This is a genomic window from Pueribacillus theae (genome assembly GCF_003097615.1).
In the GTDB taxonomy this organism is placed as follows: Bacteria; Bacillota; Bacilli; order Bacillales; family UBA6769; genus Pueribacillus; species Pueribacillus theae.
In genome coordinates this window covers 1-45899 of the sequence record NZ_QCZG01000030.1, presented here as the reverse complement: position 1 = coordinate 45899, position 45899 = coordinate 1, and the positions used below count along the sequence as shown (strand labels likewise).

Sequence of the window (45899 nt, the reverse complement as noted above, 5' to 3'; positions counted from 1 at the left end):
TTTGATAATCAATGACTTTCTCTGATAGTTCCTACTATAATCATGGTAAGGAAGGGGTCGCAGGTTCGAATCCTGTTGGAAGCTTTATATTTAAAGTCATGAAAACCCTTGATATATGAAGGGTTTTTCTTTTTTTACAAAAAATTAAATTTGACCATCTTTCTTTTAATATTTTCCTTTGACCACTTTTTGACCATTAATTATAGTGTTTACTTTGCTTATCACTTTTTTGATGAAACCTTTTTCCGAAATTCATAGCGGTTTGTTTTTGCATGTTGAGCAATACATGTGCGTATGTTTCCATTTAAGTGCGGACATCATGGCCTAATCTTTCTTCGACGGCTTTAGGAGTTCAGCACGGTGGGCTTCAGCTTCTTTTTTTTTCAAATCCACGCCTTGTCACTTGGACTCTTTTTCCTGTTTTCGGATCTTTTCCGAGTTGTACGGTATATGACCAGCTGTAACCTTTAGCATTACTTTTTACGTTGTACTTTCGATAATAAGCCACTTTTTATTTCACCTCCTTTCAAGTCAGTTACAGAAATAATTCAAATGTTATTAAACCAATCAATATCTATTGTCACTTTTTCTACCATTTCGACTTTGATTCCGATTCCCAACTCTTTTAATTTCTCAGCCAATTCATTTCCATCAATTAAATCAATTGGAGTAGCCCCGTCTCTATTTGCTTCCTTTACTGCTTCCCGTGTAAAAGAACCTGTCGTTATAACTAATCCTCTATCTGCTTTACCGACTGTTGCACCCCTGAAATCTCTAATGACCGATGAGCCTACTGATCCATTGTACCGTTTGGCTTGAAAAGCGGTATGGAATGAAATGACCCCGCCAATTTTTAAGATGCCTTTACCATCGATGCCGCCATCATGTGATTTTCCTGTTACTTCCACATTGATAAAGCCAAGTTCACGAAGTAAACGTTGACACAACTTTTCGAATTGATCGGGTGATATGTTTTTTAATGTTTCAAGTAATTCATTATGCCAACTAAATTCATCCAATTCTTCATTTTCATATTTTGTAATGGGTTTGTCCGCTTCATCATTTTGAGATTCTTTGTTTGCTGCGAATTTTTCAAGAGCGGTTTGTTTTACTTCCTCATTATTAACTTCATCAATCTTTTTACCTTTATCGGTAAGTACCCACACGCCACGTTTACTATTGTCGATATAACCAGCACCCTTTAGGTAAGTTCTAGCCCACGCGCTACGATAGGCGAGTTTAGTAGTGCTACCCTTATGAATGTCATTTGCTTCATCTTCAGTCAATTGTAGAAGTTCAATTAATTGCTCTGTAATTTCATTATTTGTTGCAGAACCACCCAATTTTTTTAATGCCTGTAACGTTGGATTGATCAACTCGTGATATTTAAAATTGAACACTTTTAACCCCCCTAAATTTATTAAACTAATGTATCTTATATTACTTTGGCTCAAAAATCACCTGAACTACTTTTCCACAAATCCGTGCGTTTCCGTTTGTAATTAAAATCGGATGGTATTTAGGGTTATCCGGATAGAGAAAAACACCTTGTTCAGTTTTTTTCACCCGCTTCAATGTCGCGTCCTAGCCATTCACATTCACAACCGTTATTTCACCTGACTCGACATCCGATTGTTTTTTTAATAATACCCGAAATAATGCTTATTGAGAAAGAAAGCTTTTCTAGCGGCAGAGAGGTTATAGAAAAAGAATTTCGATTCTAATTTGAACGATAGCTTTAGAAAATGGAACGAGCCTATTTTTAAGCTCGTTCTCTACCATGATATTTATTGTTTTGGCTGATTTGACAATAAGGTGAAATTCTCTACTCCAAATTCCGGAGTTTTTCTGCACTTCAACAAATGTGCCATTATTGAAGATGGTTATCAAACTAAAGACAGCATATTTTAAATTTTTGGGTATCGAGACAATCCCATTTAGCACACGTCACTGCTTTTATGGATAAAAGCAATCAAAGGCCTTGGAAAGTGATTGACCGGCTTCTTGTCAGATTTTAACGTTACATTCAAAAGTTCATTTTATATAGTCTTTTTTCCTTTTGGTTTAGGTGTGAATGTCTCATACATGAAGGAAAACTTTATTACATTTGAAGAAGGTAACAAGTCATATGTTGTGTTGACTATCTATAAAGACCAATTTTTGTATACGCCAATAGATAGAGAAGCTAAGAAAATAGAAAAAACATTTAATCTTATTGACATTAAAAGTGTTGAAAGTTTTAGTAATGAATCAATTGGGAGTATTGGATTTAGAAAAACATCACATAATTAAGCGATTAGTCTAGTCACCGCATGTCTACAAGAAGGTTTCTGATAGAGGAATCTCAAGCTCATTTTCCTTTGAGATGTCGTAACTTCGCAGCAACCAATGCATCATTTTCTTCAGCAGCCATGGTAAAGATTTACTTGTGTTAATGTTATTCGATGATGGTTAGTTTTTCATGAAATCATGAGCCTAACAAACGGATATTTTTAATAAGTGAAATAGTAAGAGTTTCTTGCCTTTATCACCTTCATAGTATAATAGAACTAAATTTTACCTGTTTTTCAAAGGAAATATATACGAAGGTCTTTTAGAAAAAAACGCAGAAGATACCAAAAGTGGGGCTGGACAGTACTTTACCCCAAGAGCTCTTATTATGGCAATGGTTGCATGTGTGCAACCCAAACCCATGAAAACAATTATTGATCCGACCTGTGGCACAGGTGGTTTCTTCTTTGCAGCATATGATTACATTGCAAAAAATCATGAATTAAATCGGGAACAAAAGGAATTTTAAAAAAATAAAACGTTTTATGATAATGAAATAGTAGCTAATACACGAAAACTTTGTTTAATGAATATGTTCCTTCACAATATTGGTGAAATTGACGGTGATACCTTTATTTCTCCCGCAGATGCTTTAGTGGCTGATGAAGGCAATCGATATGATTATGTGCTTGCAAATCCTTCTTTTGGTAAAAAGTCTAGTATGCCCATTACCAACGAAGAAGGAGAACAGGAAAAAGAGGGTTTGATTTATAACCGACAAGACTTTTGGGTAACAACTTCAACAAACAACTAAATTTTTTGCAACATATCCGAACACTTTTAAAAGAAACAGGTCAAGCAGCTGTTGTTCTTCCAGATAATGTCCTCTTTTTTGATAACAGGCCTGGAGCAAAAGATCCTTGGAAAAAAGAAGTTTGGATATACGATTACAGAACCAATGTTCACCATAACTTGAAGAAAAAGCCTATGACATATAACAATCTTGAGGATTTCATTCGATGCTATAATACATCTACATCTAATCGTGATGAACGCACAGAAACTTGGTCAGAAGATAACCTAGATGGCAGATGGCGCAAGTTTACTTATGAGGAGCTTATCGCAAGAGATAAGACAAATCTTGATATCTTTTGGCTCAAGGATAAGAGCTTGGCAGATTTGGATAACCTTCCTGATTGGCTAATGAAATTATTGAAAACATTGAAGCGGGACTAGAAAGCTTCAGAGAAATAATGGTCACAATAAATGGTAGTTCGGAAGAAAGAGATGTTAAAGAATAGGATGCGTGGCTGATCTAGAGCAGAACTTTATTATGAACAAAACGTGCAGGTAAAAGCAAACATTTTCTAATTAGCATGACATCATTTATAATGAAGATAAATCTCTTCTTTGAGGTGATAAAATTGAAACCGATCATCGTTGATAATAAAGACATCAAAATGGCGATTCAATCAGGTCATTCATACATTCAAGTTGGTAACCGAAAGTTTTTATTAATGGAAGTTGAAGAAGTGAATGAAGGCGATTGTTACAATGTAACTGACCCCGAAGAAGAAAAACAACTCCGGCTTGCCTTGGAAGGCGACAATCCTGTCCTGTCTGAAGAAGAAATCAATAAAATGTTAGGCAATTAAGGATGGAAGTCAAATGGAGAAAATCGGCGATTCAATCATTACTGGATTTAGATCAATGGAGAGAAACCATTGAATTGCCGCCAATTGCCAGTTACCTGAGAAACACGGTTCAAACGTATTTTGAACAACAAGATTTTTCGATCTATATTCCCGGCCGACAAGTTTTCATTCAAAACATGCCTGTTGATCTTAGAATCGTGCTGATCTCTGTTGGGAAATCCGACCCATATAAAGTATTTTACCGAATCACAGGTTACCACATTGAAATATTTTTAATTCGACACCCACACCAAAAAACATTAAAATAAACAGAGGAATTTTAGTGAAATTGCCCACTTCATTAAAATTAAAAATTGCCCCCAACCGTATGGTTGAGGGAATTTTTTTGACCACCGCGTGACCACACTTTGACTACACACTTAAATAAATCATGTTATTTTGGGTAAATTAGAATTCACATTGGAACCGTAAAGCCGTACTAAAATGGGCTTTATGCAGTCTGTTCAATTCGCTTCATCATGCATCTCAACAATAGCAAGGAAGGGATTGCAGGTTCAAGTCCTGTTGGAAGCTTATATATAAACGTTGATATAAAGCGATTCTTGGAGATTCCAGGAATCGCTTTATTTTTTGTTTTATTCTACACTACCGACTAACAGCTAAAAGAGGTAAATCTAAACTATATTTCTTTTTCAAACCGTATCAAACATTTCTTCAAACGATTGGAGAAACTGGTTTGTGATTGGCGAACTTTCATCCTTGCGCCATGCCAATGTCAACTCCATCTTCGTATCGTCTCCTTCCAGCGCCCGAAAGACAACGCCTTCTTTCGGATGCTCAAGAGCCAACTCGGATACGAGGGAAACGCCAATGCCAGCAGCGACAAGGGTCAGAATCGTAAAGAGGCCCTCCGCTTCTTGTGCAATCCGTGGACTGAACCCGGCATTGCGGCAAATGGAAATGATCGTATCATAATAACCGGGGCCAATGTTTCTAGGAGACATGATGAACGGATCCTTCTTTAGTGCCTTCAATTGAATTGGTGCCGTTTCGCCTGCAAGTGGATGGGTCGAAGGAAGCGCCACGTAAAACCGCACACTGTGGATAACGCGAAGATGAAGGGCTTGGCTGTCAATCGGCGGGCAAAGAATTCCGAAGTGAATCCGCTTCTCTTCGAAAGCTCGCAGTTGTTCCATTGTTGACATCTGGTGAATAAGCACTTCAATTTCAGGAAATTTTGTTCGGTAATAGCGCAGGAAACGAAGCAGTGCGCTGCTCCATGATCCTGCAATACCGATAACTAGTTGGCCTGCTTCGCCTTCATGTATTTTGCGTGCGCGGTTGCAAGCTCTGTCTAGGGAATGCAGGATGCTATGGGCATCCTCAAGGAAAGATTTCCCCGCTTCCGTTAATTCGACAAACCGGTTTGTCCTCTTTAACAATTGAACGCCCATTTCTGTTTCCAGTTGGGCGATTTGGCGGCTGAGAGGCGGCTGGCTGATATTGAGCTTTCTGGCGGCCCTGCCAAAATGAAGCTCCTCCGCGACCATGATGAAATACTTTAATTGTCTAATCTCCATGGGAACGCTCCTCTTTTCGTTTTTTTTATTTTAATACTTTTAAGGTATTGTTTCTACATAATTATGTATTAGACTATGTTTTTCGACTTTTGCTAATATAATGAATGGAAACGTTATCAAAAAATAAGGGGTGAATCGATTGGTCGAATCTAAATATATCGAAGATTTGAAAAATAAATGGACAAAAAATTGGCCTGAACATTTGCCCATTGCGCCAAATTATCCTTTTGGGGAGATTCCGATTACAGAATATCTTGTAAAAAGGGCAAAGCAGACACCGGACAAGCCGTGCATCATTTTCTATGGCAAAGAAATTACCTACCGGGAGCTTGACGAGTGGAGCAACCGGTTGACTTCGTATCTCCTGTCAATCGGATTAAGAAAACAGGATCGAGTTGCCGTCTTTCTTCCGAATTGCCCTCAGTTTCTAATCGCCTTCTACGGCATACTGAAAGCTGGAGGGGTTCATGTTCCTGTAAATCCGATGTTTAAAACCCAGGAATTGCTTTACGAGCTTCAGGATACGGATGCCGAATTCATTATTACCTTGGATCAGCTATATCCAGTGATTCAATCTGTTAAGGGTGAGACAAACATCAGGGAAATCATCACAACAAACCTCAGCGAGTTTCTGCCAGAAGAGCCGGTCATTCCGCTCCATCCTTCGATGAAGGATGTCTTAACAGCACAAGCAGTTGATCCGGATGTAGAGTCCCTATCCCGGATTCTTGCCGAGCAGTCTCCGGAATTTCCCAAAGTGGACATTTCACTGGATGATTTGGCGGCGCTGAACTATACGGGTGGCACAACAGGCATGCCGAAAGGGTGTGAACATACCCAGCGGGATATGCTCTATACATCGGCGTGCAATACGACGTACACATATTTGCTTTCACCTGAAGAAGTCCGCTTGACTTACATGCCGGTTTTTTGGATTGCGGGGGAGAATTCCGGCGTGTTAGCTCCTGTGTTTAGCGGAGCGACACATCTCTTGTTATACAGATGGGATACAAAAGCGGTATTAGAAGCGATTGCTCAATATAATGTGTCATGCATGAGTGCAGTCATGGACAATATAGTCGCCCTCATGGAACACCCCGAGCTGGCAAGATACGACTTGTCATCCGTGAAGACAACGACTGTGAGCTCGTTTGTCAAAAAATTGACAGTCGAATACCGTCAGCGTTGGCACAAGCTGACAGGCAGCGTCCTTAGAGAAACGGCCTACGGGATGACAGAAACACACACATCGGACACGTTCACTACCGGCTTTCAAGCAGGAGATTTTGATTTAAAATCCCAACCGGTGTTTTGCGGGATCCCGATGCCCGGCACATATCTGAAAATCGTTGATTTTCAGACAGGCGAACTGATGCCGCCCGGGAAAGAAGGGGAAATCGCCATCAAAACGCCTTCATTAATGAAAGGCTACTGGAATAAACCAGAAGAGACGAGGCGGGTGTTTCGGAACGGATGGTTTCATACAGGAGACATCGGGGTGATAGATGACAACGGATTTTTGCATTTTCTTGGTCGAAAAAAAGAAATGCTCAAAGTCAATGGCATGAGTATTTTTCCATCGGAAATCGAGATGTTGATGGGCAAGATGCAGGAACTTGAAGGATGCGGAGTGATTGGCTTGGAAGACGAAGAGAAAGGCCAGCTTCCGCTTGCCGTTGTTCAATTAAGAGCGGAATACCGGAACAAAATGACAGAAGACGATATTCAAAATTGGTGTAAAGCTAACATGGCGCCCTATAAAGTGCCAATTGTGAAAATCGTTGAACAGCTCCCACTTACTACGACTGGAAAGGTAAAAAAAGGTGAGCTGCTCAAAAGCTTACAGGTTGCTAAAAACCAAACCAACGGAAAGGAGATTTTAAAATGAAAGAAACTGTTCAAAAGCACTCACAAATGGAAGAAATGATAAATGAGCTAGAACGAAAGAAAGAAAAGGCAAAGTTAATGGGCGGCAAAGAAAAAATTGAGCGCCAGCACAGTCTTGGCCGCTATACAGCAAGAGAGAGGGTAGAGCGATTCGTCGATTCTGGCAGCTTTTTGGAATTGGGGATGCTTAATCATTCGGATCAACCCGGTGCGGAAGAGAAAAGTCCAGCAGACGGATATATCTGCGGGTTGGCTAAGGTTGACGGCCGGCCGGTTGTTGTCCAAGCTTCTGACAAGACAGTGTTTGCCGCAGCGGAGGGGCAAGTGCATTTAAGAAAAGCGAAAGCGGTTAGAAAGTATGCAGTGGAACATGGTCTTCCGATTTTTGAACTGGCAGAAGGCGGCGGTCTTCGCATGCCTGATGGAATGGGATCGGACGGCATTAGCGCAAGCCTGCCTTTAAAAGAGGGGTTAAGACATGGGAGAAGGGTTCCGTATATCTCGGGAATTATGGGAGACAGCTTTGGTGGACCGACATGGCATGCGGTATCAGCAGATTTTGCTGTTCAAGTAAAAGGGACATGCATGGCGGTCGGCGGGCCAAGAATGCTTGAAATGGCGACAGGAGAGAAGATTTCTCCCGAGGAGCTTGGCGGCTGGAAGCTCCATGCGGAGAAGACCGGACAAATCGATGTGGCAGTAGACAATGATGATGAATGCATGGAGAAAATGAAAGAATTCTTTTCCTATATGCCGCTGAACGCAGAAGAGGAGCCGCCAAGGAGAGAAACGAAAGACGATCCGTTTCGCCGCTTGGATGAAGTCATCGACATCGTTCCTGTCCAGCGAAACCGCGCTTATGATATGAAAAAACTGATTAAAGTCATCGTAGATGACGGCGAATTTTTCGAATTAAAGCCGCTTTATGGACGTGCTTTAATTACAGGGCTTGCCCGCTTGGACGGCAGAGTTGTCGGGATCATGGCAAACCAGCCGATGCGAAACGCCGGAGCTGCCGGGCCAAATGAGTGTGATAAAGCAATCGAATTCATTTGCCTTTGCGACTCCTACCATATCCCGCTTATCTTTTTGAATGATGTTCCGGGATTCCTCATTGGAAGCAAAGGCGAGGAACAGAAAATACCAACGAAAATCATGGTGTGGAACCAAGCATTGGCCTATTCGACCGTTCCCAAGTTGACTGTTATCGTAAGAAAAAGCGTCGGTATGGCGTATGCAAATATGTGCAGACCTGGCATGGGGGCAGACTTTGTTGTCGCGTGGCCGACGGCTGAGATCAACTTCACCGGGCCTGAAGTCGGCGTTAATGTTGTCTATGGCCAGCAGCTGAAAAATTCGGAAAACGCTGCTGAAGAAAGAAAGGAACTATTGCATCAATGGTCATTTGACAGTTCGCCGTATAAAGCGGCTTCCAAGCATTATATCGACGATATTATCGATCCGAGGGAGACAAGGAAGTTTTTATGTCAGGCGCTGGAATACGCCTGCGCGAAAAATGGTTCAAAAAGTGAAAGGCTGTTGGCTAACTGGCCGACAGGCTACTAGGGGCAAATGTGATGAAAAAAGTAGGATTGTTTTTCTTGATGTTCGCATTGTTCCTACTCGCTAGCGCCTGCAGTTCGGACTCTAATTCTCAAACTAAAGGTTCAAGCAGTACAGAGGGTGCTGAAGGGAAAAGTGAGTCTTCAAAAGAAGGTGGTGACCTCGTAATCGGCTACTACTCGGATGCAAGCAGCTTCGATCCGCTGCGTGCTTCTTCCGGCGGAGATGAAGCACTGTTGTATTTTATTTATGACACTTTGATTAACTATGGTCCAGGCTTTGAGCCTGAACCCGGGCTTGCTGAATCTTGGGAAATGCAGGATGAGAAGACATGGGTTCTGAAACTCCGGGAAGGGGTAACCTTCCATGATGGGACAGAGTTTAACGCGGAAGCGGTGAAATTTAATATTGAACGTGCCAATTCAGACGCTTCAAACAAAGCTGATTTGAACATGATCGAATCAGTGGAAGCTGTAGATACACATACGGTCGCTCTGCATTTGAGCGAACCAAATGCCGGGCTTCCACAGGCATTAATGACAGCGGCGGGCATGATGGTTAGCCCTGCAGCAGTTCAGGAGCACGGGGATGACTATGCGCTCCATCCTGCAGGAACAGGTCCGTTTAAGCTGGCCGACCGAAATCCGAATAATGAACTGCGTTTTGAAAAGTTTAGCGAGTATTGGCAGAAAGGAAAGCCGTATTTGGATTCTGTCACTGTGAAAGTTATGAAAGAAGGCACGATGATCAATGCCTTGAAATCAGGAGAAATTCATGTTGCTGCCCCAATTTCCGCAACAAATATGGGAGACTTAGAAAATGCGGCTGGTGTGAAAGTGGATGCTAGTGCCTCTTTGAACTTCCAATATATTTTTATCAATACGTCCCTCGCTCCGATGGACGATGCAAAGGTTCGCCAAGCGATGCATTATGCGATCGATCGCGAGCAGCTTGTCCAGGCGATTCAATTTGGCCAAGGAGAGCCGGCCTACGGCCCGTTTCCGAAAGAACATCCTGCTTTTACGGAGGAAATTATCACGCCTTATGATAAGGAAAAAGCAAAACAGCTACTTGAAGAATCTGGAGTGGAATCGCCGGTGTTGGATCTGCTCGTCAAGCCGGACGCCTTTGATGTGAGAATTGGAGAAGCGGTGAAAGCACAGCTGGAAGAAGTTGGCTTTCAAGTGAACCTGCATCCGACCGAAGTGACGAAGCTTGTCGAGTTGGCCTTCAGCAATCCGCAATATCCGGCAACACTTGCACGTGCCTCAGGAAGGCCTGATCCAAATGCCTTGCTTTCTTTGTATTACAAGGAAGAAAGCTTTTATAATCCTGGAAAACATAAAAATGAAAAATTTGAAGCGTTGCTTCAACAGGCGGCAGCAGAGTCGGATGAAGCCGGACGCAACAAGCTGATTTCTGAAGCAAGCTTGATGATTATGAAAGAAGATGCGATGGGCGTTCCACTTTTCTTTGAACCGCTTATTGTTGCGGTGAATGAAAAAGTGCACGGCTATGAACCCCATCTATACGGAAAACCGAGATTCCAATTCCTTTCGTTGGAACAATAGAGAAACAGGCTTTTCTATCTGTCAAAGAACAAATAAATCCCAGGAACAAAAATAAGTTGTTCCTGGGTTATCGTGAAAGAAATATATCTTTCTAAAAAAGAAAGTGGCTTTCACTAATAGGAAATTTAGGTTGCTATACAAACAATATTGGGGAAATTTAACATTACCTAATAAAACGAGACTCTCTGTTAAAAACGCCTAAACCCTTAAAAATAGGTTTAGGCGTCTTTTGAACTTATCTGCCGATTGGGAAGTCAAACGGCACTGATCCGGGAGGGGAATGCTGAATAATATCGATCATCGGAATGGTGTAGGCGAACAAAATCAGCGCAATTGTAATACCAATCCATAACTTCCAGTTCTCAAGAACTTTAGGCGTCGGCATTGCATCTTCTTCCTCTTCCGCAATCGGATATTCTTCTTCTCCGCGCGGTGCAAAGAAGGCAAGCTTTATAAAAATGTAGACCATAAGAAGGATGCCGATGAATAGAATCGTGCCTCCAACGGCTTGGGCGATTTGATAGTTAATCCATACAGAAACCTGATCTGCACCGCCGTAATTTGAGAAGGCTGATCGCCTAGGTGCTCCAAGCAATCCTTCAATATGCATGGATGCGGACATTATCAACATACCAACCGCCCAAATAAAGGATTGAATAATACCCAGTCTGTTGATTTTTGGTGTCAGCTTCCTATTTGTTAAGACAGGCACAAGCCAGTAAGTGATCCCGAAGAAAGTAAGAATAACAGTCGTTGCAATCGTTAAATGGAAATGCCCCGTAACCCAAATCGTATTATGGACAAGCGCATTCAATTGGTGGGAGGCATTAATAATTCCTCCGATGCCGCCGGGGATGAATGCGACCATGCCAATAAACGGTGCAAGGAAACGAACATCTTTCCATGGCAGCTTTTTAAACCAACCGAATAAACTTTTATAGCCTTTACGTCTACCTGTAATTTCGAAAGTTGCGAAGATCGAGAATGCTGTCATAAGTGTAGGAACGACAACCATGAATGTCAGCACGACTTGAATGAACTTCCATGTCGGATTAATACCAGGTTCTGTTAATTGGTGGTGGAATCCAACAGGAATCGAAAACATTAAAAATAAAATGAATGATAATCTTGCAAGACCATCGCTAAAAATTTTGCCGCCGATAACTTTAGGTACGATGACATACCATGCCATGTAAGCGGGAAGCAGCCAAAAATAGACGAGCGGATGGCCGAAATACCAGAACAATGTTCGGCTAAGCAATACGTTAATCGTCGCTCCGTATCCAAGCGACCAAGGAATAAATTGAAAAACAACGGAAATGGCGACACCTAGTGATGCAATAACCCACATAATCATATTGATATTAACCATGAATGCGAGAAGTGGAGACTTTTGGCCTTTGTGCGCTTTCTTCCATACGTACAATTGGCGAAAGTTCACAAATGCGGCGATCCAGCTTCCGATAATGACAAGTGACAGACCGATATAAAATAAAGGATGGGCCCGAAGCGGCGCATAAAATGTATAAAGGACAGACGCTTCCCCAAGCAAAATCATCGTAGCAGTAATCAATGTCCCTATAAGCATGACCCAAAAGCTTACCCAGCCGACTTTAAGCTGTTTATCAGAAATTCCTGTCGTTTTTCCCATTAAAGAAAATTGAAACCCTACAATGAAAAAGGTCGTTAATACAAGAGCAAGAATGACCCCATGGACGGTTAATATTTGGTAATAGTTTATCCCGAAAGGCAAAGTAAACTTTCCCGCTCTGACCAATGTTTGCAATAGCCCCATCAACCCACCGATAAGAAGGGAAGCAAATGCTACATATAGAAAAGCCATATACAACTTTGATTCTTTTTTGGATAGTGGCAATAACTGTTGATTAGCCATTATTCATACACCTCCACTGTACCGAACATGAGATGGTGCCCGAGACCGCAATATTCATTGCAGACGATTGTAAATTCCCCTGTGTTTTTTAACGTTGTTTCGTAACGGCTAATGTGGCCAGGTTCGACCATCATATTCACGTTTGTGCCTGCTACGTTAAAACCGTGGACGACATCTTTTGTTGTAATTTGAAAAAGAACTTTTGATCCTTTTGGAATTCGGATTTTGTTCACACGTTTTCCTTTTTCATCGATTCCAAGATCATAATTAAAGGCGGATGCAACGATATTTACAACGTATTTACCTTCTTCCACTTTCGTAAGGCCAAGATTTTCAGGTTTAAAATTTTCATTGGCCTCAATGTTTTGAGGATCAATTGTTTCAATATGGCTTTGAGGATGTGTTCCTTTGTAGAAAGCGGCAAACCCGATGATTGCAAGGAATAAAATGAGGGAACCCAGTCCAAAAATAAGCCATATTTTTTCATATTTGTGTAAATGCATCTCACAGCACCTCCAAAAGGTTTCGACATTATCTTGTTAGGAATAAAATATAAGTTCCAAACCATGATACAACCATGACAATACCTAGCAACATGACAGAAATAAATGTTCCAGTTAATTTCACATCAGCGCTTTGTTTCTCTAGTGATTTTTTTTTGCTCATGGTTTTGCCCTCCCTTCACTTCCTTTTTACCCCTAAATCACTTGTAAAGATATAAAAAAATACACCTTAAAAAATTTGACATAATTTTTGGGCAAATTTTTGAATTTTATCAAAAAAACATACATCTCTCTGCTGATCTGATGAGGGGTTTCATACGATTTGTTGAAGGAATACTTGTTTGTTCCGTTATGGATGTTTACTTTGCATGAATAATTAAATAAAATGAGTAATGATGAGGCTGCTGAAATACGGGATGTAGTCGAAAGAAAAAAAGTGAGCTGACGAAATGGAATTACAAACGATAATTTTTACTTTTATTGGCGGATTGGGGATCTTTCTTTACGGAATTAAGTTAATGGGGGACGGTCTTCAAAAAGTCGCTGGGGACGGCTTGAGGGATCTTCTTGATCGATTTACGTCAAATCCGTTTATGGCTGTTTTGACGGGAATCGTGGTGACAGCCCTAATCCAAACAAGTTCTGGAACGACAGTACTTACGATCGGACTCGTTTCAGCTGGTTTTATGACGTTAAGGCAGGCAATCGGTGTCATTATGGGGGCCAATATTGGAACGACGACAACCGCTTTTATTATCGGAATTAATATTTCCGAATTAGCGCTGCCGATTCTTGCGCTTGGGGCATTTCTCATTTTCTTTTTTAAAAACCATAAAGTCAATCATTTTGGACAAGTGTTTTTTGGGTTTGGTTCTTTATTTTTTGGACTTAACTTGATGGGGGATGGAATGAAGCCCCTTCGGGATGTACCGGCTTTTACAGACTTAACTCTAAGCATGAGCGATAGCCCATTATTAGGTGTATTAATTGGTGTTATTTTTACTGTCATCATTCAAAGTTCATCAGCTGCCATTGGCCTTTTGCAAACCTTATTTGACCAAGGGGCAATTAGTTTGCATGCCGCTTTGCCTGTTTTATTTGGAGATAATATTGGTACAACAATCACTGCGGTGTTGGCATCGATTGGAGCTTCTATTGCCGCTAAGAGGGCGGCTTTAGTGCATGTTATGTTTAACGTCATTGGGACGATTCTTGTTCTGTTTCTTTTTGTGCCGTTTACACATTTTATTGAGTTCATGCAAGCGAGCCTTGATTTAAACCCTAGAATGACGCTTGCTTTTGCACACGGCACGTTTAATATAGCGAACACCATTATTCAATTTCCATTTATTGGGGCGTTGGCTTGGATTGTAACAAAGCTCGTTCCTGGCGAAGATACAACGATTGAATTTAAAACCGTTCACTTAGGTGAGCAGTTTATTCGGCAATCTCCTTCAGTCGCGCTTGGCCAAGGGAAAAAGGAAGTGTTAAGAATGGCCGAGTTAGCGGAAAAAGGGGTTAGAGAAGCTTGTCTATATTACAAAACACATGGGAAAAAGCATCGAGAACTGATCCCGCAAATTGAAGATGCGTTAAACAATCTTGATAAAAAAATTACCGAATATTTGGTGCAGATTTCTTACCATACATTGACTGACCATGATTTAAAAACGCATCACGCGTTAATGAATACGGTCATTAATCTTGAGCGAATTGGTGACCATATGGAAAATATTATGGAGCTTGTCGATAGCCAAATTAACAGTAAAGTGAAATTCTCCGATTCTGCTATGGCTGATTTGGATGAAATGTTCGATTTCACGATTTCCACTTTAAACCAAGCAATTAAAGCGTTGGAAACAAATGACATTGAACATGCAAAGGCTGTTCAAATCAAAGAAAGGCATATTGATGAAATGGAAAGGGAACTTCGCAAGAAGCATATTTTACGGTTAAATCAAAATGAATGTACGGGTACGGCGGGTATCGTGTATGTGGATATCGTCAGCAACCTTGAACGGATTGGTGACCACGCGGTTAATATTGCGGATGGCGTTATCGGAGAAGATTGATATAAAGCGAGACTTATCGGGGTGTTAACGTCCGTTATTTCCCGCTTAGACTTTTTCGAAATCTCTAAATCTTGAAGAGGGGGTCTTACGGACGGTGGCACCGGGATAAAGAAGGAGCGAACCGAGAGTGAATCGATTCGCTCCTTCTTATTTAAAATACAAATCGTAAAACCATTAAGGAAAGAACGCCTGTAATCACAGTACCAATCAGGCTTTTTGTTAAAATGGCTACGAGAAAAGTCGGCAAGGCGGCGATAAGTTCGAGCTTGTTGGAAGTTAACGAAATTTGATTATCAGACATCAATAATGATTGGACCAAAAGGGCTGCCATTACGGCAACAGGAATATTCTTTAGCCAGCTTATCGTCCATTCTGGCAGTTCAATCCGGCTAAGAAGCATAAGCGGAAGGACTCTCGGAATCAATGTAACGATGGCTGAGCCTATGATAATTAATAATATTGTATACCTTACTTCCATTTTTCAATCACCATGCCTATTGTTGCGCCTAAAATCGTTGCAATAATGACCCCGGTGCTTCCGGATAAACTGAAGCTGACAACTATGACAATCACTGCCGCACTGAGTGCTACGACAATATCGACAACATATTTTTTATGGCTTAGCATTTGAAGGATTAACAAACCGATAAACATCGCCGGCAAAGCAAAGTCAAGCCCAAACGATTCGGGGTTGGGAATCCATTTTCCAAAATAGGCACCAGCCAAGTTGGCAACGAGCCAATTTAAATAGGCAGTAATGTTTAACCCGAGCATCCATTTAAAGCTTGCTGTTTTTTTGTTTGGAAGCTGATTGATTGCCACGCCAAACGTTTCATCTGTCAATAGAGCGCCATTCACCATGTTCTTCCATGGAGGAAGATGACGGAAATAAGGCGCAACCGCCGCGCTAAGAAGCAGATGGCGCAAGTTTATAAAGAAGATTGTAAAAACAATCGCAGAAACTGGATTGCTTGCGGCGATCATTCCAGCGGCGATGAATTGCCCTGAACCTGCATAGAGAAGCAAACACATTAATGTGATTTCGACAATGCTTAAACCTGCTGTCTTTTGCACAACCCCCGCAGCAAAGCCGATGCTTAAATATCCGAGCAGTGTGGGGACACAATCTTTTACCCCTTGCCAAAAGCCATCATCATCGAATGAGGTGTTTGCCTTCAAATGAAGCGTATCCTGTTGTTCCACACCCCTACACTCCAATCTAATGCAACTCCATAGTTATAATGAAAACACGGTTCAAAAGTTTTGAACCGTTGGTTGATAAGGTAGATTTAAAAATCATCATCAAGCTGTTCTCTTAAAGAGCGTAGCTCTTTTTCAATTTCACCTAGCTTGTTTTCCTGTATCGAGGTTCGTTGACCAGTAGATTCCAGTTTCTCAAGATCATTTTGCAAACGAATATATTCCATCTTTAATTCAGCGATTCTTTGTTCAATTTCTTTTTTCGTTAAACTCAATGCAGTCACCTCATCATTCATTATAACGTCTAAAGCCATTTTGGCAAAAGAAATTAGAACATAAAAAAATTACTCTCTCCCTTTACAAAGAGACAAGTTGCTTATATAATTATAAACGTTAGTTTAAAAAAAGAACAATTAAAGTGGCCCGTTGGTCAAGTGGTTAAGACACCGCCCTTTCACGGCGGTAACACGGGTTCGAATCCCGTACGGGTCATTCCAGATTACAGAAATCAGAGACCAGAAGCCAGAATAGGACAAATTGGTATACCAATTTGAACAAATCTGAACTCCGGCTTCTGACTTCCGACATCCGGTATGGAGGATTAGCTCAGCTGGGAGAGCATCTGCCTTACAAGCAGGGGGTCGGCGGTTCGAGCCCGTCATCCTCCACCATATTGAATAAAGCCGTTTCAAATGTTATATTAGAAACAGTTTATGATTACACCGCTCTAGCTCAATTGGTAGAGCACGAACAAATAAGCTTCATTGAATTGGCATCAGCGTACCGATCGAATCACAATATTCTTTCTGAGATCGGGACGACGATACAGAAATTTCTTCATATATTACTTCTATTACTTCGCCGGTCTAGCTCAATTGGTAGAGCAACTGACTTGTAATCAGTAGGTTGGGGGTTCAAGTCCTCTGGCCGGCATCATCTATTATTAGCGCATCTACGTTGAGAGACATCTATGGAAGCTAAGATGGCAGTGCTAGTAGTATTCAGATTACGGAAGCCAGAGACCAGAAAAATATATTCTGATTTCTGGCTTCTGACTTCTGATCACTGGAAACGGAGGGGTAGCGAAGTGGCTAAACGCGGCGGACTGTAAATCCGCTCCCTTAGGGTTCGGCGGTTCGAATCCGCCCCCCTCCACCATACTAGAAGTTGGAAATGGGAAATTGGAAGTTAGACATGGGATATATGAAGGGCTCTTAAGTATGGCCACGAAGATTTACTACATATCCAACCTCTAAACTGCGGAAGTAGTTCAGCGGTAGAATACCACCTTGCCAAGGTGGGGGTCGCGGGTTCGAATCCCGTCTTCCGCTTCAAATATATCAAAGAAACCTTAAATTTTGCCATTTAAGGTTTCTTTCTTTTTTTATATATGATTTTTATTGGGAAAAATAATATATTGAATAAAGTGAAGAAGGTAGGCGTTGTGGTATAATAGAAAGCGATTAGAATTATCTGGGGGATGTGCGATGTGGCCTCTTAGTGACTTTGACATCTTTAACTTCATAGGAGATATAGGCGATATCATCGATATTTTACTTGTCACGTATGTGATTTATAAATTAACGATGCTTATCCGTGGTACGAAGGCAATCCAGCTTCTGAAGGGAATATCAGTAATCATCGCTGTATGGTTTTTAAGCAGCGCCTTCCAGCTTCGTACATTACAATGGCTTGTCGAGCAGGCGATCAATTTTGGTTTTCTCGCGATTATCATTATTTTCCAGCCTGAACTTAGGCGTGCCCTTGAACAGTTGGGAAGAGGGCGGTTTTTTACAAGATATGCTTCCCCTGAAGAAGAGGAATATAAAGAAACGATTGATGCACTTGTAAAAGCTTCTACATATATGGGCAAAAGGCGTATCGGTGCCCTTATTTCAGTTGAGCGTGAAACGGGAATGAATGAGTATGTAGAAACAGGCATTCCCATTCAAGCAAAAATCACATCTGAACTTCTCATTAATATTTTCATACCAAATACACCGTTGCATGATGGCGCGGTCATTGTAAATAAAAATAACATACTCGCCGCTGCTTGTTACTTGCCGTTGTCTGAAAGCCGTTTTATTTCAAAGGAGCTTGGCACAAGACACCGCGCGGCGATTGGAATTAGCGAAGTAACAGACAGCTTAACACTTGTCGTATCTGAAGAAACAGGCCAAATTTCACTTGCTAAAAATGGCGAAATTTATAGAGACTTAGATGAAGAAAATCTTAGGGAACAATTAAATAAAGAGATTCTAAAAAATAACACAGCTTCATCGCGCTGGCAGTGGAGGGGGAAAAGCAATGGATAAACTGTTGAAAAGCAACTGGTTTGTCATATTGGTTTCCTTTATATTGGCGCTCATGCTTTATTCCATCGTTGCAGTACCTAAAAATATGCAATCAAATGCGAACGATACAGGATCCAGAGTAAAAGACGGGGAAGAAAGAATCGAAAATGTTCCGGTGGAAGCCTACTATGATGAAGAAAAATATGTTGTTACGGGAATTCCCGAAACGGCAGAAATTACTCTTTCAGGTTCGACAACACAAATCTTTATGGCTAAAATGGAAAAAAGCTTAGAGGTATATGCTGATCTTAAAGACTTAGGGGTAGGAACCCATAGAGTCCGCCTTCATCACCGCGGCTTATCGGATGGGTTGGACATTGCGATTAATCCTTCGACCGTTATGGTAACAATTGAGGAAAAAAAGAGCAGCGATTTTCCAATTAACATTGAATATTTAAATGAAGATAAGCTTCCTGAAGGCTATAGTGTAAATGAAGCAATCGTGACACCAACGATGGCATCCGTTTATGGAAGCGAGGAACAGCTGAAAAACGTCGGATCGGTTAAAGGATATGTCGATTTAAAAAATGTGAAAGAAACGTTTACAAAGAGTATTCCGATAAAAGTATATGATCATAATGATAATGAAATAGAAGGGCTTTCTCTTAACCCGACAGTCATTGATGTCGAGGTTCCAATTACGGGGCCTAATAAATCAGTCCCGATCAAAATTAATAAAGTCGATAGCCTGCCTAAAGAGAGCAGTATTAAATCAATGACATTGAATCCCGACACTGTAACGGTCTATGGTTCTGTTGAAGCAGTAGAAAGTGTCGATTTCGTCGAGGCCACGATTAATTTGGCAAAGCTTCCGATAAAGGACAAACAAACATTAACCGTTGATATCCCGCTGCCGAAAGGAATCAAAATGGCCGAGCCGGAACAAGTTGAAATTACGATTGAAATTGGAAAAAGAGAAACAAAAACAGTGAAAAATATACCGTTGCAAATCAGCGGGCTTCGTGATGGACAAAAACTTATCTTCACAAAACCAAGCGGCGGAAAAATTGATGTTGAAATGAGCGGAGCTTCGTCTATATTGGAAAAAATTGTTCCCGACGACATTAACGCTTATGTGGATGCCACTGGTTTAGGAGAAGGAAAACATACCGTAAAGGTAAAAATCAACGGCCCTCAAAATATTGATTGGAAAGAAAAAGAAGTGACTTTCGAAATCAAGTGAAATCGTTAATCGAATTGGAAAAAGGGAGTGAATGAATATGGGGAAATACTTTGGCACGGATGGTGTTCGAGGAGTTGCAAATGCTGAACTCACCCCAGAACTTGCATTTAAATTAGGAAGATACGGCGGGTACATTTTAACAAAGGACATTGAAACAAAACCAAAGGTATTAATTGGCCGGGATACAAGAATTTCCGGTTATATGTTAGAAGGCGCACTCGTTGCCGGGCTTCTTTCAATTGGTGTCGAAGTCATGCGCCTCGGTGTGATCTCTACTCCGGGGGTCGCCTACTTAACAAAAGTGCTTAACGCGCAAGCGGGGATCATGATTTCAGCATCACACAATCCGTTTGGCGACAATGGCATTAAATTTTTCGGCTCAGACGGCTTCAAACTCTTGGATGAACAAGAAGAAGAAATTGAAGCGTTGCTAAGCCGTGAAACAGACGACCTTCCTCGCCCGATAGGAGCAGATCTTGGCGTTGTTAATGATTATTTTGAAGGCGGGCAAAAATACTTGCAGTTTTTGAAACAAACTGTTGATGAAGACTTTTCAGGTCTTACCATCGCGCTTGATTGTGCTCATGGTGCAACTTCTTCACTTGCCCCATACTTGTTTGCTGATCTTGATGCAGAAATTGTAACAATTGGTACAAACCCTAATGGGTTGAACATCAATGATAAAGTTGGCTCAACTCAACCAGAGGCTCTCGTATCAGTCGTTAAAGAGAAAAATGTTGATATTGGGCTCGCCTTTGACGGGGATGGCGACCGCCTAATTGCGGTTGACGAAAAAGGCAATGTCATCGACGGCGATAAAATTATGTTCATTTGCGCAAAATTTTTAAAAGAACAAGGTCGCTTGAACAATGATACGGTCGTCTCCACTGTAATGAGCAACTTGGGCTTTTATAAAGCACTTGAAGCGAACGGAATCAAGTCTGAACAAACAGCTGTCGGTGATCGGTATGTGATGGAACGAATGCGAAGCGGCGGATACAGCTTAGGAGGCGAGCAATCCGGCCATATTATTTTCCTCGATTATATAACAACCGGAGACGGCATGCTTTCTGCATTGCAGCTCGTCAATATCATGAAATTGGCCGGGAAGCCTCTCTCAGAACTTGCAAGTGAGATAGAAGCCTTCCCGCAAAGCTTAGTCAATGTTAAAGTGACTGATAAAAATAGCGTCATGGAGAATGAAAAAATCAAAGCTGTCATCGAAAAAACAGAACAAGAGCTGGGCAAAAACGGGCGTGTTCTTGTCAGGCCCTCTGGAACAGAGCCGCTGGTTAGAATTATGGTTGAAGCCCCAACAGAAGAATTGTGCACAGGCTATGTTCAAGAAATCGCAGCCGCCATACAAAACGAAATGGGAATCAATAATAATGATTAGTACATAGTATAAAGGACTATACAAACAGCGGTGTTTGTATAGTCCTTTTTAGACTAAAAAGGAATTGACGATTTTTACGTGAGTGTTGTATGATTGGAACATTCGAAAATAGAAAGGTGGTCGGAATCGATTTTATTAAGAAGCGCCTGGACTATCTTTCGTACGAGAAAGAAGGATAGTTGACGAGGAAGAGGTTCATCGAATGTCGGCGGATGCCTCTCGGCTGCCCATCACAGCTGTTACCCCACTTGTGAAAACTAAAAGGCGACTTTTAGCATAATCACGATTGGGATGATGTACATCAATGATCGTTCGGGGCAAGAACAGCCCCGCTTTCTCGCCCCGATAACGGGAGGAATGACATATATGTGTGGGATTGTAGGATACATCGGCATCAACAATGCAACGGAAATTTTATTAAAAGGGCTTGAAAAGCTTGAATACCGCGGCTATGATTCCGCTGGAATTGCACTCTTAAACAAGCAAGGCATTCATACTTTTAAAGAAAAAGGGCGAATTGCGAATCTAAGAGAACATATTGACCTAACTATAGAAGGGACAACCGGAATCGGGCATACGCGCTGGGCGACGCATGGCGCACCAAACCGTATGAATGCACATCCACACTCAAGTAAAAGCGGCCGGTTTACCCTTGTGCATAACGGAGTCATTGAAAATGCAGCGGAATTAAAAGGAAAACTCTTACATGTCCAATTGAAAAGCGATACAGACACGGAAGTCATTGTCCAACTCATCGAACAATCGGTAAATGAAGGTTGTACGGTTGAAGCGGCTTTCCGTACAACGTTAGAAAAATTGCAAGGATCTTACGCAATTGTCCTTCTTGACAGCCAAGACGATGGAACGATGTACGTAGCGAAAAACAAAAGTCCGCTTCTTATCGGACTTGGCGAGGGATTTAACGTTGTCGCAAGCGATGCCATGGCGATGCTCGAACAAACAAACCGCTTTATTGAGATCATGGACGAAGAAATGGCTTTTGTGAAACAAAACAAGGTAAGCATAAAGAATTTGGCAGGGGAAACTGTCGAACGAAATCCGTTTACTGTTGAATTTAATGTAAATGATATAGAAAAAGGGACGTATCCACATTATATGCTGAAGGAAATTGAAGAACAGCCAGCTGTCATCCGGCAGATCATTTCCCATTATCAAGACAAAGATGGAATGATTCAATTTGATCAAGCGATTCAAAAAGAGATTGTTGAAGCCGATCGGCTTTATATTATTGCATGTGGAACAAGCTACCACGCTGGCTTAATCGGGAAACAGCTTTTTGAGCATGTTGCCCATAAGCCAACTGAAGTGCATGTGGCAAGTGAATTTCTATACAATATGCCACTGCTTTCTGAGAAACCATTATTTATCTTTATTTCACAAAGCGGAGAAACAGCGGACAGCCGTGGTGTACTTGTCAAGATCAAACAGCTTGGTTACAAAGCAATCACAATTACAAATGTGCCCGGCTCAACCCTTTCGCGTGAAGCGGATTATACATTGCATACACACGCCGGACCCGAAATTGCTGTTGCGTCCACAAAGGCATACACAGCGCAAATGGCTGTCCTTGCCTTGCTTTCGGCTCAAGTCGCAACTTTGAACCAGTTTGAAATAGGCTTTGACCCCGTGCAAGAATTAAGCATTGTTGCCAATGCGATGGAAAGTGTTATCGACAAAAAAGAGAAAATTGAAGAAATTTCCCGGGGAATATTGTCGATTTCTCGCAACTGCTTTTTCATCGGCCGAGGTATCGATTATGCGGTTTGCCTTGAAGGAGCCTTAAAGCTGAAAGAAATTTCCTACATTCAAGCGGAAGGATTCGCAGGCGGGGAACTGAAACACGGGACAATCGCACTTATTGAAAAAAACACTCCTGTCATTGCGTTAGCCTCACAAGAACATGTGAACGGAAGCATCCGCAGCAATGTTAAAGAGGTTGAAGCACGTGGCGCCAACACATGCATCATCAGTATGGAAGGGCTCGATCGCAATGATGATCGTTTCGTGTTTCCTAGGGTGCACAAGCTTCTTACACCGCTCGCAGCGATCATACCGTTTCAACTTATTGCCTATTATGCGGCTTTGCATCGCGGTTGTGATGTTGATAAGCCAAGAAACTTGGCCAAAAGTGTGACGGTGGAATAAGAAATATAGATAAGTCGTATTTGTTGTTGTCTTCAAATAAAATTAATGGTTCTTAAATAAAAAAAGCGTTCCTTAAATAAAATTAATGTTCCCAATCCGAAGGTTTTTTCCGGTACTTTTCCCGGTAGACCTTCGGTTTTTTTATGTAAAATTCAGCGGGAATCCAATCCCATTTTCAATCAAAATTTAATCCGAATCTAATCGCTTTTGTCTATTCTGTTGTCCCTCAAACTCCTTGTCCAGTAAGGGTTCTAGTCTCTTCTGTTTAGTTTCCCTAGGGTATTGAATCGGCATCCTTTCCAGTGTTTTTTCTCACTCATTAGAATCAGAAAGTCCTCAATCATCTACTCCGTATTCGTCTATTATGGGAACGTAATTTTTTTATAAAAGAAAATGGAAGGGGTGTTGAAGGGGGCGTGAGCCCTTGGGGGAGAAGGCGTTGAGGGGAGTGAGGAGGGGAAGGGGCGTGGGAATGTTAATTTTCGATGGGACACAGAATGAAGTTGAGGGGGAATAAAGGTGGTGGACAAAAATTGAAAATGGACAGAAGTGTTGACATGGAAAAGCAAATAGGGCGTTTCGTCAACAGTACGGCAGAGGTAAAGTTTCTTGAAATGTATGATGAAGCCATGAATCGGTGGCCTGATTCACGTCGCGAGTTAAAATTGGAAACAAGTTTCGGTCGAACTCATGTACATAGCTATGGGAATGGAAAGGGAGATCCCATTGTTTTACTCCATGGAGCGAACGGTACTTCCGCATCATGGGCAAACAATGTTGTTGAGCTCGGAGAGCACCATTCAGTGTTTGCGGTAGATACAATTGGCGATGCAGGACGAAGCATTCAAAAAGCTCCAATTCAGCATGCCGAAGATTATGCGGCTTGGTTAGACGAAGTACTGCAGGGTCTAGGTTTAAAAGAAGTGCATTTGATTGGCGCTTCTTATGGCGGCTGGATTACCCTGAATCAGGCAGTACATTCTCCTCGATTACTTCAATCGATTACACTTCTTGACCCTGCTCGTGCACTTGCAGGCTTAACGTATAGGGCCTGGCCATTTATGCTTTGGGCAAGCATGATCGGACCGGACTTTATTCGACGTGCGTTTATCCGCTGGACGGATGCGGGTTCATTAACAGAGGAAAATCAGACACAATTGGTGGTTTCAGCTATGCGTGATTACAAGATGCAGCGAATTCCTCCACAATATGTAAGCGATGATGAGCTGCGATCGAAAGTCCCCGTCCTGTTGCTTCTGGGAGAGAAAAGCCCCATGCACATTTCCCAACGTGCAGCCATCCGAGCAAAAAAGCTATTGCAAGATGTTGAGGTAGAAATTCTACCACAGGCTGGGCATAAGTTGCCAGCGTATTTAGTTAATGACCGAATTTTGAGATTCATTAAATATCTACCAAAAACTTCATGACAGGAAGTCATAAAAATAGGCATGCGGTTTTCCAGAAAAGGCGTGATTGCAGAAGATCAACGGTAGAAAATGATCAAACTTTTTTACAAAGAATCTTCTGTAGCAAATATTTTAAGAGTCTGTTTTAATCAATCTTTTTTACAAAAACAGGCTCTTCCTTTGTAGCCAAATCAGGTTTTAACGGCTCTTTTTGATCAAACTTTATTATAAATCAACATTTGTTGTTGAGTGACAATAAAGTTGTTTAATTACAAATAAAGTCGTTTAATTTACAATAAAGTGTGTTTTTTGTTGTGATGAAGCTCATAAGGTGATAATTCGTGGCCAATCCTAAATATAGGATCAAAAAGAGAAAAGATGCTTTAAAGGAATTAAACGAGTTAGTAGAAAGAAATTCTAATTTATTGATTATCCATTACTCTTGCTGTTGAGTAATAAAAAATTTGTTTAATGTGTAGTTGAAATAAAGTTGTACCGTTTTACCTCTTTGGATATGATTTGTCCATATGGATTTTTCAGGGCAATAATAAATAGGGCTTGCTGAACATCAATAAAACCCTCTATTCACAAGGAATTGTAGTGGTTTATGTCGAATTCATATGCAAGGAAATACACTTAAAATCAACCTTGCAGATGGAGTGAACATAATTATATTATACTTTAACATTGGGGCATTATTTATATAATCATAATTTTGAGCTACTGCAGTCTGAAAAGATGAATGCCATGAAACTTGTATGGAGTGTGTTTTTAGAATTTGAAGCTCCTGATTATACAGCTGAAGGTATTAATACTTTTCGTGATTTTATTAATAATGAAGACGCAATAAAGGGACTTGAAATATATGGCGCTTATGAAAAGGGAAATCTTATTGGCGTCATAGCAACAAGAAATGAGGGCAACCATATTGCATTATTTTTTGTACATGGAAAATATCACAAGCAAGGAGTTGGGCGGAAATTATTTGAAGCAGTTCTGAAAAATAGTACCTTAGAAATAATCACTGTCAATTCCTCACCTTACGCGGTAGAGATTTATCATAAACTTGGATTTGTAGATACCGATATAGAACAGATTAAGGAAGGTATGAGATTTACACCGATGAAGTACCAAAAATATGAATAATGTGAAGTTGAGTTAGATTGTCAATCGTTATTATTGTGCGATTATAATCGATATGTTTCCTCGAACGTCGATTTCCCAAAAAATAGCGAAAAACTGATTGATATGTTTCCCCATACGCAGAGTTTCAAAATTGGCTCAAGACATCAATGCCATCAACTCAAGCCAGCCGGAACAACGCGTTAAAAAAGGTGACAAACTGGGTTAATACGTAAATTAAGAAAATGTTAATAGTGGCTTTTGGTATTAAAACGTGTGAGTAATTCGGGGAGGTGTTTATTTGGAAATTAGAAAAGCTACAATTGATGATGTCAAAGATATTAGTCGTATTCATGCTTTAAGCTGGAAGTCGGCCTATACAGGAATTATTCCGCAAACTTATTTAGATGAGCTTAAAGAAGATTTCTGGGTACCTGCTTTTGAAACCTGGTTAAATGATAACGTTTTAACTGTACAGGTTATGATGGAGAAGGGTAGCATAATTGGTTGTGTTGCTTATGGGAAGGCCCGGCATAAATCACTATTTAGTTGGGGCGAAATTGTCTCTATTTATTTGTTACCCGAGTATTTTGGCAAAGGATATGGTAATAAGCTATTAGAAAGGGCTCTACTAGATTTAAAACAATCAGGTTTTCAAAATATTTATTTGTGGGTGCTAAAGCAAAACCAACGTGCAAGATATTTTTACGAAAAGAACAATTGGCGATGCAATGAAGATGATGAATGCATTTGTGAAATTGCAGGAAAACAACTTACTGAAATACGTTATATTTATTCTTTTGACAACTCTACTCAATCATGATTATAGAACTAGATACGTTATGCTTTTATTGTGAAGTGTAGTGGATATGTTCCCGAGAACAGACATACTCAAATGACATTCATTATGTCCTCTCGAGCCATGTGGAGGCTATAGTGTTGCTACAAAGACAAACTTTATAGAAATCCTTAGTTTTAAACACTTTCACAAGCATTTGCAAATTCGGGCTTGGTCGAATTCAAGCACGACTTGCGAACACCAGTCAAACAGTCATTGCTCTTCAATTCATGGTAATGAATTTGGAGAGAAGACTCCGGATTCTTTTTTTCCTTTTAATCAAATGGTACAGATATCGAAATTTACAATGGGCATAACGCTGAATGATTCTATTCAACAAGCCCTAAATAAAGTTTTATTCCATTTCTATTAAGGGGCCGTATTCTGCAGTAACCTATAAAGTTAATGTAAAGACTATTTGACACTAGGGGCTGAACATGATAAAGTTCAAATGTAAAGATATTTTGACATTTGAATAAGGTGATGTAATTGTTAATCAGGTCAGTCGTGCCACTTTTAGTAGGCTTAATTATTTTCTTTATTATAGGCTGGGTCACTGGTACAGATGAATACGGTGGGGTTAAAACAAAAGATGATGAGCGTTCGCAGTTAATTAAACAAAAGGCGATTGTAAGCAGTTGGTTATTCCTCCTTATGTTTTTCATTATTAACTTTGTTTTTGACTTCTTTAATTTAAATGACGAGCGTTTAGCATTGGTTCCGTTTGTTTATCCAGAATTACTTTATTTGCTGATTGCTGTTATTAGTTATTTTATATATTACTGGATATATAGCCGGCGGATGAGCAGCAATGAAAAATAAAATTTTAAAACTTCGTAAGGTTAAAGGTTTTACACAAGATGCATTAGCAAAAAAGTGCAATGTATCAAGACAAACAATTAATGCTATTGAAAATGACCGATACGACCCTACTTTGCAACTTGCTTTTAAAATAGCGAGAGTTCTTAATACAACAGTAGATGATTTATTTCAGGCATAATTTTTATTCCACTAACGGGCGCGATTATGGAATAACACTAAACAACTTTTTTATCACAAATTCTGTTCATAACCATGAGTCGAACATGAAAATTAAACAATTATTTTTTTTTGAAGGCCGCACTTTTCAACGGAAGAATGCGGCTTTTAGCAATCAAAATTAAACGACTTTATTTTCATTGAACATTTGTTGTGGATTTAAAATAAAGTTTGATAATTTAATACAAAGTCCGATAATTTGTAAAAAAGATTGATAATTTGTAATAAAGTTTGATTAAAATCCTGTATTATTTAAACAGGATTTTTTTGTTCTTTCCGATGTTTTAAAACCTCAATGAGGTACTCCATTAAATGGTCTTTATGAGATTAACAATTGAGTCAATTTCATAATTGCCATTTATAAAAATTTCAACATTTTTTTGATTAAAAAAAGAGCTGTCAAACCTACTTTTCACTTTTGCTATTGAAAATTGGCAATAGGAAACTAAGCCCACAAGGAAGTTTTCTTTATCATGTGCCTAAATACGAAAAATAAAGTAGTCGCTGTTCACCGTTGCCACGTTGGATCCCTTAATTCCTCACTCGTACATCCAAGAGAGGTGTTTAAATCAGCAATCTTAAATAACAGTGCATCCATAATTGCAGCACATCAGCATCCAAGCTACGACGTTGTAGCTTCTAGAGAGGATATTGAAGTGAGCAAGCGATTAGTGGAAGCAGGCAGGATACTAGGAATAGAGCTACTGGATCATGTCATCGTTAATGCAGATGGTGAATATACCAGTATGAAAGAAAAGGGGCACGCTTAAGGGAGAAGGCAGCACCTTCTCTTTTTGTTTAATTCCTTTATGTTGTACTGTACCACATTCCATGGTATGGTTGTAGTACAGTACAACATTTAAAAGGAGCTGTTATTTGTGAAAAAAGCGACCGTTCAAATTCTTGAAAAGCTACCCTGTTTAAAAAAATACGTCTGTTTAAAAAAGAACCTTTCCTTACAGCAAGCCATGAATGAATTATCCAATGAAGTGGAAAAAACGTTTATTCAATTGATATGGTTCTTTGAAAATCCTGAAGATCATCCCTTTGAACTGAATTTGTTGCACCATCATTTAGATGGTGAGTGGCTTAAGTTTGCTCTTGAAATGATTACCTTCTATTTCAGGGAGGATACTTTTTTACTTCCGAAACCGACCGATTCAGTTATCATTACCAACGATTATTTAGATCAAAGTGGAGCTTCACGTTTTTTGTCTGAAAAAGGACTAAATAATTTTCCACAACGAAAGATTGCCACATACATTCAACGAGGAACCTTTCCTAAAGAGGATTTATTAATTTCCGGTAAGAAGTTTTGGAAGGTCACAACAATAGAAGACTATGCAGCCGATCAACTAAAGAAAAAAAATTCCTCATATCGAACAAAATGAATATTATGTTAGATTGGTTATATGTAGGAAAAACCCTTGATATTATCGGCTTTTACTGGTTTCATGATAAATAATAGCCTTTTGAATATAACATAACGTGTTTAGTTGTAATATTAAATATGACATAAAATGTGACGTTCAAATTGTGATGTTTAAAAAAACTGACGTTCATTTTGTGATAGTTAGATCATGGAAGGAGATTTAAAATCAATGGCTCAACAAGGGCAAAATGCTGTTGAACCGATTCGCAATAAAGAGGACATTAAAAACATGAAAGAATATCTGTTGCACCAATCATACCGGGATTATTTCCTGTTTGTCTTTGGCATTAACAGCGGGCTTCGCATCAGTGACATTCTTCCTTTGCGTGTGATGGATATCCGGAATGTCGACCACTTAAGGTTAAAGGAAAAAAGACCCGTAAAGCAAGGCGAATCAAGATGACAGCAGCCTTAAAAAATGAGGTTGAAAAATACACTCGAACGATGGCTGATTTCAATTATGTATTCCCCTCAAGAAAAGGAGATCGTCCGATTGGCCGGGGCCAAGCGTGGCAAATTTTAAATGAAGCAGCATGTGATATTACGGGGCCGATTGGAACCCACACATTAAGAAAGACTTTTGGTTATCACTTTTACCAAGAACATAAAGATGTTGCCATGTTGCAACGGATTTTTGGTCATTCTTCGCCATCCGTCACGTTGCGTTATATCGGTATATCAGACGATATGATTGACGATGCGCTTGATGACTTTTCCTTATAATCCTTAAAGGCTTAAGCCTTTCTTATTCGCTTAAGCGAAATGTGGGATTAACAATAGAAGGTAATGATAGCATCAAAATGAATCCGGACAATGAAGCTTTGACCAAGAAATTTTATATTGGGAAAGTTTAAGGCTTTCTCGCAAATAGACCTTCCATTTTTAATTGAGGATAGTAATCACTATGGTTGTGCAAAACTTCTGTTTTTACCCAATGGTTATAATCGAGTTTTATATCAATTTCATCACCAGTTGTAAAGTATGTACCATTGGATAAAGAGTATTCCGGTTAATTTTTTTCATCCATATAACGGAAGAACTTTTCTAAACGTTTAGCAGCTAATCTGTATGCTTTATCTTTATCCCTTGGACCAATTGCCACAATTTCCATCCGAATGACTTCATCTTCAACAGGTCTATAAATGATTCGTATTTTTAAAGAATTTGATTTGATTTTCGCAAATCCATGAAGATTACCATGTAATGTTTCCGCCATATCATCTGGAACAACAAATTATGTTACATCCAGATTTAGCAAAGGGGATGTTTTTATTGACAACCTTGAAAATACGTTACTTTTTCTTATTTGGTCTGCTCGTTTTCGCGGGGGTTTTACTTGTTTTCGACATAGATAACGATGATTTATTTATGTTTGGCCTCTCCTACACAGTACTCGGCTTTTATCCTATCATTTGGATGCGGCACCAGTTGAAAAAACAGGGGATGACTTTCTCGGAAATCATACGACCCCAGGGAACACTAAACCAATTGCCCCGCCTGATTGGGATCATCGTACTACTCATCATTTTCTCCTTGGGTGCGTTCTGGCTGCTCAATTTTGCTCTGTCTTATACGTTCCCTAGCGCGGTTGATTTTTTACTACAAGAAGATGAATTATTTCCCGAACAGGGCTTGTTATTTTTCTTCATGGTGTTATACATTTGTATCATCGGTCCTGTCGCCGAGGAGTTGATTTTTCGGGGACTATTTTTAAACCGGCTGTCTGCAAAATTCAAATCACCCATAGCCGCTATCATCATTGCCAATGGCATGTTCGCTATTTTACATATGGATCCAATCGGGGCTTTTGCATTCGGCGTCATTTTATCGCTTATTTATTTTAAAACCCGCAATTTGTGGTGGCCCATACTGCTCCATATCTTGAACAATTCCTTTGCAATAGCCTTGATGTTGTTTAACATACCGGATCCGGCGTTTTTAGCTTATACAAATATCGATGAAGTGCGGCGGGCGTGGTTGCCAAATACCCTTTTTGTCATATTAACCGCCGTTTTGGTAATCGTCCTTATTCGTAAAAAAAGCAAAGAGGTTGATTGGGACGAGATTAGAAGGGCGACATAAAAACAAGCCAAAATTCATGTCATGTATAAGGGGTGGTACCGGCACCGACGCCGCTTGTACGGATTTGGCGATGATGTTCCTTCTGTCAAAGAAATGTATTGTCCAATAAGGTTTGAAATGAAGGTTTCTTGCGGTAAAATCTTTATAAGTTGCATGGCTTAGCCCTTTCAATTCACAGCAGACGTCCAATAATCACTGCCAAAGTTGCTAAATGAAGGGGATATTTCCCACCTTGTTTTGCGATGGTTAGATGCTCCTTCAAAAAATCCGCAAGCTTTATTTTCTGTATATAGTCAAGCATCGGCAAAGCCCCGCCAAACTGAGAGTTGCATTTTTTAATGCCGGATCGATTGAAATCCTTCCGATGCCTGCCGAGTATGTGGTATAACTATTCACCATAAGGAGCCTCTTTCGACTGGCTATTGTGCTCTTGCAAAACCAACTATACTAGTGTTTGGGGTACTTTTTTAATGGTTTGATTGAAAGGCGTCTCGAAATGCAGAATTATTTTCTTTTTGTGTTAAAAATGATTGGGAATTTTTTCAATTTACCAAACAAGTGCTTTAGTTAAATAACAATTTGGTGATTTTAGGAATGAGTCCATATGTTAGTTATTCCATTAAAGGGTTGTTATATTTTTAAACCAATTGATGTATTTTACAACAAAAATTAAACAACTCTATTTTACCCCCGTTCTAAAATCAAAACGGGGGTATGTAGGTTTGATGTTTTAAAATTAAATAACTTTATTGTCAATTTACATTTATTGGAGTTGGAAAGAAAAATTTAACGTTCATTTTGTGATAGTTAGATCATGGAAGGAGATTTAAAATGAATGACTCGACAAGGGCAAAATGCTGTTGAACCTATCCGCAGTAAAGAGGACATTAAAAACATGAAAGAATATCTTTTGCATCAATCGTACCGGGATTATTTCCTGTTTGTCTTTGGAATTAACAGTGGGCTTCGCATCAGTGACATTCTTCCCTTGCGTGTGATGGACGTCCGGAATGTGGATCATTTACGATTAAAGGAGAAAAAGACCCGTAAAGCAAGGCGAATCAAAATGACAGATGCTTTAAAAAATGAGACTGAGAAATACACCCGAACGATGGCTGATTCCGATTATTTATTTGCATCAAGAAAAGGAAATCGTCCGATTGGCCGTGGCCAAGCGTCGCAGATTTTAAATGAAGCAGCTGCGGCATGTAATATTCCGGGACCGATTGGAACTCATACGTTAAGAAAAACTTTCGGTTATCATTTCTATCAAGAGCATAAAGATGTTGCCATGCTGCAAAGGATTTTTGGTCATTCTTCGCCATCCGTCACGTTGCGTTATATCGGTATATCGGATGATATGATTGATGATGTACTTGACGACTTTTCCTTGTAAACCTTGAAGGCTTAAGCCTTCCTTATTCGCTTAAGCGAAATATTCTTAGTAAAGGTGAGTTTATTTATGACTAAACGAGAGAAGTTAATTGAGTATTTTAAAACGGTAACTCCTGAAGAATTTTTGATGGATTTGCAAAAAGGCAGCAAACCAATTGAAGCTGACCTGAAGCTGATTAAAGAAATAAGGGAAATCGGTCTAAGTAATGAGGCTATCAATGTTTTAATTCATTATATCTTGATTAAAAGTGACATGAAATTAAATAAAAATTATGCATTAAAAATCGCAGCCCATTGGAATAGGAAAAGAGTTACTACTGCTGATGAAGCTATGATGTGGCTTTGAAATAAAGTTTAACGGTTTGTAAAAAAGTTCGACCGTTTATAAAAAAGATTAACTGTTTATAAAAAAGTTGCACCGTTTTTCCCCTTCGGAAATGCTTTTCTAAAGGGGATTCTTGTGGTAATAGTAATATAAGGTTATACCGCAAACGGGCCAGATTGTTGTATAAATCATTTAAAGAAAAGCGTTATGGGTGAAGGAATTATGATGATTTTCACTAATTGATTGGGAGTCAGAAGATGAAAAATAAAAAAAGAAATAGAGACGGCTTTTTTAAAGATACCTTAATTGAATCCATATTTGAAGTGGTATGGAACATCTTAATGTTTATACCAAGAATGATAATTCGCTTAATAGCGAACATTTGGTGAAGTAGTTAGTTAAAATAGGACTAACGAGGGCAATGCAAATAAGGTCAGTTGTTTTTATAAAAACAAGATTCAGCAATAGGACGCGTTAATTTAATATGGCTGTGCCGTAATCGGGCCATTTAGTTGGTGCGACACGTTCCTGACTCAAATGAGATGTGGTTAACACAATCTCGGTAAAGGTCAGGTAATTTATGATTTAAATTGAAGGATATTATCAAGGTGCCGAATGAGGAGGTAACGTTCTGAAAGGCTTCCCCTGCGTCGAATAGCACGCTGTTTAGTAAGGAAAAGCGTGTTATAAGCTCGGCTAATAGGCGTGAGAATTTACCGTAACAGTCCGGTTGACGAAACCCTACCCGATGGGGCGGCGTAAATCATGATGCTTGGGTTGAACAAATATGGTGAGAATGCAATGAAATAGGACAATAAACTATATTGCTGGCGAACCTCCGAATGTACGGGTCTAGACTGGCAATACATAGAAATGTGTATATCACTATATGTGAGGTTAGCTGTGGATGAGTAAGAATCCGCAATATAAAAGTCCATCTTGTGTTACAGGCACATGTAATGCTAACAGGCTCATAGGAGGCACCTAAGTTTGTTCCATAATAGAGGATATTCAACGTGGTAAGCTGGTAACGTGGAGAGCTTACTCTCAATGAAGCGTTAGAAAGGAAAATAATTGTGAGATTAGGGGTTATATAACTTTCTTTTATATCAGTGAAAGTTGTGGCACAGTACCATTGAAGCGTGTAATCAACGTGGAGGGATAGCCACTAGACTAATAAAAGATTCATTCACCATTCAAGGCAGTCCTTCAACGATTAATAAGGTTCTTGTAAGACTAATAGAGGTTCAGCTCCAAGAGCCACCGACTTGTTAAAACGAAAGAAACTGAGGCACAATGAGTATTATGATATGCAATCTCATTTTGATTCCTTATATGCTCGAAGTGCTAATGGTCAAAATTTTTATGGATTACTCGATTTAATGCAATCAGACGAAAATATTCGGTTAGCTTATCGGAATATTAAACGAAATACCGGAAGTACAACGGCTGGATATGATGGATTAACGATTGAAGATATAAAGCAATTGTCTGTATCAGAAGTTATATCGAAGATACAACGAATGTTTGAACACTATAAACCCCAAGCAGTTCGGCGGGTCTTTATTCCAAAGACAAATGGAAAAACACGACGATTGCCGTTGACTCTGCACAAGCTGGAATCTTTGATCTTGCAGTATTCGGTAGAGATGAAGCCATCCAATATGAAGTAAAAAATGTTTATGAGATAGAGGTTGATGAAATTGGATTAAAATATTATGTTGCATGTTGTGATGTGGTTGCTTCAGATGCACAAGGGGGAGTTGTTCCAGGTGGTGCGGTTTCAATGTCTGGTTACGGTGACGGAATGTACGAGGTGAAAGTAAAATATAACATTTCTAAAGAGGTTGTTGGAGTGATGATTGACTTTGGAGATGAGGAATAAAGATTATCTTGAAAACGAGTCTTCTGTTAAAGGGCGCCATTCCGAAAGAGGAATCGGTGCCCGGTACAGAGGACAAGGGCCATTTTATAGACACAGGATAGGTGGAGGTTCAAGTGACGATAAATAATAATTCTAATGAAGGATATACCTTATTCAGACCAGTAGGTATTAAGATTGAATATCCATTGGTTGATTTGAGAAATAAACAAGTTACTGGAACCGTTTCATACAATGATAAAATTTATATGACTGTTATTGTGGATCTAAATTTTGAGTCAGTGGAGGTTGAAGGAAGCGTCGAGGAGCTAAAAGAAATTTCTATGAATGAGGAGTCCCACATAAGAATGTTTAAGACCGAAGCAAAGTTCTTTGTTGAAAACAACATTTCGAATCCAAAAGAATACTTTGAGCAGTTTAAATAATTCCTTTTTAAAGTAACAGGGGATTTTCTCCAATGAAAATTGAAATAATCTTCCGCAAAAGGGCGCGTTTGTGGAAGATCATAGCCAGAAATTGATCAATCTTTTTTATAAAAATTGCATTGTGTTTCACAAGGAATTAACCCGTTTTGATCAATCTATATTCAAAATGGGTTAATTTTATTTAACGTAAAATATAGGTTTGTGAGGTATCTTTGATCAAACTTTATTCCAAAGCCACATTTGTTGTGGCTTTGAAATAAAGTTGCGATGCTTATAAAAAAGATGCGATGTTTATAAAAATGTTGCGAAGCTTTACCCCTTTGGATGTAATTTGTCTAAAGGGGTTTCTTATGGGGGTAGCATCAGGAAAATGCGAATTTACAACGGTAAGAGTTTCGAGACAAGTCGTATGAGACTTTATAAATTCCTATTTTGCACGATTTTATGTCTGTCCCAATAGACTCTACTCTATTGGAATTAAGAGATAATACAATTAAACAAACGGGCCAGGTTAGTGAAATAAAGACATTAAAAAAATAAGAAATCTTTAAGAAAAAGAAAAGCACTGTAATGTTGTGCAGGAAAAGCATATGCACTGCCATTCTAGATACTTTTCTCTTTTTATTTTATATTTTTTTAAAGGAATACCTTGCATTATTAAGTAATATAAATTATAACTAATTTAGGAGGTGGATGATTTGGAAGTAAATAAAGAAGTTTTGAAAGGTCATATCGACACATTGATTCTGTCGTTACTACATAGCAGGGATATGTATGGTTATGAGTTAGCCAAATTGGTTCGGGAAAAAAGTGATGAACAGTTTGAATTAAAGGAAGGTACGCTTTATTTATCATTGAAGCGACTGGAAAAGAACAAGTGGATTTCTTCTTACTGGGGGGACGAACAAGGACCAGGGGGAAGAAGGAAATATTATAAACTCACATCACTTGGTGAAGAAGGATTTGAAGAAAAGCGTAAAGAATGGCAATTCGTTAAAAAAATCATTGATTCGTTTTTGGAAGGGGGAAAAAAATATGAAGCCAATTGATCTATTTGTTGATGAAGTTTATCAAAATGTAGGCGGAAATAAAAAAGAAATAGAAGAATTAAAAGCAGAAATGAAAAGTCATTTGTTAGAAGCAGTTCATGAGTTAAAATCAGAGGGGAAATCAGAAAAAGAAGCGATTAATATAGCGATTGAACGATTTGGCGGAGAAAAAGAAATGCGTTCTGTTGTGGGGCAATTATTTAAAATACAAAAAACATTTGCGAAATGGATGCTTTATGTAGCATTAACTTTTCTTCTAATAAGTTTCATCGGATATGGTAGTTTTGTATATCTTGAAAATACCCAACAAAGAGAGGCTTATCAATTCAGCGAGCAAATCATTAACAGTTTGGGGAATACGATAACCGAACAAAATAAAACTGATATTAGGGAAATTGTAGAATCATATGAGAACATTACTGGGGTAACTGTTAGTGCTGTTGAGGTTAGGGATTACGGAAATGATAGTGAGCATGTTTCCAGAAAACACGAAGAACCAGATTTTAGTTTTAGAGAAAAACCGATATTTAACTTTTTCTTAAACTATCGTTCTGATGGCATGATTAATGATAACTGGGAAGTTATGGTTGAATCAAAAAGTTATGCTCTAACAGGGTATCTTTTACTGAATTTAAGTGTATGTGTTTATTGGGTTTTATTTACGATATGGGCAATAATCAATGCTTATCATCATAGACGATTGAATGCTGGCTGGGGCATTGTCTTTGCTTTATTAAATGTTGTCGGTTACTTGATTTATGTTTTAATGGGAAAAAGGAAAGTAAGCATTTAGTAATGGGGATTGGGATGAATAAATTTGGAGTTTTATCCTTTTTAATGGCATTGATTAGCGTAATTGTGTTTTTGATTCTTAGAGGACCTAATGTAAATTTGCTGTTAATGGCTATAATTTTAGGCTCTCTTTCACTGCTCGGAATAATTTTTGCTGTAATTTCTAAGAGGTGGCTATCGGGGATAATTGGCGTTTTATGTAATAGTGTGGTATTGGTTTCAGCATATTTCACATTATTGGCTTACGGAATAGCTGGTTAAAAGAAAAAATATTTTGCACTAACGAGGGCTTTAATTCAATAACAATCTTCAACAATCGGGCGCGATTGCGGTATAAGCTTAATTAAAAAAACGATTCCCTTACAAACATAAGGAATCGTTTTTTTGGATGTAAGTTGCTTACCGTTGTAAATCCGCATTTTCCTGACGCTACCTCTTATGGTAAAGGTAAGATAAGGTTATACCGCAAACGGGCCATTTTGCGGAAGAATAAGGTTTCAGCATTTTAACAAAAGTTACTTTTCTCTTAAATCTCTGACAAAACCATTGAAATTACAAATGAATATTGAGACTATAAAGTTGCATCAATGGAATAATGTAGAAAAGGAGGAGAACGAATGAGAATATCGAAACAATTTGTCGTAACTCCTGTATTAGGATTAGCTGTGTTAGCAACTCCATTAGCTCTACCGACTTTAGGGGGTACTACTGGTATAGCAGAAGCTGCCTCGGGAAATGAACAAGAAAATGAACAAGTTCAACTGTCAGAATCAGCAATATCACCGGAATTTCAAGCGTTATTCAATTGGCCACCTGAAGAACAGCCAATTGTCAAACAGGGGAGTCAAAGTTTTGAAGTTGAATTTATTCAAGTTATGCTAAATCACTTTGGATTTGAAACAGAAGTTGATGGAGTCTTTGGTTCGCACACAGACCAACAAGTTCATCAATTACAAGCTGAAAAAGGATTGGCCCAAGACGGGATTGTTGGTGTTGATACTTGGACTATACTGCTTGAAGAATATGAAGAAGAGATATTTACGAAAGAAAAAGCAATTAATTTTGCAGAAGAAGCCCTAGATAATGGCGATCTTGTGTTCAGTGGGGATGGTGCACTTCATCAGGATTTAGATGGTCAAGTTTTCTATTCATTGAGAGCACAAAGTAAAGATTATATGGAAGATGGAGGTAGTGGTACAGTCGGCTTCTATGATGTGTACCAAAATGGAGATGTTGTGGAATCAAAACCAAGATAGACATAGATTAAACCACATAAAAGAAAAGCCCTATAACGGGCTTTTCTGTTGACTATACCCCTGTAGGCTATTTTTAATCAAACTTTTTCTAAAGCCACATTTGTTGTGGCTTTGAAAATAAAAATGTTTGATCGGTGAGGTGTTACAGGTATCAGACCATTTTCCCCAGTTGGGCCTGAAGGCGATCCAAGTTCTGTTCGTTTCCCTCGACGACGAATTTCCTCGCCTTATTGCATTCAGCGGCCGAATCGAAGAGCATTTGCCAGGTGAGCTCAGTCTTGCCATCCCGTTCGGATAAGGTGACAGTCAGCAAAAACTCGTGATCCGGCTCCAGATGACGGAGGACGATCCGTTCGGGTTCGACGACCTCTACAAAGACGCTCTTATTTTCATAGCCGACTCCATTGGGGCCATGCATGACGTAGTGCCAGACGCGACCAGGCTGCATATCGAACTCATGAAACGTGTTAGTAAAGCCCTTTGGTCCCCACCAATGTATCAGGTGATCCGGGTCGCTGAACGCTTTGAATATGTGTTCACGCGACGCATTAAAGATGCGTGTACTGACGATCTCGCGGTTAGAGATCGCATCAGAAGAGTTATTATTTGTCGAATCCTTTAAGGACATTGTAAAATCCTCCTTCTCCGTTTTGTAAGTATTTGTACGCTCGCCCCGAAGCTCTTCCCCCAGCTTGTCCAGCATGATCCCCGTTCCGTGTTCCCGCTCGGCTGCCGTATCATGGCCATCAAGGAAAGCGCCTTGTTCGGTGTAGATGAGTTTAGTGCCAGCTTCTGATTGCTTGAACTCCACCGTTGTAACGGATACCGATATCCGTGTTTCATCGAGGTCCATGGTAAAGTTATACACAGAAAACCAGTTAAAAATGATTGGAATTTTTTTCAATTTACCATATAAATGCTTTAGTTAAATAACAATTTGGTGATTTTAGGAATGAGTCCATATGTTAGTTATTCCATTAAAGGGCGCTTTTCTTCAATATCACAAATTAAAAATAAGCCGAAAATATGCAAGTTTTCATTAACAATCCGAGTATCAACAGTAACAGTAAAATAGAGTGCAGGATTATACGCCAACACTCCATTTTATTTTTAGTTTTGATTTTCAGTAACAATTTGAAAGGTTATACCGAATTTGTCCGTAACATTAGCGAAAGCAGGGCTAAAAGGAGTTTCTTCAAGCGGAGCATTCACTTGACCGTCTTGCTGTAAAGCTTCAAAAATTTGCTTTGTTTTTTCTACGTCCTTAGTTGAAATACAGATCGCCACTTGATTCCCCAATTGAACAGGTATTCCGGGTGAATCGGAAAACATAAGATCGGCATTGTCGATCTTTAACATTGCGTGTGCCACGTGATCCTTTAAAGCTTCTGAACAAGGGGCTTCCATCTCTCCATAAGTTATGATGGAAAGGACTTTGGCATCCAATGCATTTTCGTAAAATTGGATAGCTTCCCTTGTATTTCCGTCCAACATTAAATAAGGGGTAAGTCTTATGTCATCATAGATCAACTCCTTAATTTATATTCTTGTCAATTGTAACATCTAAGTAATGTTTTGATTTCTTTTCGATTGCTATCTTGAAAAACCAACAGCATATATTTTGCGATCTTACATTATTCATTAAACGGGCACTTTAATTGAACAACAAACAAAAAATGATCACACTTTTTTACAAAAATTCCTCGGAATTCTTATATCGTCAATTTTATTTTTGCAGTGCATCTTGGACTGTCAAAGCCACAGTTAAATCACGTCATCTCTTTGATTCATAAAATAATTTTGACTGATGGCCGTAAAACGATTTCCAACATTCAACGTACAGCCAATGAATACCGCCATCTTAGCTGTTTCACACGCTTTTTGATATGGTCATCACTATAAATTTTGGGTAATAGGAAAATAGGGTGGAAATTCCAAAGAATTATAAGGAAAAACAAATGAAGCGAATAGGGCAGATATGGCCAACATGTTTTTGGTTGGCCATATCCCTGAAATGAGCGTACTATTTTTCATGTTTGTTGAAGCTCGATGCTGAAAACAAACCGTCCACTCTATTGTGTTTTCCTTTTTCTCAAAAAAAGGTATACTATAACTGATTAGATAACCCTTTTATAATCAATTCAAAAATGTAACCAATTCTCATGCTTGCTAGGCGTTCAATTAGAGGTTACTTTTTTTGTTTGAATATAACTATTATTGTAGCTTTAAAAGATTGATTGAAAATATCTCGTATTCCGTACTCTACATTAAATAAATTATTCATATTGATTTTATTGGAGGCAGGAAAATGAAACGTCTTTTATATGTATTTGCCACAGCCTTACTAAGCATTGGACTTTTAGCAGCATGTTCATCAAATAAGGAATCTGATAATGGAACGAATGACTCAAGTAAATCAAATCAAGAAGCAGACGAAAAAGCTAATGGAACGGGCGTAGCGAAAGGAGATACTTCAGCTGGTGATTTTGGCGATCAACCGGATTTAAAACTGGGCGATACTGGACAGATTGAAACTACGTTAGGGAAATATGCAATTACGGTAGAGGGAATTAAGCAAGTAGCTGATATCGATGGTAAGGGCCCACAATCAGATCATTTGTTTATTGCAGATATTACCATTAAAAATATTGGTGATACAACGATTGAAGCGCAAGATGTGGTAGATGATTTAGAGTTTGCCGATGAAAAAGAGACGTCGGGATTTCCTGATGAATCTAAATTTTTTGGGATGGAAGAGATAAAAGGTGAGTTACAGCCAGGTGAAACGATTTCAGGAAAAGCAGTTTATGATTCTTATGGCAATGATACGTATTATATGTATATAAAAACGGGGTTAGTTGCGTCAGGAGCTGTAAAGAATCAAGTGATTTGGACGATAAGCGAAGAAGAAATCACATCATGAATAGCTGAAGTCCTCTACTAATTCGGCAGGGAAACTAAGCTGTTTCCGGGTTGCTTTCAGTTCCAACTCAATAGAAGTATGAACTCAGCTGGATCCACTTCGGTTCCAGTTTTCTTTTGCCCAATACACTCTCCATCGCTTGTCCGGCAAGGGTTCAGAGTGTTTCTCAAATCAATAATCCGCTTGAATTTTCAGTCTTTATTCAGTTGTATTTCTAACTGTAACACCATCCTAAAGTTGCTACATTTTCAGGTGTTTCTTCAATTTTATTTCTCTGTATAGGAAAGAACTTTTTAACATATTCAGAATATTCGATACAACCCAGCATCCTAATTTGTTGTAAAATCAGGCGTTTTGGGTACCAACTTTTTAGCATTGCCTTGAGACATAAAAATTGGGTAGAAGCCTTGGGGGAGTGGGTCTGAAGGGGGATAAAGGTGGGAGCCGGCTTTTTGCAGTTGAATAGAATTAGGCTAAGAATCCAATATTTATTAGGCAGTATTATGAATTCAAACATTTTATATAAATGGTAAAATGAATTGTGTACTTAAACTAATGAGGCAAGTTTAAAGATTATTTTTACTAATCCTTGAAACTGTTAATAATAATAGAATGTTAAATCATTTCAATCAATAGTTTGTGCAGTGCATTTTTTTGACAAGGAGGGATTAACCTTGAAGCAAGTTTCGTTATTTGAAAACGATCAAAACCGTCCCTTGGCCAGCAGAGTGCGACCTCAAAGATTGGATGACTTCGTTGGACAAAAACACTTGTTAGATAAAGGGAAGGTTCTTAGGGAAATGATTGAACATGACCGTCTTTCTTCCATGATCTTCTGGGGTCCTCCCGGAGTTGGGAAGACAACATTGGCGAAAATTATTGCTAATCAAACCCAATCAAAATTTATAGATTTCAGTGCTGTCACAAGCGGTATTAAAGATATTCGAAACGTGATGAAAGAAGCTGAGGAATATCGTCAATTAGGTGAAAGGACTATTTTATTTATAGACGAGATCCACCGATTCAATAAAGCGCAACAAGACGCCTTTTTACCGTATGTTGAAAATGGTAGTATTACCCTGATAGGTGCAACCACTGAGAATCCATCTTTTGAAGTCAACTCGGCCCTGTTATCCCGTTGCAAAGTTTTTGTCCTCCAACAATTAACAAGCAGTGAAATCGTTGAATTATTAAAACAAGCCATCGTAAATCCAAATGGGTATGGAGATCAAAAAATCCAAATTGAAGATCGAACATTATTGGCCATAGCAGAATTTTCAAATGGAGATGCCCGTATTGCGTTGAATACGCTGGAGATGGCCGCCCTGAATGGCAAAAAACAGAATGGCTCAATTAAAATCAGCAAAGAGGCTCTAACTCAGTTGATCAACAGGAAATCATTATTGTACGACAAAAAGGGAGAAGAACATTATAATATTATCTCTGCATTGCATAAGTCCATGCGAAATAGTGATGTCAATGCGGCTATCTATTGGTTATCACGGATGTTGGAAGCCGGGGAAGATCCTCTATACATCGCCCGCAGGCTTGTCAGATTTGCAAGTGAAGATATCGGTTTAGCGGACAGTAGGGCTTTAGAAATTGCGATATCTGTTTTTCAAGCATGCCAATTTATCGGCATGCCTGAGTGCAGTGTACATTTAACTCAAGCTGTGATTTATCTTTCACTTGCCCCGAAATCAAATTCGGCCTATTTGGCTTACATGAAGGCAAAGAAAGATGCCCTGAACTCTATAAATGAACCTGTCCCCCTGCATATACGAAATGCACCTACCAAGTTGATGAAAGATTTGAATTACGGCAAGGGATATCAATATGCCCATGATGCAGAAGAAAAACTAACGACAATGCAGACGATGCCGGACTCGTTAATCGGTCATGAGTATTACCATCCAACAACTCAAGGTTCAGAATCCAGGTTCAAAAAAAGACTTGAAGAAATTTCAGAATGGCATAAAAGAAACCGTAAATCGTAATTTGAACAAATCATCTCTATCGTGAACAAACACCAACTAAAGTTACAGCAGGTTAATAAATAATATAAAAGGATTGCAAGCGGCATGTTGAAGGAGCGGCAATAAATGAAAACGAGAGAGGAAGCTATTCATTATTGTTTAAAGCTGGAAAATACGAATGGAGAACGGAAAAATGATTTTAAAGATTATGTCAAACCAATCATTCACGTTGCAGAAAATACTCCAGTTAATGAGGTACTAACAAAGATGCAAAAGAAACACAGCTACATGGCAATTGTTATAGATGAGTACGGTGGAACAGCTGGTCTGGTTACGGTTGAAGATATTATCGAGGAAATCTTTGGGGAAATTCAGGATGAGCTTGATACTGATGAAATGCCCATGTTTCAACGAGTAAATGAGGATACCGTTATATTAAATGGGAAGCTTCTCATTTCAGAGACAAATGATCTACTTGGTATAGAGATTGACGATGAAGAGATCGATACAATCGGCGGTTGGTTTTTTCACCAATAAGTTGAAGCAAAAGAAGGAACCGCGATTAAATATGATAACTATCAGTTTATAGCTAAAAAAGTAGATGGGCATCAAATTAAATTAATTGAAGTAAAACAATTAAATAAAGGCGTTAAAGCACTTTCTTCAACAGAGTAGAGAATGTCTTATTCCATTAAAGCCAAATAATGGAATACTTTGTAAAACATAACGCTAAGAGAAATCCTTAATTTTGTTGGAATATTATTTGACTCTTCGCAATAAATATCTTATGGTTAAATAAATCAATAATCGAAGGGTGAATAAAAGTACATGATCATATAATCCTAACTTTAGAAGAAATCGATATGTTAGCCTTGGGTTCAGTTTCAAAATGGTTGGAATGGACTCTATTTGCTATCGATTGTTTTTCTGAGATAGGATTAATGTAATGTGCTTTTTTTGACTTTGAAATAGACTTTTGTACCCGACAAGTCTATCCATGTTTTAATTTGTGCTGCATTGCCTCCTATCTGGAAAAACGAGATAGGAGGCTTTTTTGTTTGGAAATTTAATTTAAGTAACACGGAGGGATAATTGGAGATAGGTTGATTATAGGAAAGTTTTGTTCAATTGGTCCCGGAACAACATTTATTATGAATGGTGCCAACCATCGGATGGAGGGATCAACATATCCTTTTCATCTATTTGGGATGGGCTGGGAAAAGTATATGCCTTCCTTAGAGGATCTTCCCTTAAAAGGTGACATTGAAATTGGAAATGATGTATGGATAGGCAGAGACGTAACCATTATGCCCGGGGTGAAAATTGGTGATGGAGCAATCATTGCTGCAGAAGCTGTTGTCACGAATAATGTTGCTCCCTATTCTATTGTCGGTGGAAATCCCTCAAAGTTTATAAGAAAAAGGTTTTCTGATAGAATAATCGAAGAATGGTTAGCTATACAATGGTGGAATTTAGATATAAAGATTATTAATGAAAATCTTCCCTTCATAGTAAATGGCGATATAGAAATGTTGAAGAGGAAAATAAATTTCTAAATCACATTTGGAGGGATTGTCATTCCATTAGAGCAAATTTAATTGTTAAACCTTTGAAAAGGATGAAATGATTTCCAGCTTTATTAGCAAACTGTCGCATATCTGGAAGAAGGTTTAGCGCCCAATCTTGAAAAAAAGGGCCATTGAACGGAATAATTAAGGGAGGGATGTATCATGCCCAAACATAAGATCTATACAATGAGTGTTGCAAGTGTCTATCCCCATTATGTTACAAAGGCGGAGAAAAAAGGACGTACGAAAACAGAAGTCGATGAAATCATCCATTGGTTGACAGGGTATAGCCAGGAAGAGTTAGAAGCGCAACTGGAAAAACAGACAGACTTTGAGACCTTCTTTGCAGAAGCACCCCAACTGAATCCTTCACGGAATTTGATCAAAGGTGTGGTCTGCGGTGTCCGAGTGGAAGACATTGAAGAACCAACTATGCAGGAAATTCGCTATTTGGATAAACTGATCGATGAGTTAGCAAAGGGAAAAGCGATGGAGAAGATTTTGCGGAAATAATAATTAAAAACGAAAAAGCACATTTCTACCCCGTCCATTTTTATGGACGGGGTAATGCACTTTTGTCGATTTAAAATTCAACAACTTTATCGTAATTTAACAATTGTTGTGAATTTAAAACAAAGTTCGAACATTTATAATAGCGTGTAATGGAAGCCAATTGGGATACGTGCAACTTACTACAACAATCGGCGAATATCAATTAGGGGCGTATCCAATCGGATTACGGCCCCTTTTTCTTTGCTCAATATTTCCCCAATCTCTTGTCCAATAAGGGTTTATAGCGTGTCTAGTTTTTCCTCCCACCGTTTTCAATAGCGAAGCAGGGTGGAGATGAATCGCCTTCGGACAATGGATAGCCCTCAACTATCTCAATTATCTAACTAGTATTTTTCAAATAATCAAGATATTTTCATATAAATATATGCTATAATAGAAACAAACGTTCCTGTGAAAAAGGATGAGTGTCATGCTAGTTAATAAAGCATATAAGTTTCGCATCTATCCGAATAAAAAACAGGAAATTCTGATTGCCAAAACGATTGGTTGCAGTCGATTTGTGTTTAATTATTTTTTGGACAA

The 45899-nt window shown here is 39.1% G+C and carries 44 protein-coding genes, 5 tRNA genes and 7 pseudogenes; 41 read left to right on the top strand and 15 right to left on the bottom strand.

Annotated elements, in window-relative coordinates; genetic code table 11:
* Positions 1–367: 367 nt before the first annotated feature.
* The 3 genes from DCC39_RS13500 to DCC39_RS19845 are packed head-to-tail and all read right to left on the bottom strand — an operon-like array spanning position 368 to position 1575.
* Complete coding sequence (locus DCC39_RS13500; protein WP_116555421.1) at positions 368–508, bottom strand: Arm DNA-binding domain-containing protein; 141 nt, start codon at positions 506–508, stop codon at positions 368–370.
* 40 nt (positions 509–548) lie between these two features.
* Complete coding sequence (locus DCC39_RS13495; RefSeq protein WP_116555420.1) at positions 549–1400, bottom strand: restriction endonuclease; 852 nt, start codon at positions 1398–1400, stop codon at positions 549–551.
* Positions 1401–1440: 40 nt separating this feature from the next.
* On the bottom strand, positions 1441–1575 hold the full coding sequence (locus DCC39_RS19845; protein WP_407071858.1) for a LexA family protein: 135 nt from the start codon (positions 1573–1575) through the stop codon (positions 1441–1443).
* Positions 1576–2560: 985 nt separating this feature from the next.
* Between DCC39_RS19845 and DCC39_RS19665 the strand changes: the two are divergent.
* The 4 genes and pseudogenes from DCC39_RS19665 to DCC39_RS13470 all read left to right on the top strand — a co-directional run bounded on the left by DCC39_RS19665 (position 2561) and on the right by DCC39_RS13470 (position 4234).
* Positions 2561–3085, top strand: a pseudogene (locus DCC39_RS19665) (HsdM family class I SAM-dependent methyltransferase).
* Between the two features lie 5 nt (positions 3086–3090).
* A complete protein-coding gene (locus tag DCC39_RS19660) occupies positions 3091–3507 on the top strand; it encodes an N-6 DNA methylase family protein (protein ID WP_205948510.1) in 417 nt (138 codons plus the stop codon).
* 188 nt (positions 3508–3695) lie between these two features.
* Complete coding sequence (locus tag DCC39_RS13475) at positions 3696–3926, top strand: hypothetical protein (protein WP_116555417.1); 231 nt, start codon at positions 3696–3698, stop codon at positions 3924–3926.
* 2 nt (positions 3927–3928) lie between these two features.
* Positions 3929–4234 carry a hypothetical protein gene (locus DCC39_RS13470; RefSeq protein ID WP_116555416.1) on the top strand — a complete coding sequence of 102 codons (306 nt, stop codon included), beginning with the start codon at positions 3929–3931 and terminating at the stop codon, positions 4232–4234.
* A gap of 384 nt (positions 4235–4618) precedes the next feature.
* Here DCC39_RS13470 and DCC39_RS13465 read toward each other — a convergent pair whose 3' ends face one another.
* Positions 4619–5506, bottom strand: coding sequence for a LysR substrate-binding domain-containing protein (locus DCC39_RS13465; RefSeq protein ID WP_116555415.1), 888 nt, complete (start codon positions 5504–5506; stop codon positions 4619–4621).
* 139 nt (positions 5507–5645) lie between these two features.
* Here DCC39_RS13465 and DCC39_RS13460 point away from each other — a divergent pair, with 139 nt between their 5' ends.
* Genes DCC39_RS13460 through DCC39_RS13450 form a run of 3 tightly spaced genes read left to right on the top strand, consistent with a single transcriptional unit; the run spans position 5646 to position 10527 of the window.
* On the top strand, positions 5646–7394 hold the full coding sequence (locus DCC39_RS13460; RefSeq protein WP_205948509.1) for an AMP-binding protein: 1749 nt from the start codon (positions 5646–5648) through the stop codon (positions 7392–7394).
* The gene (locus DCC39_RS13455) at positions 7391–8959 is read left to right on the top strand and encodes an acyl-CoA carboxylase subunit beta (protein ID WP_240613652.1); all 1569 of its coding nucleotides are present in this window, start codon (positions 7391–7393) and stop codon (positions 8957–8959) included. The genes DCC39_RS13460 and DCC39_RS13455 overlap by 4 nt, the downstream gene beginning before the upstream one ends.
* Before the next feature lie 11 nt (positions 8960–8970).
* Positions 8971–10527 (top strand): ABC transporter substrate-binding protein, encoded by a 1557-nt coding sequence (locus tag DCC39_RS13450; protein WP_116555413.1) that lies wholly within the window; start codon positions 8971–8973, stop codon positions 10525–10527.
* Between the two features lie 235 nt (positions 10528–10762).
* Here the strand turns inward: DCC39_RS13450 and DCC39_RS13445 are convergent, their stop codons facing one another.
* From DCC39_RS13445 to DCC39_RS13435, 3 genes are read right to left on the bottom strand one after another with little or no spacing between them, the layout of a single operon-like run.
* Complete coding sequence (locus tag DCC39_RS13445; RefSeq protein ID WP_116555412.1) at positions 10763–12421, bottom strand: b(o/a)3-type cytochrome-c oxidase subunit 1; 1659 nt, start codon at positions 12419–12421, stop codon at positions 10763–10765.
* Complete coding sequence (locus DCC39_RS13440) at positions 12421–12924, bottom strand: cytochrome c oxidase subunit II (protein WP_116555411.1); 504 nt, start codon at positions 12922–12924, stop codon at positions 12421–12423. The genes DCC39_RS13445 and DCC39_RS13440 overlap by 1 nt, the downstream gene beginning before the upstream one ends.
* 28 nt (positions 12925–12952) lie before the next feature.
* Entirely contained in the window at positions 12953–13087 is a 135-nt protein-coding gene (locus tag DCC39_RS13435) for a cytochrome c oxidase subunit 2A (RefSeq protein WP_116555410.1), read from the bottom strand.
* Positions 13088–13373: 286 nt separating this feature from the next.
* Here DCC39_RS13435 and DCC39_RS13430 point away from each other — a divergent pair, with 286 nt between their 5' ends.
* A complete protein-coding gene (locus tag DCC39_RS13430; RefSeq protein WP_116555409.1) occupies positions 13374–14996 on the top strand; it encodes a Na/Pi cotransporter family protein in 1623 nt (540 codons plus the stop codon).
* A 151-nt stretch (positions 14997–15147) separates the two neighbouring features.
* Here DCC39_RS13430 and DCC39_RS13425 read toward each other — a convergent pair whose 3' ends face one another.
* The 3 genes from DCC39_RS13425 to DCC39_RS13415 form a co-directional block, all read right to left on the bottom strand.
* Entirely contained in the window at positions 15148–15474 is a 327-nt protein-coding gene (locus DCC39_RS13425) for an AzlD domain-containing protein (protein ID WP_116555408.1), read from the bottom strand.
* A complete protein-coding gene (locus DCC39_RS13420) occupies positions 15465–16199 on the bottom strand; it encodes an AzlC family ABC transporter permease (protein ID WP_116555407.1) in 735 nt (244 codons plus the stop codon). The genes DCC39_RS13425 and DCC39_RS13420 overlap by 10 nt, the downstream gene beginning before the upstream one ends.
* 86 nt (positions 16200–16285) lie before the next feature.
* Positions 16286–16471: an SE1832 family protein gene (locus DCC39_RS13415; protein WP_240613651.1), complete on the bottom strand. Its 186-nt coding sequence runs from the start codon at positions 16469–16471 to the stop codon at positions 16286–16288.
* A 145-nt stretch (positions 16472–16616) separates the two neighbouring features.
* Between DCC39_RS13415 and DCC39_RS13410 the strand changes: the two genes are divergently transcribed.
* From DCC39_RS13410 to DCC39_RS13325, 18 genes and pseudogenes are all read left to right on the top strand, one after another.
* A tRNA-Glu gene (locus tag DCC39_RS13410) sits at positions 16617–16688 on the top strand.
* Positions 16689–16791: 103 nt separating this feature from the next.
* A tRNA-Val gene (locus DCC39_RS13405) sits at positions 16792–16867 on the top strand.
* Between the two features lie 189 nt (positions 16868–17056).
* Positions 17057–17129, top strand: a tRNA-Thr gene (locus tag DCC39_RS13400).
* A 140-nt stretch (positions 17130–17269) separates the two neighbouring features.
* Positions 17270–17354, top strand: a tRNA-Tyr gene (locus tag DCC39_RS13395).
* Positions 17355–17455: 101 nt separating this feature from the next.
* Positions 17456–17527 (top strand) — tRNA-Gly (locus DCC39_RS13390).
* 156 nt (positions 17528–17683) lie between these two features.
* On the top strand, positions 17684–18511 hold the full coding sequence (cdaA, locus tag DCC39_RS13385) for a diadenylate cyclase CdaA (RefSeq protein WP_116555406.1): 828 nt from the start codon (positions 17684–17686) through the stop codon (positions 18509–18511).
* Complete coding sequence (locus tag DCC39_RS13380; protein ID WP_116555405.1) at positions 18504–19733, top strand: CdaR family protein; 1230 nt, start codon at positions 18504–18506, stop codon at positions 19731–19733. The genes cdaA and DCC39_RS13380 overlap by 8 nt, the downstream gene beginning before the upstream one ends.
* A gap of 37 nt (positions 19734–19770) precedes the next feature.
* Positions 19771–21129: a phosphoglucosamine mutase gene (gene glmM / locus DCC39_RS13375; protein ID WP_116555404.1), complete on the top strand. Its 1359-nt coding sequence runs from the start codon at positions 19771–19773 to the stop codon at positions 21127–21129.
* A 366-nt stretch (positions 21130–21495) separates the two neighbouring features.
* Entirely contained in the window at positions 21496–23295 is a 1800-nt protein-coding gene (gene glmS, locus DCC39_RS13370; RefSeq protein WP_116555403.1) for a glutamine--fructose-6-phosphate transaminase (isomerizing), read from the top strand.
* Between the two features lie 497 nt (positions 23296–23792).
* A complete protein-coding gene (locus tag DCC39_RS13365) occupies positions 23793–24722 on the top strand; it encodes an alpha/beta fold hydrolase (RefSeq protein WP_165820873.1) in 930 nt (309 codons plus the stop codon).
* Positions 24723–25448: 726 nt separating this feature from the next.
* On the top strand, positions 25449–25847 hold the full coding sequence (locus DCC39_RS13360; protein ID WP_240613650.1) for a GNAT family N-acetyltransferase: 399 nt from the start codon (positions 25449–25451) through the stop codon (positions 25845–25847).
* 277 nt (positions 25848–26124) lie between these two features.
* Positions 26125–26646, top strand: a complete 522-nt coding sequence (locus DCC39_RS13355; protein ID WP_116555401.1) for a GNAT family N-acetyltransferase — start codon at positions 26125–26127, stop codon at positions 26644–26646.
* A 176-nt stretch (positions 26647–26822) separates the two neighbouring features.
* Positions 26823–26978, top strand: a pseudogene (locus DCC39_RS19480) (IS5/IS1182 family transposase); the annotation flags it as partial.
* A 172-nt stretch (positions 26979–27150) separates the two neighbouring features.
* A complete protein-coding gene (locus DCC39_RS13345; RefSeq protein ID WP_116555400.1) occupies positions 27151–27483 on the top strand; it encodes a hypothetical protein in 333 nt (110 codons plus the stop codon).
* Positions 27473–27661 carry a helix-turn-helix transcriptional regulator gene (locus tag DCC39_RS13340; RefSeq protein WP_116555399.1) on the top strand — a complete coding sequence of 63 codons (189 nt, stop codon included), beginning with the start codon at positions 27473–27475 and terminating at the stop codon, positions 27659–27661. Before DCC39_RS13345 ends, DCC39_RS13340 begins: the two co-directional genes overlap by 11 nt.
* A 493-nt stretch (positions 27662–28154) precedes the next feature.
* Positions 28155–28469, top strand: a pseudogene (locus DCC39_RS13335) (JAB domain-containing protein); the annotation flags it as partial.
* A 108-nt stretch (positions 28470–28577) separates the two neighbouring features.
* On the top strand, positions 28578–29090 hold the full coding sequence (locus tag DCC39_RS13330; RefSeq protein WP_116555397.1) for a hypothetical protein: 513 nt from the start codon (positions 28578–28580) through the stop codon (positions 29088–29090).
* Positions 29091–29300: 210 nt separating this feature from the next.
* Positions 29301–29854 (top strand): annotated as a pseudogene (locus DCC39_RS13325) (site-specific integrase).
* Between the two features lie 127 nt (positions 29855–29981).
* On the opposite strand, the pseudogene DCC39_RS19840 reads toward DCC39_RS13325, so the two are convergent.
* Both DCC39_RS19840 and DCC39_RS13320 read right to left on the bottom strand, forming a co-directional pair.
* Positions 29982–30113 (bottom strand): annotated as a pseudogene (locus DCC39_RS19840) (hypothetical protein); the annotation flags it as partial.
* A gap of 27 nt (positions 30114–30140) precedes the next feature.
* Complete coding sequence (locus tag DCC39_RS13320; RefSeq protein ID WP_240613649.1) at positions 30141–30347, bottom strand: hypothetical protein; 207 nt, start codon at positions 30345–30347, stop codon at positions 30141–30143.
* A 56-nt stretch (positions 30348–30403) separates the two neighbouring features.
* Between DCC39_RS13320 and DCC39_RS13315 the strand changes: the two genes are divergently transcribed.
* Positions 30404–31213 (top strand): CPBP family intramembrane glutamic endopeptidase, encoded by an 810-nt coding sequence (locus DCC39_RS13315; protein WP_165820872.1) that lies wholly within the window; start codon positions 30404–30406, stop codon positions 31211–31213.
* 172 nt (positions 31214–31385) lie between these two features.
* On the opposite strand, the gene DCC39_RS19655 is transcribed toward DCC39_RS13315, so the two are convergent.
* Positions 31386–31514: a hypothetical protein gene (locus DCC39_RS19655; protein WP_276309923.1), complete on the bottom strand. Its 129-nt coding sequence runs from the start codon at positions 31512–31514 to the stop codon at positions 31386–31388.
* A gap of 534 nt (positions 31515–32048) precedes the next feature.
* On the opposite strand from DCC39_RS19655, the gene DCC39_RS13310 reads away from it, so the two are divergent.
* From DCC39_RS13310 to DCC39_RS19475, 8 genes and pseudogenes are all read left to right on the top strand, one after another.
* Positions 32049–32609 (top strand): site-specific integrase, encoded by a 561-nt coding sequence (locus DCC39_RS13310; RefSeq protein WP_116555395.1) that lies wholly within the window; start codon positions 32049–32051, stop codon positions 32607–32609.
* A gap of 66 nt (positions 32610–32675) precedes the next feature.
* A complete protein-coding gene (locus DCC39_RS13305; RefSeq protein WP_116555394.1) occupies positions 32676–32954 on the top strand; it encodes a DnaD domain protein in 279 nt (92 codons plus the stop codon).
* Positions 32955–34201: 1247 nt separating this feature from the next.
* Positions 34202–34531 (top strand): annotated as a pseudogene (locus DCC39_RS19285) (group II intron reverse transcriptase/maturase); the annotation flags it as partial.
* A 400-nt stretch (positions 34532–34931) separates the two neighbouring features.
* Complete coding sequence (locus DCC39_RS13290) at positions 34932–35240, top strand: hypothetical protein (protein WP_240613648.1); 309 nt, start codon at positions 34932–34934, stop codon at positions 35238–35240.
* 698 nt (positions 35241–35938) lie between these two features.
* Positions 35939–36289 carry a PadR family transcriptional regulator gene (locus DCC39_RS13285; protein ID WP_116555393.1) on the top strand — a complete coding sequence of 117 codons (351 nt, stop codon included), beginning with the start codon at positions 35939–35941 and terminating at the stop codon, positions 36287–36289.
* A complete protein-coding gene (locus DCC39_RS13280; protein WP_116555392.1) occupies positions 36276–37082 on the top strand; it encodes a permease prefix domain 1-containing protein in 807 nt (268 codons plus the stop codon). Before DCC39_RS13285 ends, DCC39_RS13280 begins: the two co-directional genes overlap by 14 nt.
* A 14-nt stretch (positions 37083–37096) precedes the next feature.
* Positions 37097–37342 (top strand): hypothetical protein, encoded by a 246-nt coding sequence (locus tag DCC39_RS13275; protein ID WP_116555423.1) that lies wholly within the window; start codon positions 37097–37099, stop codon positions 37340–37342.
* A gap of 356 nt (positions 37343–37698) precedes the next feature.
* The gene (locus DCC39_RS19475) at positions 37699–38337 is read left to right on the top strand and encodes a peptidoglycan-binding domain-containing protein (RefSeq protein ID WP_116555391.1); all 639 of its coding nucleotides are present in this window, start codon (positions 37699–37701) and stop codon (positions 38335–38337) included.
* A gap of 151 nt (positions 38338–38488) precedes the next feature.
* Here the strand turns inward: DCC39_RS19475 and DCC39_RS19745 are convergent, their stop codons facing one another.
* Positions 38489–39241, bottom strand: a complete 753-nt coding sequence (locus DCC39_RS19745; protein ID WP_116555390.1) for an SRPBCC family protein — start codon at positions 39239–39241, stop codon at positions 38489–38491.
* A 206-nt stretch (positions 39242–39447) separates the two neighbouring features.
* Entirely contained in the window at positions 39448–39867 is a 420-nt protein-coding gene (locus DCC39_RS13260) for a VOC family protein (RefSeq protein WP_276309922.1), read from the bottom strand.
* Between the two features lie 778 nt (positions 39868–40645).
* On the opposite strand from DCC39_RS13260, the gene DCC39_RS13255 reads away from it, so the two are divergent.
* From DCC39_RS13255 to DCC39_RS13230, 6 genes and pseudogenes are all read left to right on the top strand, one after another.
* Positions 40646–41260 carry a DUF4352 domain-containing protein gene (locus DCC39_RS13255; protein ID WP_116555389.1) on the top strand — a complete coding sequence of 205 codons (615 nt, stop codon included), beginning with the start codon at positions 40646–40648 and terminating at the stop codon, positions 41258–41260.
* A 674-nt stretch (positions 41261–41934) separates the two neighbouring features.
* A complete protein-coding gene (locus DCC39_RS13250; RefSeq protein WP_116555388.1) occupies positions 41935–43257 on the top strand; it encodes a replication-associated recombination protein A in 1323 nt (440 codons plus the stop codon).
* Between the two features lie 105 nt (positions 43258–43362).
* A complete protein-coding gene (locus tag DCC39_RS13245) occupies positions 43363–43773 on the top strand; it encodes a CBS domain-containing protein (protein ID WP_116555387.1) in 411 nt (136 codons plus the stop codon).
* A gap of 542 nt (positions 43774–44315) precedes the next feature.
* Positions 44316–44792 (top strand): annotated as a pseudogene (locus DCC39_RS13240) (CatB-related O-acetyltransferase); the annotation flags it as partial.
* 174 nt (positions 44793–44966) lie between these two features.
* Entirely contained in the window at positions 44967–45317 is a 351-nt protein-coding gene (locus DCC39_RS13235) for a DUF2200 domain-containing protein (RefSeq protein ID WP_116555386.1), read from the top strand.
* Positions 45318–45786: 469 nt separating this feature from the next.
* A partial coding sequence (locus DCC39_RS13230; protein WP_116555385.1) for a helix-turn-helix domain-containing protein occupies positions 45787–45899 on the top strand: 113 nt, incomplete at its 3' end.

What these genes read in the sequence shown, in the direction of transcription:
- DCC39_RS13470 (WP_116555416.1), top strand. Translation starts at nt 3,929, where the DNA reads ATGGAAGTCAAATGGAGAAAATCGGCGATTCAATCATTACTGGATTTA.
- DCC39_RS13465 (WP_116555415.1), bottom strand. Translation starts at nt 5,506, where the DNA reads ATGGAGATTAGACAATTAAAGTATTTCATCATGGTCGCGGAGGAGCTT.
- DCC39_RS13455 (WP_240613652.1), top strand. Translation starts at nt 7,391, where the DNA reads ATGAAAGAAACTGTTCAAAAGCACTCACAAATGGAAGAAATGATAAAT.
- DCC39_RS13450 (WP_116555413.1), top strand. Translation starts at nt 8,971, where the DNA reads ATGAAAAAAGTAGGATTGTTTTTCTTGATGTTCGCATTGTTCCTACTC.
- DCC39_RS13445 (WP_116555412.1), bottom strand. Translation starts at nt 12,421, where the DNA reads ATGGCTAATCAACAGTTATTGCCACTATCCAAAAAAGAATCAAAGTTG.
- DCC39_RS13440 (WP_116555411.1), bottom strand. Translation starts at nt 12,924, where the DNA reads ATGCATTTACACAAATATGAAAAAATATGGCTTATTTTTGGACTGGGT.
- DCC39_RS13435 (WP_116555410.1), bottom strand. Translation starts at nt 13,087, where the DNA reads ATGAGCAAAAAAAAATCACTAGAGAAACAAAGCGCTGATGTGAAATTA.
- DCC39_RS13430 (WP_116555409.1), top strand. Translation starts at nt 13,374, where the DNA reads ATGGAATTACAAACGATAATTTTTACTTTTATTGGCGGATTGGGGATC.
- DCC39_RS13425 (WP_116555408.1), bottom strand. Translation starts at nt 15,474, where the DNA reads ATGGAAGTAAGGTATACAATATTATTAATTATCATAGGCTCAGCCATC.
- cdaA (WP_116555406.1), top strand. Translation starts at nt 17,684, where the DNA reads ATGTGGCCTCTTAGTGACTTTGACATCTTTAACTTCATAGGAGATATA.
- DCC39_RS13380 (WP_116555405.1), top strand. Translation starts at nt 18,504, where the DNA reads ATGGATAAACTGTTGAAAAGCAACTGGTTTGTCATATTGGTTTCCTTT.
- glmM (WP_116555404.1), top strand. Translation starts at nt 19,771, where the DNA reads ATGGGGAAATACTTTGGCACGGATGGTGTTCGAGGAGTTGCAAATGCT.
- glmS (WP_116555403.1), top strand. Translation starts at nt 21,496, where the DNA reads ATGTGTGGGATTGTAGGATACATCGGCATCAACAATGCAACGGAAATT.
- DCC39_RS13365 (WP_165820873.1), top strand. Translation starts at nt 23,793, where the DNA reads ATGAAGTTGAGGGGGAATAAAGGTGGTGGACAAAAATTGAAAATGGAC.
- DCC39_RS13360 (WP_240613650.1), top strand. Translation starts at nt 25,449, where the DNA reads ATGAAACTTGTATGGAGTGTGTTTTTAGAATTTGAAGCTCCTGATTAT.
- DCC39_RS13340 (WP_116555399.1), top strand. Translation starts at nt 27,473, where the DNA reads ATGAAAAATAAAATTTTAAAACTTCGTAAGGTTAAAGGTTTTACACAA.
- DCC39_RS13320 (WP_240613649.1), bottom strand. Translation starts at nt 30,347, where the DNA reads ATGGCGGAAACATTACATGGTAATCTTCATGGATTTGCGAAAATCAAA.
- DCC39_RS19655 (WP_276309923.1), bottom strand. Translation starts at nt 31,514, where the DNA reads ATGCTTGACTATATACAGAAAATAAAGCTTGCGGATTTTTTGAAGGAG.
- DCC39_RS13310 (WP_116555395.1), top strand. Translation starts at nt 32,049, where the DNA reads ATGACTCGACAAGGGCAAAATGCTGTTGAACCTATCCGCAGTAAAGAG.
- DCC39_RS13305 (WP_116555394.1), top strand. Translation starts at nt 32,676, where the DNA reads ATGACTAAACGAGAGAAGTTAATTGAGTATTTTAAAACGGTAACTCCT.
- DCC39_RS13280 (WP_116555392.1), top strand. Translation starts at nt 36,276, where the DNA reads ATGAAGCCAATTGATCTATTTGTTGATGAAGTTTATCAAAATGTAGGC.
- DCC39_RS13275 (WP_116555423.1), top strand. Translation starts at nt 37,097, where the DNA reads ATGAATAAATTTGGAGTTTTATCCTTTTTAATGGCATTGATTAGCGTA.
- DCC39_RS19475 (WP_116555391.1), top strand. Translation starts at nt 37,699, where the DNA reads ATGAGAATATCGAAACAATTTGTCGTAACTCCTGTATTAGGATTAGCT.
- DCC39_RS13255 (WP_116555389.1), top strand. Translation starts at nt 40,646, where the DNA reads ATGAAACGTCTTTTATATGTATTTGCCACAGCCTTACTAAGCATTGGA.
- DCC39_RS13245 (WP_116555387.1), top strand. Translation starts at nt 43,363, where the DNA reads ATGAAAACGAGAGAGGAAGCTATTCATTATTGTTTAAAGCTGGAAAAT.
- DCC39_RS13235 (WP_116555386.1), top strand. Translation starts at nt 44,967, where the DNA reads ATGCCCAAACATAAGATCTATACAATGAGTGTTGCAAGTGTCTATCCC.